General features: G+C 69.8%; 53 protein-coding genes and 1 pseudogene (2 of these 54 cut by a window edge). 22 read left to right on the top strand and 32 right to left on the bottom strand.

Translation table 11 applies throughout. The features are described from left to right. The 6 genes from AC07NG_RS08150 to AC07NG_RS08125 all read right to left on the bottom strand — a co-directional run. Positions 1 to 1,160, bottom strand: partial view of a DUF8614 domain-containing protein gene (locus AC07NG_RS08150; RefSeq protein ID WP_494593212.1) — the 5' portion only. Its footprint begins 361 nt before the window's first position; the window shows 1,160 of its 1,521 coding nt (coding positions 1–1,160); it begins with the start codon at positions 1,158 to 1,160; the stop codon falls past the left edge of the window. Between the two features lie 81 nt (positions 1,161 to 1,241). Continuing rightward, entirely contained in the window at positions 1,242 to 1,457 is a 216-nt protein-coding gene (locus AC07NG_RS08145) for a hypothetical protein (RefSeq protein ID WP_494593210.1), read from the bottom strand. 108 nt (positions 1,458 to 1,565) lie between these two features. Then, positions 1,566 to 3,155 carry a sensor histidine kinase gene (locus AC07NG_RS08140; protein WP_494593208.1) on the bottom strand — a complete coding sequence of 530 codons (1,590 nt, stop codon included), beginning with the start codon at positions 3,153 to 3,155 and terminating at the stop codon, positions 1,566 to 1,568. After that, positions 3,152 to 3,865 carry a response regulator transcription factor gene (locus tag AC07NG_RS08135; RefSeq protein ID WP_494593206.1) on the bottom strand — a complete coding sequence of 238 codons (714 nt, stop codon included), beginning with the start codon at positions 3,863 to 3,865 and terminating at the stop codon, positions 3,152 to 3,154. The genes AC07NG_RS08140 and AC07NG_RS08135 overlap by 4 nt, the downstream gene beginning before the upstream one ends. Further along, positions 3,862 to 5,433: a DUF4153 domain-containing protein gene (locus tag AC07NG_RS08130; RefSeq protein ID WP_494593204.1), complete on the bottom strand. Its 1,572-nt coding sequence runs from the start codon at positions 5,431 to 5,433 to the stop codon at positions 3,862 to 3,864. Before AC07NG_RS08130 ends, AC07NG_RS08135 begins: the two co-directional genes overlap by 4 nt. Before the next feature lie 187 nt (positions 5,434 to 5,620). Then, on the bottom strand, positions 5,621 to 6,082 hold the full coding sequence (locus AC07NG_RS08125; RefSeq protein WP_110119039.1) for an Hsp20 family protein: 462 nt from the start codon (positions 6,080 to 6,082) through the stop codon (positions 5,621 to 5,623). 240 nt (positions 6,083 to 6,322) lie between these two features. Here AC07NG_RS08125 and AC07NG_RS08120 point away from each other — a divergent pair, with 240 nt between their 5' ends. The 7 genes and pseudogenes from AC07NG_RS08120 to AC07NG_RS08090 form a co-directional block, all read left to right on the top strand. Beyond that, positions 6,323 to 7,165 (top strand): class I SAM-dependent methyltransferase, encoded by an 843-nt coding sequence (locus tag AC07NG_RS08120; RefSeq protein WP_494593202.1) that lies wholly within the window; start codon positions 6,323 to 6,325, stop codon positions 7,163 to 7,165. Positions 7,166 to 7,260: 95 nt separating this feature from the next. Further along, a complete protein-coding gene (locus AC07NG_RS08115; RefSeq protein ID WP_494593199.1) occupies positions 7,261 to 8,157 on the top strand; it encodes a class I SAM-dependent methyltransferase in 897 nt (298 codons plus the stop codon). Beyond that, positions 8,154 to 8,825: a hypothetical protein gene (locus AC07NG_RS08110; protein WP_494593194.1), complete on the top strand. Its 672-nt coding sequence runs from the start codon at positions 8,154 to 8,156 to the stop codon at positions 8,823 to 8,825. The genes AC07NG_RS08115 and AC07NG_RS08110 overlap by 4 nt, the downstream gene beginning before the upstream one ends. A gap of 109 nt (positions 8,826 to 8,934) precedes the next feature. Continuing rightward, positions 8,935 to 9,243 (top strand): SCP2 sterol-binding domain-containing protein, encoded by a 309-nt coding sequence (locus AC07NG_RS08105; protein ID WP_110119043.1) that lies wholly within the window; start codon positions 8,935 to 8,937, stop codon positions 9,241 to 9,243. A gap of 4 nt (positions 9,244 to 9,247) precedes the next feature. Further along, a complete protein-coding gene (locus AC07NG_RS08100; protein ID WP_494593190.1) occupies positions 9,248 to 10,201 on the top strand; it encodes an alpha/beta fold hydrolase in 954 nt (317 codons plus the stop codon). 23 nt (positions 10,202 to 10,224) lie between these two features. Further along, positions 10,225 to 10,626 carry an NUDIX hydrolase gene (locus AC07NG_RS08095; protein ID WP_494593188.1) on the top strand — a complete coding sequence of 134 codons (402 nt, stop codon included), beginning with the start codon at positions 10,225 to 10,227 and terminating at the stop codon, positions 10,624 to 10,626. Continuing rightward, a pseudogene (locus AC07NG_RS08090) lies at positions 10,623 to 10,791 on the top strand (hypothetical protein); the annotation flags it as partial. The gene AC07NG_RS08095 and the pseudogene AC07NG_RS08090, both read left to right, overlap by 4 nt. Here AC07NG_RS08090 and hisN read toward each other — a convergent pair. After that, positions 10,790 to 11,629 (bottom strand): histidinol-phosphatase, encoded by an 840-nt coding sequence (gene hisN, locus AC07NG_RS08085; RefSeq protein WP_487292460.1) that lies wholly within the window; start codon positions 11,627 to 11,629, stop codon positions 10,790 to 10,792. The pseudogene AC07NG_RS08090 and the gene hisN overlap by 2 nt on opposite strands. A 66-nt stretch (positions 11,630 to 11,695) precedes the next feature. Then, positions 11,696 to 12,088: a helix-turn-helix domain-containing protein gene (locus tag AC07NG_RS08080; protein ID WP_110119048.1), complete on the bottom strand. Its 393-nt coding sequence runs from the start codon at positions 12,086 to 12,088 to the stop codon at positions 11,696 to 11,698. 237 nt (positions 12,089 to 12,325) lie between these two features. Here AC07NG_RS08080 and AC07NG_RS08075 point away from each other — a divergent pair, with 237 nt between their 5' ends. Continuing rightward, complete coding sequence (locus tag AC07NG_RS08075) at positions 12,326 to 13,264, top strand: lysophospholipid acyltransferase family protein (protein ID WP_494593184.1); 939 nt, start codon at positions 12,326 to 12,328, stop codon at positions 13,262 to 13,264. Between the two features lie 168 nt (positions 13,265 to 13,432). Here the strand turns inward: AC07NG_RS08075 and AC07NG_RS08070 are convergent, their stop codons facing one another. The 5 genes from AC07NG_RS08070 to gcrA all read right to left on the bottom strand — a co-directional run bounded on the left by AC07NG_RS08070 (position 13,433) and on the right by gcrA (position 17,321). Then, on the bottom strand, positions 13,433 to 13,939 hold the full coding sequence (locus AC07NG_RS08070; protein ID WP_110119050.1) for a response regulator: 507 nt from the start codon (positions 13,937 to 13,939) through the stop codon (positions 13,433 to 13,435). A gap of 104 nt (positions 13,940 to 14,043) precedes the next feature. After that, positions 14,044 to 14,733 carry a M23 family metallopeptidase gene (locus AC07NG_RS08065; protein WP_494593181.1) on the bottom strand — a complete coding sequence of 230 codons (690 nt, stop codon included), beginning with the start codon at positions 14,731 to 14,733 and terminating at the stop codon, positions 14,044 to 14,046. 149 nt (positions 14,734 to 14,882) lie between these two features. Continuing rightward, positions 14,883 to 15,101, bottom strand: coding sequence for a DUF2093 domain-containing protein (locus AC07NG_RS08060; RefSeq protein ID WP_110119052.1), 219 nt, complete (start codon positions 15,099 to 15,101; stop codon positions 14,883 to 14,885). 27 nt (positions 15,102 to 15,128) lie between these two features. Beyond that, positions 15,129 to 16,667: an exodeoxyribonuclease VII large subunit gene (xseA, locus tag AC07NG_RS08055; protein ID WP_494593498.1), complete on the bottom strand. Its 1,539-nt coding sequence runs from the start codon at positions 16,665 to 16,667 to the stop codon at positions 15,129 to 15,131. A gap of 123 nt (positions 16,668 to 16,790) precedes the next feature. Beyond that, the gene (gene gcrA, locus AC07NG_RS08050; protein ID WP_492854676.1) at positions 16,791 to 17,321 is read right to left on the bottom strand and encodes a cell cycle sigma 70 cofactor GcrA; all 531 of its coding nucleotides are present in this window, start codon (positions 17,319 to 17,321) and stop codon (positions 16,791 to 16,793) included. Positions 17,322 to 17,561: 240 nt separating this feature from the next. On the opposite strand from gcrA, the gene AC07NG_RS08045 reads away from it, so the two are divergent. Beyond that, the gene (locus AC07NG_RS08045) at positions 17,562 to 18,383 is read left to right on the top strand and encodes an ABC transporter permease (RefSeq protein ID WP_492854675.1); all 822 of its coding nucleotides are present in this window, start codon (positions 17,562 to 17,564) and stop codon (positions 18,381 to 18,383) included. 163 nt (positions 18,384 to 18,546) lie between these two features. Here the strand turns inward: AC07NG_RS08045 and AC07NG_RS08040 are convergent, their stop codons facing one another. Beyond that, complete coding sequence (locus tag AC07NG_RS08040) at positions 18,547 to 18,972, bottom strand: YbaY family lipoprotein (RefSeq protein WP_494593178.1); 426 nt, start codon at positions 18,970 to 18,972, stop codon at positions 18,547 to 18,549. 200 nt (positions 18,973 to 19,172) lie between these two features. Here AC07NG_RS08040 and AC07NG_RS08035 point away from each other — a divergent pair, with 200 nt between their 5' ends. The 3 genes from AC07NG_RS08035 to AC07NG_RS08025 all read left to right on the top strand — a co-directional run bounded on the left by AC07NG_RS08035 (position 19,173) and on the right by AC07NG_RS08025 (position 21,635). Then, complete coding sequence (locus tag AC07NG_RS08035) at positions 19,173 to 20,387, top strand: aspartate aminotransferase family protein (protein WP_492854672.1); 1,215 nt, start codon at positions 19,173 to 19,175, stop codon at positions 20,385 to 20,387. Between the two features lie 76 nt (positions 20,388 to 20,463). After that, entirely contained in the window at positions 20,464 to 21,396 is a 933-nt protein-coding gene (argF, locus tag AC07NG_RS08030) for an ornithine carbamoyltransferase (protein WP_487292453.1), read from the top strand. A 2-nt stretch (positions 21,397 to 21,398) separates the two neighbouring features. Then, positions 21,399 to 21,635, top strand: a complete 237-nt coding sequence (locus AC07NG_RS08025; RefSeq protein WP_487292452.1) for a DUF2164 domain-containing protein — start codon at positions 21,399 to 21,401, stop codon at positions 21,633 to 21,635. A 168-nt stretch (positions 21,636 to 21,803) separates the two neighbouring features. Here the strand turns inward: AC07NG_RS08025 and rnr are convergent, their stop codons facing one another. The 10 genes from rnr to AC07NG_RS07975 all read right to left on the bottom strand — a co-directional run bounded on the left by rnr (position 21,804) and on the right by AC07NG_RS07975 (position 32,842). Then, positions 21,804 to 24,161, bottom strand: a complete 2,358-nt coding sequence (rnr, locus tag AC07NG_RS08020) for a ribonuclease R (RefSeq protein ID WP_494593173.1) — start codon at positions 24,159 to 24,161, stop codon at positions 21,804 to 21,806. A gap of 45 nt (positions 24,162 to 24,206) precedes the next feature. Then, complete coding sequence (locus AC07NG_RS08015) at positions 24,207 to 24,581, bottom strand: hypothetical protein (RefSeq protein ID WP_494593171.1); 375 nt, start codon at positions 24,579 to 24,581, stop codon at positions 24,207 to 24,209. Positions 24,582 to 24,613: 32 nt separating this feature from the next. After that, positions 24,614 to 27,283, bottom strand: coding sequence for a type I DNA topoisomerase (topA, locus tag AC07NG_RS08010; protein ID WP_494593170.1), 2,670 nt, complete (start codon positions 27,281 to 27,283; stop codon positions 24,614 to 24,616). A gap of 165 nt (positions 27,284 to 27,448) precedes the next feature. After that, entirely contained in the window at positions 27,449 to 27,856 is a 408-nt protein-coding gene (locus tag AC07NG_RS08005) for a DUF2442 domain-containing protein (protein ID WP_494593168.1), read from the bottom strand. Beyond that, entirely contained in the window at positions 27,849 to 28,088 is a 240-nt protein-coding gene (locus AC07NG_RS08000) for a DUF4160 domain-containing protein (RefSeq protein ID WP_494593166.1), read from the bottom strand. The genes AC07NG_RS08005 and AC07NG_RS08000 overlap by 8 nt, the downstream gene beginning before the upstream one ends. A gap of 28 nt (positions 28,089 to 28,116) precedes the next feature. Beyond that, positions 28,117 to 29,214, bottom strand: coding sequence for a DNA-processing protein DprA (gene dprA, locus AC07NG_RS07995; RefSeq protein WP_494593163.1), 1,098 nt, complete (start codon positions 29,212 to 29,214; stop codon positions 28,117 to 28,119). Continuing rightward, the gene (plsY, locus tag AC07NG_RS07990; protein WP_494593161.1) at positions 29,214 to 29,861 is read right to left on the bottom strand and encodes a glycerol-3-phosphate 1-O-acyltransferase PlsY; all 648 of its coding nucleotides are present in this window, start codon (positions 29,859 to 29,861) and stop codon (positions 29,214 to 29,216) included. Before plsY ends, dprA begins: the two co-directional genes overlap by 1 nt. A 109-nt stretch (positions 29,862 to 29,970) precedes the next feature. Beyond that, positions 29,971 to 30,486: a hypothetical protein gene (locus AC07NG_RS07985; RefSeq protein ID WP_494593159.1), complete on the bottom strand. Its 516-nt coding sequence runs from the start codon at positions 30,484 to 30,486 to the stop codon at positions 29,971 to 29,973. A 62-nt stretch (positions 30,487 to 30,548) separates the two neighbouring features. Beyond that, complete coding sequence (gene pyrC / locus AC07NG_RS07980) at positions 30,549 to 31,850, bottom strand: dihydroorotase (protein WP_487292443.1); 1,302 nt, start codon at positions 31,848 to 31,850, stop codon at positions 30,549 to 30,551. Next, a complete protein-coding gene (locus tag AC07NG_RS07975; RefSeq protein ID WP_487292442.1) occupies positions 31,847 to 32,842 on the bottom strand; it encodes an aspartate carbamoyltransferase catalytic subunit in 996 nt (331 codons plus the stop codon). The genes pyrC and AC07NG_RS07975 overlap by 4 nt, the downstream gene beginning before the upstream one ends. A gap of 145 nt (positions 32,843 to 32,987) precedes the next feature. Between AC07NG_RS07975 and AC07NG_RS07970 the strand changes: the two genes are divergently transcribed. Next, a complete protein-coding gene (locus tag AC07NG_RS07970; RefSeq protein WP_494593156.1) occupies positions 32,988 to 33,335 on the top strand; it encodes an endonuclease domain-containing protein in 348 nt (115 codons plus the stop codon). Between the two features lie 88 nt (positions 33,336 to 33,423). Here the strand turns inward: AC07NG_RS07970 and ruvX are convergent, their stop codons facing one another. Further along, positions 33,424 to 33,903 carry a Holliday junction resolvase RuvX gene (ruvX, locus tag AC07NG_RS07965; RefSeq protein ID WP_110119069.1) on the bottom strand — a complete coding sequence of 160 codons (480 nt, stop codon included), beginning with the start codon at positions 33,901 to 33,903 and terminating at the stop codon, positions 33,424 to 33,426. A 165-nt stretch (positions 33,904 to 34,068) separates the two neighbouring features. Here ruvX and gatC point away from each other — a divergent pair, with 165 nt between their 5' ends. Together gatC and gatA are read left to right on the top strand one after the other, a co-directional pair. Beyond that, on the top strand, positions 34,069 to 34,356 hold the full coding sequence (gatC, locus tag AC07NG_RS07960; protein ID WP_494593154.1) for an Asp-tRNA(Asn)/Glu-tRNA(Gln) amidotransferase subunit GatC: 288 nt from the start codon (positions 34,069 to 34,071) through the stop codon (positions 34,354 to 34,356). After that, complete coding sequence (gene gatA / locus AC07NG_RS07955) at positions 34,356 to 35,828, top strand: Asp-tRNA(Asn)/Glu-tRNA(Gln) amidotransferase subunit GatA (protein ID WP_494593152.1); 1,473 nt, start codon at positions 34,356 to 34,358, stop codon at positions 35,826 to 35,828. The genes gatC and gatA overlap by 1 nt, the downstream gene beginning before the upstream one ends. Before the next feature lie 86 nt (positions 35,829 to 35,914). Here gatA and AC07NG_RS07950 read toward each other — a convergent pair whose 3' ends face one another. The 6 genes from AC07NG_RS07950 to AC07NG_RS07925 all read right to left on the bottom strand — a co-directional run bounded on the left by AC07NG_RS07950 (position 35,915) and on the right by AC07NG_RS07925 (position 42,579). After that, a complete protein-coding gene (locus AC07NG_RS07950) occupies positions 35,915 to 36,496 on the bottom strand; it encodes a hypothetical protein (RefSeq protein ID WP_494593150.1) in 582 nt (193 codons plus the stop codon). Between the two features lie 265 nt (positions 36,497 to 36,761). Continuing rightward, positions 36,762 to 38,534: a gamma-glutamyltransferase family protein gene (locus tag AC07NG_RS07945; RefSeq protein ID WP_494593149.1), complete on the bottom strand. Its 1,773-nt coding sequence runs from the start codon at positions 38,532 to 38,534 to the stop codon at positions 36,762 to 36,764. A 208-nt stretch (positions 38,535 to 38,742) separates the two neighbouring features. Next, positions 38,743 to 39,234, bottom strand: a complete 492-nt coding sequence (locus AC07NG_RS07940) for a heme-degrading domain-containing protein (protein WP_494593147.1) — start codon at positions 39,232 to 39,234, stop codon at positions 38,743 to 38,745. Then, the gene (locus AC07NG_RS07935; RefSeq protein WP_494593146.1) at positions 39,234 to 40,289 is read right to left on the bottom strand and encodes an oxidoreductase; all 1,056 of its coding nucleotides are present in this window, start codon (positions 40,287 to 40,289) and stop codon (positions 39,234 to 39,236) included. The genes AC07NG_RS07940 and AC07NG_RS07935 overlap by 1 nt, the downstream gene beginning before the upstream one ends. A 138-nt stretch (positions 40,290 to 40,427) precedes the next feature. Then, on the bottom strand, positions 40,428 to 41,702 hold the full coding sequence (locus tag AC07NG_RS07930; protein ID WP_492854656.1) for an MFS transporter: 1,275 nt from the start codon (positions 41,700 to 41,702) through the stop codon (positions 40,428 to 40,430). A gap of 61 nt (positions 41,703 to 41,763) precedes the next feature. Beyond that, a complete protein-coding gene (locus AC07NG_RS07925) occupies positions 41,764 to 42,579 on the bottom strand; it encodes a 2-keto-4-pentenoate hydratase (protein ID WP_487291173.1) in 816 nt (271 codons plus the stop codon). A 167-nt stretch (positions 42,580 to 42,746) separates the two neighbouring features. Here AC07NG_RS07925 and ligD point away from each other — a divergent pair, with 167 nt between their 5' ends. The 6 genes from ligD to treF all read left to right on the top strand — a co-directional run bounded on the left by ligD (position 42,747) and on the right by treF (position 52,520). After that, positions 42,747 to 45,410, top strand: coding sequence for a DNA ligase D (gene ligD / locus AC07NG_RS07920; RefSeq protein WP_494593143.1), 2,664 nt, complete (start codon positions 42,747 to 42,749; stop codon positions 45,408 to 45,410). Between the two features lie 40 nt (positions 45,411 to 45,450). Further along, positions 45,451 to 46,479 (top strand): acyltransferase family protein, encoded by a 1,029-nt coding sequence (locus AC07NG_RS07915; RefSeq protein WP_494593141.1) that lies wholly within the window; start codon positions 45,451 to 45,453, stop codon positions 46,477 to 46,479. A gap of 50 nt (positions 46,480 to 46,529) precedes the next feature. Then, positions 46,530 to 47,078, top strand: a complete 549-nt coding sequence (locus AC07NG_RS07910; protein ID WP_492854652.1) for an RNA polymerase sigma factor — start codon at positions 46,530 to 46,532, stop codon at positions 47,076 to 47,078. Continuing rightward, positions 47,075 to 48,181, top strand: coding sequence for a FecR family protein (locus tag AC07NG_RS07905; RefSeq protein ID WP_494593138.1), 1,107 nt, complete (start codon positions 47,075 to 47,077; stop codon positions 48,179 to 48,181). Before AC07NG_RS07910 ends, AC07NG_RS07905 begins: the two co-directional genes overlap by 4 nt. A 59-nt stretch (positions 48,182 to 48,240) precedes the next feature. Further along, positions 48,241 to 50,817, top strand: a complete 2,577-nt coding sequence (locus AC07NG_RS07900) for a TonB-dependent receptor (protein WP_494593136.1) — start codon at positions 48,241 to 48,243, stop codon at positions 50,815 to 50,817. A gap of 110 nt (positions 50,818 to 50,927) precedes the next feature. Next, a complete protein-coding gene (treF, locus tag AC07NG_RS07895) occupies positions 50,928 to 52,520 on the top strand; it encodes an alpha,alpha-trehalase TreF (protein ID WP_494593134.1) in 1,593 nt (530 codons plus the stop codon). On the opposite strand, the gene AC07NG_RS07890 is transcribed toward treF, so the two are convergent. Next, entirely contained in the window at positions 52,517 to 53,275 is a 759-nt protein-coding gene (locus AC07NG_RS07890; RefSeq protein WP_492854648.1) for a Crp/Fnr family transcriptional regulator, read from the bottom strand. The two genes, treF and AC07NG_RS07890, sit on opposite strands and share 4 nt — an antisense overlap. A 43-nt stretch (positions 53,276 to 53,318) precedes the next feature. On the opposite strand from AC07NG_RS07890, the gene AC07NG_RS07885 reads away from it, so the two are divergent. Continuing rightward, positions 53,319 to 55,165, top strand: the 5' portion of a protein-coding gene (locus tag AC07NG_RS07885) for a toll/interleukin-1 receptor domain-containing protein (RefSeq protein WP_494593131.1). 178 nt of this gene lie beyond the right edge of the window; only the first 1,847 of its 2,025 coding nucleotides appear in the window; it begins with the start codon at positions 53,319 to 53,321; the stop codon falls past the right edge of the window.

Below are 55,165 nucleotides of genomic sequence, written 5' to 3'. Positions count from 1 at the left end.
GGGATCTCGTTCTTCTCCATCATGAAGAGGATGTTCCAGGCCCCCATGACGTCGGCCTTGGCCTCTTCGGCGGTGCCGGCGATGTCCTTCAGCTCGGCCGAGACGGTGGTGGCGCGGCCGGCGACGGTGATCGAGCCCGGGCCCAGGCTGTGCGACAGCTCATGGAACAGGGTCTCCAGCGTCATGTACTTCTGGCTGACCAGGGCGGCCTGGTCGGCGACCAACACGCGCGAGGCGATGGGCGAGAGAATGCCCTCGTACTTGGCGGCCAGCACGTTGGACAGGATCACCTTCTTGGCGCCCTTGGCCTCGCGCACCCGCTCGTCGTTGGGCAGGTTGAAGGCCACGGTCTGGGGCCCGTGCAGATTGTCGCCGCCGCCGCGGATCTGCTCGGCCACGGCGATCGGCGAGGCGCCGCCGCGCTTGAAGTTCTTGTAGGCGTCGGCGACGGGGAGGTTGGCCTCCATGTCGCGCAGATAGGCCTTGTACTTGTCGAGGGCCTGGCTCTCGGTCGGGTTCTTCAGGGTGACGAAGGCCTCGAAGGCGGCCTTCTGGCCGATCATCTCGTCGGTGTAGGTCTCGTACGGACCGATGGCGACCTCGATCGGCGTGCCCTCCAGGTCCATCCAGGCCATCTCGGACTGGAAGTAGTCGTTCGAGCGGAAAGATTGCGCGCGCAGGGTCAGGAAGCGCTTGAGGCTGGCGTTGGTGGTGACCTTGGCGGCTTCGTCCAGCAGGGCGGCGGCCTTGGTCAGCTCGGGCTTGTAGGCGACCGAGTAGGGCACGGCGACCAGCTTGTCGCCCTCGCGACGGACCACCGTATAGGCGTCCATCAGGGCGGTCTTCTGGTCGGGATGGGCGGCCAGGTAGGTCTCGAATTCCGCCTTGGTCATGCTCGGCGGATAGAAGCCGTGGCCAGGGCCGTCGGCGCCGCCCTGGGCGACCGCCTGCTTGTCGTAGATGGCCGTCATCTGGTCGGCGGCCTGGATCAGCAGGTTCACCACCTTGCGCTCCTCGGGGCTGAGGAATGCGGTGTCGGTCTTCATGCGGATGGTCGCGTAGTTCTCGGGCGCGGCCAGGGCGGGGGCGGAGGAGAGGGCCGCGACCGAGACGCCGAGCGTCAGGGCCAGAGCCAGGGCGGGGGAAACAAGCGCGCGCATGAAGGGCCTTTGCGAAACCAGCGAAGGCGACGCTTACACCCGCCCCATGGCCAAGACGAGGCGAAGACGAGGGGCGCGGGCCTAAAAACGCCGCCGCTTCAGCGAGGCGAAGGCGTCGAGCATCACGGCGGCCAGGGCGGTCTGGCTCTGGGCCAAGGCCGGGTCGCTGGCGGTTCCGGACAGCCGCATGCCGTCGGGGCGCACGACGCTCCAGGTGTAGCGGCCGGCGGCGATGTCGAGCTCGACCTGGCAGCCAGAATCGAACGGGGCGGAAGCAGGCGGGGCGGCGGTCAGCATGGCGATCTCCTGTGGGGGCGAGATCGAAGCCTAGAAGCGCCCTGAGGCGCGGTGATGAACCGCTTGTGGAGATTCCGTGCAGACGCCCAAAAGGGCGTCAGGAAGGGATCAGGCCGTCGGCAGCGACAGCGAAAACCGCGCGCCCGCGTCGTCGGCCAGATAGGCCGCCTCGCCGCCGTGGGCGCGGGCCAGGGAGCGGGCGATGGAGAGGCCAAGGCCCGTGCCGCCCTGCGTGCGGCGCGTCGTGAAGAACGGCTCGAACAGGCGGCCGGCGTCGGCGGGGGCGACGCCCGGACCATCGTCGGCGACCTCGAGCACGACCTCGGCGCCGTCCTGGCGTCCGCCGATCGTCACCTGCCTGGCGCCGGCCTGGCGGCTGTTCTCGACCAGCACGGTCAGCACCGTCTCGATCACCGCCAGGGGCGCTGCGACCGGCGGCAGGTCGGCCGGCAGGTCCAGCGCGACGGCGAGGTCGGGGCCGGACAGGGCGGCGGCCACCGAGCGGGCGGCGGCGGCGGGTGCGGCGACGACGCCGGCCTCGGGCGTGGCCATGTCGGCGCGGGCCAGCTCCAGCAGCCGTCCGACCAGGGCCGAGAGCCGGGCGTTGTCGGCGGCGATGTTGGCCAGGAAGCGCTCGCGCTCGGCCTGGCTCATGGTCGGATAGTGGTCCTGCAGAAGCTCGATGGCGCCGCGCACCCCGGCCAGGGGCGTCTTGAACTCGTGGCTGAGGGCGGCGGCGAAGTCGCGCAGGTAGCGCGAGCGTTTGTCGATCGCCGCGGCCATGGCCCGGAAGTCGTCATAGAGCGCCTGGATCTCGACGGCGGCGGTGGTCGGGGTCTCGGGCGGCTCGCCGCGGCCCTGGGCCATGGCGCGGGTGGCGGCGCTGAGCTGCTCGATCGGCCGGGTGACCCCGCGCGAGACCAGGCCGGCCAGGCCGAACAGCACCAGCACGATGACCCCCGCGCCGATCAGCAGCTTGCCGCGATCCTCGTGCAGGCCCTTGAACAGGCCGCGCGGCGAGCGCGACAGCAGCAGCACGCCGACGGTGCGGCCGCCGACGATCACCGGCCGGGCGTGGTGCAGGCGCACGGCCGAGGCCCGGCTCAGCCATTCCCAGACATAGCGCGGACGGTACTGGCCGATCCGCCGCAGCACGGTCTCCGACCGGCCGGATAGGGCGTCGCGCACCTCGGGCAGGGCCGAGAGATCGCCGCCGGTCCCCAGGCCGCGCACGACGCGGCCGTGGGCGTCGGTCAGGACGATGGCGGCCAGGGTGCTGCGGGTGGTGTCGGCGAAGATGTGGTCGAGGCGCGCGGCGGCGTCCACGGCTTCCGGTTCGGGCGCGCCGGTGTGTTCCGGCGTCGGCCGCTCGGGCAGGATGCGGGCGGCCGACAGGTCGATGCTGGGCTTTTCAGGGCGGTAGTAGGCGGGGTCTTCCGGATCCGGTTCGGGCAGGGCCGAGGCGGGCGGCGCGTCAGGCCACAGCACCGCCGCCGTCGCCGCCAGGGCCGCGCCCTGGGCGTTCAGTTCGGCCTCGGTCTGGCGGACCAGGGTGTTCTCGTAGCTGCGCAGGAAGATTCCGCCCAGGGCCGGCATGGCGGCGGCGAACAGCAGCACCGCCAGCAGGATCGAGCGCAGGCGCAGGGCCGGCCAGCGGCGCTTGACCGCGTCCTTGAAGGCCGACAGCGCGGCGATCACGCCTGCGCGTCCTGGCCCTGGCAGGCCCCCAGGCGATAGCCGACGCCGGGACGGGTCTCGACCACGTCGACCCCGCCCAGCCTGGCGAACTTGGCGCGCAGGTTGCGCACGTGGCTGTCGATGGTGCGGTCGGTCAGGGCGAAGCCCGGCCCGCGCAGCTTGTCGATGATGGCGTCGCGAGTGAAGACGCGACGCGGGGCGCTGGCCAGGGTCCAGAGGATGCCGAACTCGGTGACGGTGAGGGTCGTCTCGGCCTCGCCCCAGGCCGCCCGCCAGGCGTCGGCCTCAAGGCTGAGGCGGCCGTGGCTGACCAGCTTGGCCTCCTCGGCCGGCGGCGGGGCGGCGGCCGAGGCGCGCCGGAGAATGGCGGCGACCCGGGCGGTCACCTCGCGCGGGCTGAACGGCTTGACCACGTAGTCGTCGGCGCCCAGCTCGATGCCCAGCACCCGGTCGATCTCGTCGTCGCGCGACGACAGCAGCAGCACAGGCAGCTGGCCCTCGGCGCGGATGCGGCGGCAGACGTCCAGGCCGTTGAGGCGCGGCATGTTGATGTCCAGCACCACCAGGGCCGGCTTGTGGGCGGCGATCGCCTCCAGCGCGGCCTCGCCGTCGGCGGCCTCGACCGTGGCGTAGCCGGCCTTGCCCAGGGCGAAGGCCAGCAGCTCGCGGATGTGGGGCTCGTCGTCGACGATCAGGATCGGCTGAGTCATGGCGCAGATGTTCCGCTTGCGACGTCCGGGGTCAACGGTTCGCTGTAGGGTTGGGGCGGCGTTTCGGGCGCGCTGGGACCGATCTGCTGGCCCCGGCAGTCCAGCGTGCCGGCCGGAACCGGGATTGTCCGGTCGCGCGGTGCGATCAGCAGGGCCTCGTCCAGGCGCCGCTGACCGCGCCAGGACCAGCCGCGCCATTGGGCCTGGCGGGGTTCCAGGTCGTTCAGCACCGTCTCGCGCGACCAAGCCACGCGGGCCGCCAGCAGCGGGGGCAGGGCGGTCGCGCGTAGCTGGCTGAGGGCCACGACCGAGGCGGGGCCCAGGCGCTCCAGGTAGCAGACGTCCAGCGCCTCGCCGTCGCCGCCCAACTCGCGGGCGTGGCGGACGTTCCAGGCGGCGGCGACCGAGCCGAGGTCCACCACCGTGCAGGCGGCCAGCACCAGGCCGGCGGCGGCGAGGTTGGCGTTGATCAGCCAGCCGGCGCTTTTGGCGCGCAGCATCCGCCAGCAGATCAGCAGCAGGCCAAGGCCCACCAGCGCCATCCAGATCAGGGCCGCCAGCCGCAGGCGGGTCAGGGCGTAGACCTCCACATAGTCCAGGGTGCGCAGGATCGACGAGGCGACGAGGAAGAGGTTCTGCGCCACCCACAGCACCACCAGCCGTCGCAACCACGTCGATCGCGCCGTCGCCGAGCCGGGCGCCAGGGCGACCAGCACGAAGAGGCCGGCCAGCAGGGCGGTGGCGATCAGCGGATAGGCGCCGCGATGGGCGTACTCGGCCAGGGTCACGCCCTGCGGCAGCGGCGCCCGCGACCACAGGAAGGCCAGGTCCAGGCCGTTCTGCAGGGCGAAGATCGTGTTGAACACCACCAGCGACAGGCCCACCGACGCGACGCTGAGACCGGGCAGGGGCGCGGCGCCGGGCTTGGCGGCCGGCAGGCCCCAGAGCGGACGCTTGAAGCTGGGCCGCAGCAGCATCCAGACCCCGAATAGCACGATGACGGCGAAGCCGATGCGGGGCAGGTCGATCTGGGGGATGCGCCACTGGGCCACGGCCTGGGCGATCACCGGATTGGCGATCGTGAAGAGCGCCAGGAACACCGCGCCGCCGACGATGGGCAGCACCAGCACGGGCAGGCGACGCAGGGCCGCGCCCGATCCTGGCGCGCGCTTGCGGGCCTTCATGAAGTCGCGGAACGGGGCGACGAGGCCCAGGACCAGCAGGACCGCCAGCCGTTGCAGCCAGCGCCAGGCGTCCTCATGCCGGCCCGCGCGGGCGGCCAGCACCGCCACGGCGATGGCGACCGCCCACAGGACAAAGGCCAGCAGGCCGGGCGCCTCGATCATCACGACGCCGAAGACCGTCGCGGCCAGCAGCGCGCCCCAGGCGCGGCGCGCGGCGGGATGAACGAGGACGACGGCGATGGTCGCCAGCAGGCAGAAGCCGCCCAAGGTCGCGCCGGCGGCATAGCCCCAGAACAGCTGGTCGGACGCCAGCACCAGCAGGGCGGCGGCCACCGGCTTCATCCAGAAGGGCGCGGCGGCGGGCGGCGGGCGGAAGGCTTTCATCGGAGGTCCCCATCAGCGGAGCCTTCCCGATAGCCGCGCGGCTTGCAGCCCCGGCGGCGAGGCCGTGCACGGCCCGCCCGATCGCCGTGCAGAACTGGTGCAGAGACGAAAAAGGGCGGCGCATCGCTGCGCCGCCCGAAGTCGGAGGGGACTTAGAACAGAGAGAAAGAAAGTGGTCGGGACGCCGTCAGGCGGCCTGTTCGCCCTCGATCAGGCTGGCGGTGTCGGCGCCGGTGTTGATCGGGATGGTGCGGGCCTTGAGGGCTTCGGGCAGTTCGCGCTTCAGCGAGATGGTCAGCAGGCCGTCGGCCAGGGCGGCGTCGGTCACCACCACGTAGTCGGCCAGCTGGAAGCGGCGGTCGAAATTGCGCTCGGCGAGGCCGCGATGCAGGTAGCGCTTGGCTTCGTCATTGGCCGCCTTGCGGCCCGAGACGGTCAGCAGGCCTTCCTTGGCCTCGATCGACAGTTCTTCCGGCTTGAAGCCGGCGACGGCGATCTCGATGCGGTAGGAATTCTCGTCGGTGCGCTCGATGTTGTAGGGCGGGTAGCCGGAGGCGGCTTCGGTCTTGGCGGCGGCGTCGAGTTGCGCGGCCAGGCGGTCGAAGCCGACGAGCGAACGGTAAAGGGGCGACAGGTCGATCGTACGCATAGATATAGAACCTTCTCTTCAAGCAAGGTTGCGATGTGTGTTCGGACCTTCGACGACCCGATCTCGGCCTCGTCTGCGATCCGGAAGGCCCGGTTTTCCAGCGCCTTCGGTTGAATAGTTGGGAGGTCGATTTTCGACTTCAAGGGGTGGGTCATTCAGTTTCGGAATCGCTTGATCGCGGTTCGCGTGCGGCTAAGGTCGGCGCGCCCGGAACGCGGGCCGACGACGGAGACAGACGCCATGCCCGCCCGCCGCCACTTGCTCATTCTCGCCGCCCTCGCGGTGCTCGCGCCCGCCACCGGCGCCCTGGCCGCCGACGCGGCCCTGAAGACCGCCGTCGCCTCGCCCGACCGCACGCCCGCCAGCGTCGCCCGCGACGGGGCCCGCCATCCCTATGAGAGCCTGGCGTTCTGGGGGCTGAAGCCCGGCCAGACGGTGATCGAGGTCTCGCCCGGCGGCGGCTACTGGACCGAGATTCTCGCGCCCTACGCCAAGGCCACCAAGGGAACCTACGTGGCCGGCGTCGCCGACCTGGCCAATCCCAAGACCTCGGACGGCGCCCGCAAGGGCCGCGCGGCCTTCGAGGCCCGGTTCGCCGACGAGGCCAAGTACGGCAAGGTCAAGTTCGTCGACTTCGGGCCGGTGGCCGCGCCGCTGGGCGCGCCGGGCTCGGCCGATCTCGTGTTGACCGCCCGCAACGTCCACAACTGGACCATCCAGCCGGGCGTCGCCGACAAGCTGTTCGCCGACTTCTTCGCCGTGCTGAAGCCGGGCGGGATCCTGGCGATCGAGGAGCACCGCGCCGATCCGGCCGACGAAAAGAGCGCCGGGGCAAACGGCTATCTGTCGACCGCCACGGTGGTGGCCCTGGCCGAACGGGCCGGCTTCAAGCTGGACGCCAAGTCCGAGATCAACGCCAACCCCAAGGACACCAAGGATCACCCGTTCGGGGTCTGGACCCTGCCGCCGGTGCGTCAGTCGGCCCCCTCGGGGCAGCCGGCCGATCCGAACTTCGACCGCGCCAAGTACGACGCGATCGGCGAGAGCGACCGCATGACCCTGCGCTTCCGGAAGCCGGCGTGATCGGCCGGCGCCATTTCGCCCCTGCGCCCGTGGCTCGCGGGCGTGTTTTCGCCAAGGTCACGGCCTAGGCTGGATCCATGAGTAGAGGGGGATTGATGGATCCGGCGTATTCGTGGTCGCGTCGCGGCCTGATGGTCGCCGCCGGCGCGGCGGGCCTGGTCGGCTGCGGCCGCAAGAAGGACGAACCGGCCAAGGCGCCCGCGGCCAAGGCCGAGCCCAAGGGCGGTCCGACCACCCTGGCCGGCGCCGTGGCCGGCGACTGGCGGACCAGCGCCGACAAGGCCCGCGACGCCTGGCGTCATCCGGTGCAGAGCCTGGAGTTCTGGGACGTCCGCCCGGGCCAGACCGTCGTCGAGTTCTGGCCGGGCGCGGGCTGGTACACCGAGATCCTGGCCCCGTTCCTGGCGGCCACCGGCGGCAAGCTCTACGAGGCGGTGCTCGAGGCCGATCCGGCCGATCCGGCCGCCGCCGAGATCGTCGCCGCCTATCGCCGCAAGCTGGAGGAAAAGCCCAGGCTCTACGGCAAGGTCGAGATCACCACCTTCGGCCGGGGCAGCGGCCCCGTCGCGCCGGCGGGCAGCGTCGATCGCGTGCTGTTCCTGCGCAATCTGCACAACTGGATGGCCGGCGGTATCGCCGAGAAGGCCTTCAAGGACGCCCTGGCGGCGCTGAAGCCCGGCGGGATCCTGGGCGTCGAGGAGCACCGGGGCGAGCCGGGCCGCGTGCAGGACGTGCTGGCCGCCGACGGCTATGTTCAGCAGGCCTATGTCGAGCAGCTGGCCAAGGAGGCCGGGTTCGAGCTGGCGGGATCCAGCGAGATCAACGCCAATCCGAAAGACACCAAGGACCATCCGTTCGGCGTCTGGACCCTGCCGCCGACCCGCCTGTCGGCGCCGCGCGGCGAGCCGGCCGAGCCCGACTTCGACCACGCCAAGTACGACGCCATCGGGGAGAGCGACCGCATGACCCTCAAGTTCGTGAAGCCGAAATGAGCCGCCGTATCGCCAGACGCGCGCTCGCCGCCGCCGCCGTCCTGACCCTGGCGGCCGGATCGGTCGCCCTGGCCCAGGGGAACAAGGTCGCCCCGGCCGACAAGGTGTTCGGCTACCTGGAGAACTTCCTCAAGGTGCCGGCCCAGGAGCGTTCGCGCACTCGCGTGGCCTACCGTCTGACCCGCGACGGCAAGCCCGCCGAGGGGCTGAAGGCCATGCTGGTGGAGGCGGGCGGGGCGCGTACGCCGCTGCCGATCAGCGCCGATGGCCGCTTCGAGCGCCTGCCGACCCTGGCCCAGCTGCAGGGCGGGGCGAAGGTCGAGTTCGACGCGCCGGTCGACGCCAAGTTCGGTTCGACCCTGATCATCGAGCCGGTGCTGAAGCCGGCGGCCGAGTACGAGGCCGGCGAGCTGAAGGTGGTTCTGGAGTCCACCAACGGCGTCATCGGCAAGGCGGCCGGGCCGATGGCCATGCTGGCGCCGAAGATGACCGGCTTCAGCTTTCCGGGCGCTTCCGGCGGCGTCGTGGTCGGCGCGGACGGCAAGACCCAGGCCCTGCCGCTGGCGGGCAAAGCCCCGATCTACCGGCTTTCCGACTTCAAGGGCGCGACCCGTATTCGCCTGTCCGGGACGCCTTCGCAGGTGCGCTTCATCCAGAGCAAAAAATAGGGTGGAGAGCGTCTAAACGGTGTTTACTTGCGCGCCGCGCCCGGCCAGGGTGCACGCCAAGTTCTCACGCGCATTATTGAACGCGCAAATAAGAGGGAGATCGCGTTTCATGGCCACTCTGCAGGAAATCACCGACAAGATAAAAACCGCCGTCGGCGACGACAGCGGCCTCGGCAAGAGCCTGAAGTTCGACCTGAAGGGCGAAGGCGTCATCCTGATCGATGGCGGTTCGGTCACCAACGACGACGGTCCGGCCGACCTGACCATGACCCTGTCGAAGGAAGACTTCCTGGCCATCGGCGCCGGTTCGCTCGACCCGACCATGGCCGTCATGACCGGCAAGCTGAAGCTGTCGGACATGGGCGCGGCGATGGCGCTGCAGTCCAAGATGGCGGCGCTGTTCTCCAAGCTGCGCTAAGCCGATGGGGGAGCCCGCGCCTCTGGTCTCGATTCCCGAGGCGCCGGTTCCCGACCACGGCCAGGCCGAATGGTTTCGCGGCGCGGACGGGGCGACCCTCCGCGCCGCACTATTTTCTCCTGAAGGCGCTGCGCGCGGATCGGTGGTCATCAGCCCTGGCCGCAGCGAACCGATCGAGAAGTACTACGAGGTCGTCTCCGACCTCCTGGCCCGGGGCTTCGTCGTCCTGGCGCACGACTGGCGAGGGCAGGGGCTCTCGCACCGCATGCTGCCCGACCGGCTGAAGGGCCATGCGGCCGGCTTCCATGACTTTCTCGGCGACTACCAGGCCCTGCTGGCCGCCTTCGAGGCGCGCCTGCCCAAGCCCTGGATCGCGCTGGGCCATTCGATGGGCGGCTGTCTGACCAGCCTCGTTCTGGCGCATGGCGAGACCCGCTTTTCCGCCTGTGTGCTGTCGGCCCCGATGCTGGGCCTGAACAGCGGCGCTACGCCGGCCTGGCTGGCGCGGCCTCTGGCCTGGCTCGCGGCCCGCACGCCGCTGCGGGGCGACTATGTGCTGGGCGACGTCGGCGATCCGTTCAAGCACGTCTTCCCGCAGGACGCCCTGACCCACGACGCGGCCCGCTACGCCCGTCATCAGGCCCAGATCCGCGCCAATCCGGACATCGCGCTCGGCGGCATCACCTGGGGCTGGACCGATTTTGCGTTCTCCGCCTGCGACTGGCTGGCCCGCGCGCCGGGTATCGAGGCCATCACGATCCCGGTGACCATCGTCGGCGCGGGGATCGACACCCGGGTGCTGACCTCGGCCCAGAGGGCGATCGCCGCCCGCATCCCCAAGGGCCGCTACCTCGAGATCGAGGACGCCTTCCACGAGATCCTGATCGAGACTGACGACCGCCGCGCCCGCTTCTGGGCGGCGTTCGACGAGACGGTCGATCCGGTCGCCCCGCGATGAGCACGTGGCGGCCTAAGCAGGCGGTGCGGGTTGTCGCCATCGGCCTGCTGCGCCACGAGGACCGGCTGCTGGTCGCCGAGGTGCGCAACGACGACGGCTCGGTGAAGGGCTGGCGGCCGCTGGGCGGCGGCGTCGAGTTCGGCGAGACCTCGGAACAGACCCTGCGGCGGGAGTTCCTGGAGGAGACCGGCTTTGCAATCGAGATCGTCGGCCCGCCGACGGTGATCGAGAACCTCTACGAGCATGAGGGCCACATCGGCCACGAGATCATGTTCGTCTACGAGATCACGACGTCGGACCCCAAGGCGATCGAACGCGACCGCTTCGTGATCAACGAGAACAGCCAGGACGTCTGGGTCGAGTGGGTGGCGGTGGAGCGCTTCGCCGCCGGCGAGCGGCTGCTGCCGGATGGGCTGAAAATCTGATCCTTCTCCCCTTGCGGGAGAAGGTGTCGCCGCAGGCGACGGATGAGGGGTCTCTCAGACCTGTCCTCATCGCCCGGTCGATCAGCCTTCGCAGCGGCGCCGATCTTCGACCCCTCATCCGACCTGCTTCGCAGGCCACCTTCTCCCGCAAGGGGAGAAGGAGTTATTTCGCCGACCTTTTCAGCGCCACCAGCGCCTCGTCCAGCACGCGCTGGTCGCCGGCGATGGCCATCTGGCCGCCGTGCTGGCCGATCGGGGCGCCGCGCCAGTCGGTGACGACGCCGCCGGCGCCTTCGATCAGGGGGATGGCGGCCTCGACATCCCAGCTCTTCAGGCCCGCCTCGATGACCATGTCCATCGTGCCGGCCGCGACCATGGCGTAGGCGTAGGCGTCGCAGCCCAGCCGGGCCAGCTTGGCGGCCGCGCGCACCTGGCGCCAGGCGCCCAGCTCGGCGCCGTCGAAGCAGGCTTCAGGATCGGTGGTGGCGATGATGGCGTCGGTCAGAACGGCGCAAGGGCGCACGCGCAGGGGCTTTTCGCCGCCGCGGGCGATCAGGCGCGAGCCGGTGGCGGCCGAGCCGACATAGATTTCGTCGAGATAGGGCTGGCCGATCGAGCCCAGCACGGGACGGCCCTGATGGCGCAGGCCGATCAGGGTGGTCCACAGGGGCAGGCCCGAGATGAAGGCGCGCGTGCCGTCGACGGGGTCCAGCACCCAGACGAACTCGGCGTCCGGACGGTCCTCGCCGTATTCCTCGCCGATCACCCCGTGCTCGGGATAGCGCTCGGAAATCAGCTTGCGGATCGCCGCTTCCGCGCCGCGGTCGGCCTCGGTCACCGGATCGAACGCCGCGTGGCTTTCGCGCGGCAGGTTCTTGCCCGCCGCCTTGTCCTCCAGCCCGTGGTCGGACCGGAACAGCGGCAGGATCGCTCCGGCGGAGGCGCTGTTGAGCTCGACGATGAAGGCGTCGAGGGCGGCGATGCGATCGGCGGAGAGCGTCATGGGCAGGGCTTTAGCCTGCCCTGGCCCGCGACGCTACTCCACTGAACCGCCCAACTGAAGCGTGGGTCAGGCTTCGATCTGCTCGACGCCGTTCAGCGACTTGGCCAGGTCCAGCAGGCGGCGGCGCGGACGCTCGCCGAGCAGGTAATAGGCCCGGATCAGGTCGATCGTCTCCTTGCGGGCGAACATCTCGCCGCCCTCGGAGTCGTTGTGCGCCGGCGCGGCCTCGCGGGCGGCGAGGTTCGACAGCCCGTCGTAGAAGTAGCCGACCGGCACTTCCAGGGCTTCGGACAGCTGCCACAAGCGCGCGGCCGAGATGCGGTTGGCGCCGCACTCGTACTTCTGGATCTGCTGGAAACGAACGCCCACGGCGCCGGCCAGTTGTTGTTGGGTCAGGCCCAGCAGCCGGCGACGGCGGCGGAGACGCTTGCCCAGGTGAGTGTCGATGTCATTGCCCATGATGGACCCTTGACCCCCGATGGCTTTTCCCCCGTCCCGAAACGGAACGGTCTGCCCTGACAGCCGCAAGTCGCGCGCCAAGCGAGGCCGAGTCGCCTGAAAGCACCGAAAGACGTCAGTCATGGCCGCGATTGCGGCGATTTCTGGGTGATAAAATCAGACGATTTCAAAGGCTTAAGGTCAGGTGTTGCCTTGGGGTGACTTCCGTTTCGCGCTGTCCCGCTCTAGTAAGGGGCGATGTCCCAAGTCCGCGCTTCCCGCACCCAAGATTTCTACTGGCGTATCGAGGCCATCGGCTACGACCTGTTCATGGGCCTGTTCCGGATGCTGGGCGTCGACGCGGCCTCGGCCCTGGGCGGCTGGTTCGGGCGCACCTTCGGTCCGCTGAGCGGGGCTCACAAGGTCGCCGACCGTAACCTGCGCCTAGCCTTCCCGGAAAAGGACGCCGCCTGGCGCGCCGGCATGCTGCGCAAGCAGTGGGACGGGCTGGGACGGACGTTCGGCGAGTTCCCGCTGATGGACAAGCTGCTGCCCTCCACGGGGCGGGTGGAAGTGGTCAACGCCGAGCGCCTGGCCCAGATCGCGCGGGACAGCGAGCCGGTGGTGTTCGTCTCCGGCCACCTGTCGAACTGGGAAGTGATGCCGGCGGCCATCGTCGATTCCGGGGTCACCTGCCAGATGACCTACCGGGCGGCCAACAACCCCTATATCGACGAGCGCATCAAGAAGAGCCGGTTCCGCTACGGCGTGCGGCTGTTCGCCCCCAAGGGCGGCGACGGCGCGCGCGAGCTGCTCGACGCCATGAAGCGCGGCGAGTCGGTGGCGCTGATGAACGACCAGAAGTTCAACGGCGGCGTCGCGGCCCCGTTCTTCGGCCACGACTCGCGCACCGCGCCGGGGCCGACCCGCCTGGCGATCCGCTTTGGCACCGTGCTGCAGCCGATGTCGGTGCAGCGCACCAAGGGCGCGCGCTTCCGGGCCGTGGTCCACGACCCGATCGTCCCGCCCAGCACCGGCGACCGCACGGCCGACATCGAGGCCGGCGTGCGGATGATCAACGCCTTCATGGAAGACCGCATCCGCGAGCGGCCCGAGGAGTGGTTCTGGGTTCACCGTCGCTGGCCCAACGAGGTCTATGCGGCGCTGCTGGCGGGGGATGCGGCCGAAAAGGCCTGAGAAAAGGTCTTTCCTCACTCCCGTCATTCCCGCCCTCGTGGCGGGAACCCCTTTGTCGGTCGCAAGGGCAGGTGGGGCGGCGTGCCGGGCACGCCGCTTGCGTCTCACGTATCAGCGGAACCAGGGTTTCCCGCCACAAGGGCGGGAATGACGGGGAGAAGGGTGGAGCTAAAGCTCGATAGCGCCCTTGTCGGTGCCGCGGCGGAACGGGCCGCCGTAGTGCGGATCCTGGCGGCGGCGGCGGCAGGGGCCGAAATAGTCGGCGCTGCGGATGAACGGCCGCGGCTTGAAGATCACCATGTCGATGCGGTCGAGCAGCGAGCGGGCCGTGACCGGCTTGACGACGATCTCGGTGACGCCGGCGTCGCGCGCCTCGAACACCCGGTGCCGTTCGGCGAAGCCGGTCAGCATGATGATCGGCAGGAACGGGTCGGTGCTGTCGGGCGAGTTGCGCACCAACTGGGTGAACTGCACCCCGTCCAGCGGCGACATCTTGAAGTCGACGATGGCGATGTCGATCTGCCGATCCTTGAGGATCTGCAGGCCCTCGGCCCCGTCGATCGCCTCGTGCACGTGGCGCACGCCCACGCCCTTCAGGATCGTGCTGACGATGGCCCGCATGTGGTGGTTATCGTCCACCAGGAGGAAACGGAGCTTGTCTAGCACCGCGGACATGCGGGTTTACGCCTCATACGCGAATTTTAGGGCGGGCTGGGGATAACCATAACCACAGGGGGCTGTCGATAGGGGCTGTCCCCAAATGGTGAAGTTTGCACCGTTCACTGTCGCATTCCCGCGTCAGCCACCCAGAGACTGGGGTCGAGATTGCGGTCACGCCACTTCAGGCGCCAGCAGAGGTGCGGACCCGTGGCGCGGCCCTCCTTGCCGACCGCGCCGATCCGCTCGCCCTGGGCCACCCGCTGGCCGGGAGTCACGTCGATGCGGGAAAGGTGCAGATAGGCGCTGATCAGGCCCTGGCCGTGGTCGATCAGGATCAGCCCGCCCTCGAAGTGCAGGCCGGTCTCGGCGAAGGCGACGACGCCGGCCGCCGGGGCGACCACGGGCGTGCCGACCGGCGCGGCCAGGTCGACGCCGTAGTGGGGGCGCTTGGGCTCGCCGTTGAGGATGCGCTGGCCGCCGAAGCTGGAGGAGCGGCGCGTGGCCTTCACCGGCCAGATGAAGCCGGTGCGGAAGAAGTCGCCGTCGACGCGGCTGGAGAAGCCCGTCGCCTTGCGCGCGCCCTCGGCGGCAATGCGGGCCAGCAGGGCCGGATCGTCGGGCGTGACCTGCGACGGCGGCAGGCCGTCGATGCGTTGGACGTCGAAGGTCCCGGGCGCGATCGCCACGCGGTGGCTCGCCGAGCCGTCGGGCGTCTGCACTGCGATCTCGGCGGTCGGCGGAGCGTCGCGGTCGAAACCGACCACGAACCAGCCGTCGGCCGAGCTCTGGGCGACGGGAACGCCGTCCACCAGCACGTTGGCGTGGGGCGCGGTGCGGCCGACGACGTAGCCGCCCTGTTCCAGGCGTCCATTCAGCGTCAGGCCAGGGGCCGCGGCGCGGGCGGAGTAGGCGAGGGGAAGGGCGGCGCCGACCAGGACGGCGAGAAGCCCCCGGCGGTTCAGGCCTTGGTCTCCTGCCAGCGCTTCAACGCCTCTTTCGGCGTGGCGTAGGCCTCCTGCAGCTCGGGGCTCCAGTAGCGCAGCGCCTCCAACGGCACCTTGGCGCCGGTGACGGCGCAGACCACGTACTGGCCGGGGCTGAGCACGGCGAAGTCGCCGTCGCCATAGTGCAGGACGGCCAGGCCGGATTTGCCGATGTCGCGATCGTAAGCGTTCATGGGACTCTTCTACGCCAAAGCGCGGGACTAGAACAGATCGCCCTGGCCGGGTGACGGCGGGGGCGCGGATTTCGGGCGCGGAGCCGGCTTGGGGGCCGCCTGCACGACGGAGGCGGGCGGGGGAGGGGGAGGCGTCGAGCCTTCGCCGTCGATCACCGCGTCGCGTTCGCCCAGCTTGAACTTCAGGTTCACACGCTCGCCGGCGGCCAGATCCGCGGCCGAGCGGGCCAGGGTCCCGTCCATCTTGCGCACCAGAGCAAAGCCCAGCTCCAGCGGCCGTTCCGGGTTCAGCGACTGGCGCAGCTTGTCCAGGCCCGCCAGGCGGTCGGCCTCGCGGTCGAGGCGGCGGCGGGCGACGGCGTTGAGGCGATCCCACAGGGCCGGCAGGCGGGCGTGCTGGGCGGCGCGTTCGGGGGCGCGGCGGGCGGCCAGGTCCAGGCGGCGCGACAGGTCGGACAGGCGCTCGGCCTTGGCCTGGCGCTGGCGGGCCAGGGCTTCGGGCGACAGGCGGGCGGTGACCTTCAGCAGGTCCTGGGCGTGGACCGAGGTGTTGCGGGCCAGGGCCGCGTCCAGCCGGCCGGCGGCGATGTCGAAGCGCTGCTGGGCCAGGGCCAGCAGGTCGTTGGGGCGGGGCAGGCCGCGCGCGGCGGCTTGCAGCCGCGTGCGGCGCTCCTCGACCACGCGGCCGGCGCAGCGCGACAGGCGGCGGTCGTAGTCGGAGACCAGGCCCCGCAACTCGGCCAGCACGGGCGTGGCCATCTCGGCGGCCGCCGTCGGGGTGGGCGCGCGGCGGTCGGAGACGAAGTCGATCAGGGTGGTGTCGGTCTCGTGGCCGACGGCCGAGATCAGCGGGATCGTTCCCTCGGCCACCGTGCGGGCCAGGGCCTCGTCGTTGAAGGCCCAGAGGTCCTCCACCGAGCCGCCGCCGCGGGCGACGATCAGGATGTCGGGACGCGGGACCGGTCCGCCGGGCGTAAGGGCGTTGAAGCCCCGGATCGCGCCGGCCACCTGGCCGGCGGCGGCGTCGCCCTGCACGACCACCGGCCAGACGATGACCCGGCAGGGCCAGCGGTCGCGGATGCGGTGCAGGATGTCGCGGATCACCGCGCCGGTGGGGCTGGTGATCACCCCGACCACGGCCGGCATCGAGGGCAGGGGCTTTTTGCGTTCGGCCGCGAACAGGCCCTCGCCGGCCAGCTTGGCCTTCAGCCGCTCCAGCTGGGCGAGCAGGGCGCCGACGCCGGCGGCCTCCATGCTGTCGATGACGATCTGATAGCGCGAGCCGGCCGGATAGGTGGTGATCTTGCCGGTGACGATGACCTCGAGCCCATGCTCGGGCCTCACGCCGAGGCCCCGCACATTGCCCTTCCAGACGACGCCGTCGATGGCGGCCTTGTCGTCCTTGATGGTCAGGTAGACGTGGCCGTTGGAGTGGTGGGTGACCTTGCTGAGCTCGCCGCGCAGCCGCACGAAGCCGTAGCGGTCTTCCAGCGTGCGCTTCAGCGCGAAGGCCAGTTCCGAGACGGAATAGGCGGGCGCGTTGGAATCGGGGGCGAGGTCGGTCATCGGGGGCAGCATAAAGCCCTCCCCGCGGAACGGGGAGGGCTGCATGGCGAGAGCGCCTTGCCGACGCTTCTCTTCTTGTTCGTATCCCTCGGTAGAGCCTGGCGAGCCAGGCCCCGGAACCGCCTAGATGTAGCGGCGCAGCGAGCGGGCGAGCTCGGTGGCGCCGCCCTTTTTCTTGGTCTGTTGCGGCTGGTAGGCCACCCGGGCGTGCTCGACGCAGTAGGGGCCTTCCGACGAGCGGCGGCCGCAGAAGGTGAAGCCGTCCGACGACGGGTCGCCGATCGGCCACTTGCACATGTGGGCGCCGAGGGTCAGCACGGTGGCCGAGCCGGGGGCTTCGTTGCGCAGGACCGGAACCGAAGGCTGCTGGTGAGCCGCGACCGGAGCCGGGGCCGGGGCGACCGGTTCGGCGGCGACCACGCGGCGCGGCGCGGCCGGCATGGCGGTGGCGGCCGGACGAGCCGGGCGCGGCGCCTTGAAGGCCGGGCGAGCCGGTTGCGAGGGCGCGGCGCGACCCGACAGGCCCAGACGATGGACCTTGCCGATCACGGCGTTGCGGGTGACCCCGCCGAGTTGTTTGGCGATCTGGCTGGCGGACAGCCCGTCCAGCCAAAGCTTCTTGAGGGTGGAGACCCGTTCGTCAGTCCAGCTCATGGCCTTCTCCGCCTAAAAAAGGCGCCACGACGAGAACCCCACCTCGCCATGACCCTACATCTGGTGTACAGCACGCCCCGCCGGCGGCTGACCTACCACATAGTGTAAAGAATGCGTTAAGACGCACAATAGGCGCCAGGTACTCTGTCCACAGAAACAATATATTGATTCTCGAAGCGGGACGCTTGCGCCCGACCCTTCCCAGGCGCACATGGCGAAGGAATTTCCAGGATCGAGCCAATGAGAGACATGGCAGACAGCGTCGTTCCGCCGCAGCCGCGCGACTATCACGGCTGGAACTGGAGCGGGTTCCTCACCCTCTACCAGCGCGAGATCCGCCGGTTCTGGAAGGTGGGCATGCAGACCGTGGCCGCCCCGGTGGTCACCACGCTGCTCTACATGCTGGTGTTCGTGGTCGCGGTCGGCGCCAGCCGCCCGGCGGTCGAGGGCGTGACCTTCGGCCATTTCGTGGCCCCGGGCCTGATCATGATGGCGGTGCTCAACAACGCCTTCGCCAACTCGTCCTCGTCGCTGATCCAGGCCAAGATGATGGGCCTGACCTCCGATTTCCTCACCCCGCCCCTGACCCCGCTGGAGCAGGTGGCCGCCTTCGGCCTGGGCGCGGCGACGCGCGGCGTCGTGGTCGGCGCGGTGACGGCGGCCGTGATCGGCGTGCTGCCGGGCGCGGGCCTGCAGATCTCGCACCTGTGGGCGATCTTCTATTTCGCCATCGGCGCGGCCCTGATCCTGGGCCTGGCCGGCGTGCTGGCCGGCCTGTGGGCCGAGAAGTTCGACCAGCTGGCGGCGGTGACCAACTTCGCCATCATGCCGATGACCTTCCTGTCGGGCACCTTCTACCTGGTCGACAAGCTGCCCGAGCCGTTCCGCACGGCCAGCCACTTCAACCCGTTCTTCTACCTGATCGACGGCTTCCGCTACGGCTTCATCGGCCACGCGGACGGCAGCATCGCCATCGGCGTGGTGGTCACGGCCGTGCTGACCGTCGGCCTCTTCCTGTGGTGCTGGGCGCTGTTCCGCAGCGGGTATCGCCTGAAGAGCTGAACGGCTCTTTCTTCCCGTCATTCCCGCCCTTGTGGCGGGAACCCCTCTGTCAGCCGCAAGGGCGGTAGTGGCGGCGTGCTCAGCACGCCGCTTGCGCTTCACGTGCGAGCGGAACCAGGGTTTCCCGCCACAAGGGCGGGAATGACGGGAGGTGGGGGTGTGGCTATGGCCGCCCCACGCCCGTGACCAGCACCTCCACGCCGCTGGTCGGGCCGTCGTTGATGACGGCGATGTGGGTGTCGTTGATGAAGCGCAGCTGGCCGTCCACCTCCACGCGGGCCGACACCGAATAGCGGTGGTTGGGAACGATCGACGCCGGGTCATAGGCCAGCTTGAAGGCCGCCGGCGGGGCGCGGACGCCCTCGATCACGTCCTCGGCCAGCACCTTGGCGGGGGCGTCGGCCAGGCTGACGTCCTGCAGGCGCACGATCACCCTGGTCGTTGGCGGCAGCATGAGCCGCTCGCGCCAGACCACGGTTCCGGTGACGGCGGCGGGCGCGGGCGGGGCGGTCGTCGAGGCGCAGCCGGTCAGAGCCAGCAGGGTCAGGGTCAGGGGCAGGGCGGCCTTCATCGCGGATCCTCCGAGCATCTCCCCCTGTCCAAGGCTTAGGACGGATCGCTTGGCGGTGGCAAGGTAGCGGTCCCGCGTCGCCAGGGTGTGTCCCCGGCGCCCTGACGTCCAAAATTCACGGTCATTTCATTGACAGACCGGGACTTCCCGCCGACAACGTCGGGCCTTCCAGTCCCCGCGCGAAAGCCCGGGGGCTTCTTGCCTTTTGGGAGGCCGCTTTGAGCACTGCGACGTCGTCGAACCCCTCGCAACACCACATCATGGGCGTCTACAGCCGCGCCCCGCTGGCGTTCGAGCGAGGCCGAGGCGCGCGACTGTTCTCGACGGCCGGCGAAGAGTACCTGGACTGCGTGGCGGGCATCGCCACCTGCGGCCTGGGCCACGCCCACCCGACCCTGGTCGAGGCGCTGAAGACCCAGGGCGAGAAGCTCTGGCACGTCTCCAACATCTACACGATCCCCGAGCAGGAAGTGCTGGCCGACAAGCTGTGCGCGGCCACCTTCGCCGACGTGGTGTTCTTCACCAACTCGGGCACCGAGGCGATCGAGTGCGCCCTGAAGGCCGCCCGCCGCTATCACGCCGTGGCCGGCAATCCGGAGCGGATCGACATCATCGGCTTCGACGGCTCGTTCCACGGCCGCTCGTACGCGGCGGTCAACGCCTCGGGCAACGCCGGCTATCTGGACGGCTTCGGCCCGCGCCTGCCGGGCTTCATCCAGCTGCCGTTCGGCGACCTGGAAGCCCTGAAGGCCGCCATCGGCCCGACCACGGCCGGCGTCATCATCGAGCCCGTGCAGGGCGAGGGCGGGGCGCGGTCGCTGACCGAGGCCCAGCTGGTCGAACTGCGCGAGATCACCCGCGAAGCCGGCGTTCTGCTGATCTTCGACGAGGTGCAGAGCGGCATGGGCCGGACCGGCAAGCTCTTCGCCCACGAGTGGGCCGAGGGCGCCGAGCCCGACATAATGTGCGTGGCCAAGGCCCTGGGCGGCGGCTTCCCGGTCGGCGCGTGCCTGGCCTCGACCGAGGGCGCCAAGGGCATGACGCCCGGCACTCACGGCTCGACCTACGGCGGCAACCCGCTGGCCATGGCGGTCGGTGCGGCGGCCTTCGATGCGATCAACACGCCCGAGATCCTCGACAACGTGAAGACCATCGCCGGCTACTTCACCCAGCAACTGAACGGCCTGAAGGACCGCTTCCCGGACGTCGTGCTCGACGTGCGCGGCAAGGGCCTGCTGATCGGCATCAAGCTGGCCTCGAACAACCGCGAGTTCATGGCCCTGGCCCGCGACCAGAAGCTGCTGGTGGCCGGCGGCGGCGACAACTGCGTGCGCCTGCTGCCGCCGCTGAACCTGACGCTGGCCGAGGCCCAGGAGGCCGTGGCCAAGCTCGAAAAGACCTGCGAGGTCGTCCGCGCTCAAGCGGCCGCCTGATCGCATCCCTGACCCGACGCCTCCGTCCCAGCGGCGGAGGCGTCCACTTCAGCTCATTCCGGAAAGGTGGCCTGAGATGACCGCCCCCCGCCACTTCATCGACCTCTGGAAGCTCGACGGCGCCACGCTGCGCCTGATCCTGGAGGACGCCAAGGCCCGCAAGACCGCGCGCAAGGGCTGGCCCAAGGGCCGCGTCGACGCCGACGCCCCGGCCAAGGACCATGTGCTGTCGATGATCTTCCAGAAGAACTCGACCCGCACCCGCTTCTCGTTCGACGCGGCCATGCGCCAGCTCGGCGGTTCGGCGATCATCTCGACCTCGTCGGACATGCAGCTGGGCCGCGGCGAGACCATCGAGGACACCGCCAAGGTGCTCTCGCGCATGGTCGATGCGGTGATGATCCGCGCCAACAGCCACGCCGACGTCGAGCGCTTCGCCCAGGTCTCGACCGTGCCGGTGATCAACGGCCTGACCGACAAGAGCCACCCCTGCCAGATCATGGCCGACATCCTCACCATCGAGGAGCATCGCGGCGACATCGGCGGCAAGACCATCGCCTGGGTCGGCGACGGCAACAATGTCTGCTCCAGCTTCATCCACGCCGCGCCGCTGCTGGGCTTCGAGCTGAAGATCGCCTGCCCGAGCGTCTATCACGCCGACCTGCACGATCTGGCCCGCGCCGCCGGCCTGAACGGCAAGGTGACGATGATGGAAGACCCCAAGGAAGCCGTGCGCGGTTCCGACGTGGTCGTGGCCGACACCTGGGTCTCGATGGGCGACACCGACCACGACGAGCGCCTCAAGGCCCTGGAGCCCTACCAGGTCGACGACGCCCTGATGGACCTGTCCAACGACGGCGTCTTCCTGCACTGCCTGCCGGCCCACCGCGGCGAGGAAGTCACCGACGCCGTCCTCGACGGCCCGCGCTCGCTAGCCTGGGACGAGGCGGAAAACCGCATCCACGCCCAGAAGTCCGTCCTGGCCTGGTGCTTCGGCGCGATCGGCTGATCATGGCCAAGATCGAGCTCGACAAGGACGTCCGCGAGGCTGTCCTGCGCAAGCTGACGCTCTACATGCGCGACGAGCTCGATCGGCCGGTCAGCGGGCTGGAGGCGGGCTTCCTGCTGGAGTTCCTGTCCGAAACGCTCGGGCCGGCCTTCTTCAACCAGGGCGTCCGGGATGCGCAGACCCTGATGCTGCAGAAGCTCGACGACGTGGTCTACGAGATCGAGAAGCCCCTGGACTGATCCCTCTCCCCTTGCGGGAGAGGGTGGCCTCGCGGAGCGAGGTCGGGTGAGGGGTCTCTCAAAAGCAAAACGCCGCGACAGCCGATCAGCTGTCGCGGCGTTTTTCGTGGGTGCGACCCCTCATCCGTCGGCTTCGCCGACACCTTCTCCCGCAAGGGGAGAAGGACGCTAGCGCCGCTTGCCGCGTCGCACGCCCTTGGGCAGGCCGCCGCGCGGCTTCACCGCCGCTTGGCGCCGTGCGCCCAGGCGGGGCCTCGGCAGGTTCGGATCCGCGGGCACCGGGTCGCTGAGCATCTCGAACAGCAGGCCGCCGGTCACGGGCGTGGCCTCGCGCAGGCGGATCTCGACCGACAGGCCCAGCGGCCAGCGCTTGCCGGTGCGCTCGCCGACCAGCGAGTGCAGGCGCTCGTCGTGGACGAAGTATTCCTCGCCAAGGTTCGAGATCGGCACCAGGCCGTCGGCGCCGGTCTCGTCCAGCTTCACGAACAGGCCAAAGCGGGTGACGCCGGTGATGCGGCCGCTGAAGGTCGCGCCCACCCGGTCGGCCAGGAACGAGGCGATGTAGCGGTCGGTGGCGTCGCGCTCGGCGGCCATGGCTCGGCGCTCGGCGTGGGTGATGACCTCGGCCGTGTCCTTGATGCGGGCGATGTCCTGGTCGGTGAGGCCGTCGTCGCCCAGCCCCAGGGCCCGGATCAGGCCGCGGTGGACGATCAGGTCGGCATAGCGCCGGATCGGGCTGGTGAAGTGGGCGTACCTGGCCAGGTTCAGGCCGAAGTGGCCGATGTTGTCGCTGGAATAGTGGGCCTGCATCTGGGTGCGCAGCACCACCTCGTTGATGATCGCCGCGTGCGCGCTCTCGCGGGTGTCTTCCAGCAGCTTGTTGAAGCGCGAGGTCTGCGGGGCCTCGCCCTTGTTCCAGCGGATCTCCAGGGTCTGGAGGAAGTCGGCGAGGTTCTGCAGCTTCTCCAGGCTGGGCGTGTCGTGCACGCGGTAGATCAGCGGCGAGCGTTTTGCTTCCAGGCTCTCGGCGGCCGAGACGTTGGCCTGGATCATCATCTCCTCGATCAGCTTGTGGGCCTCGAGGCTGGCGCGGCGGGTGATCGAGGCGATCTCGCCTTCCTTGGTGATGACGATGCGGCGCTCGTCGCTCTCGATGGCCAGGGGCGAGCGCTGCTCGCGGCCCCGGCCCATCAGGCGGAAGGCCTCCCACAGCGGCGTCAGGATCGCGTCCAGCAGGGGCGGGGCCTTGTCGGGGTCCTGGCCGGCCGGCGGAGGCGTGCCGTCGATGGCGGCCTGGGCCTGCTCGTACGACAGCTTGGCGGCCGAGCGCATCAGGCCGCGCACGAAGCGGTGGCTGGTCTTGCGGCCGGTCTTGTCGAACACCATCCGCACGGCCAGCGTGGCGCGGTTCTCGCCTTCACGCAGCGAGCACAGGCCGTTCGACAGGGTCTCGGGCAGCATCGGCTCCACCCGGTCGGGGAAGTAGACGCTGTTGCCCTTGTCGCGGGCGTCGCGGTCCAGGGCCGAGCCCGGGCGCACATAGGCGGCGACGTCGGCGATGGCGACCCAGACGATCCAGCCGCCCTTGTTGTTCTCGGCGTCGTCGGGATGGGCGTAGACGGCGTCGTCGTGGTCGCGGGCGTCCACCGGGTCGATCGTCACGAACGGCAGGTCGCGCAGGTCTTCGCGGCCCGCCAGCGTCGGCTCCCTGGCGGCCTTGGCTTCCTGCTCGGCTTCTTCGGAGAAGCCGGTGGGGATGCCGTGGCTGTGGATGGCGATCAGCGAGGCGGCGCGGGGGTCTTCCTCGTGGCCGACCGTCTCCAGCACGCGGCAGGGCTTGGGGCCGTAGCGACCGGCGTGGCCGGCCTGCTGCACGACCACCAGGTCGCCGTCGCGCAGGTCAGTCACGCCCGGCTGGCCGGGATCGAGGACGTAGCTGTCCTTGGACTTGCGATCGACCGGCTGGACGCGGATCTCGCGGCGCTCCTTGCGGATCACGCCCAGCACCTTGTGGGCGCTCTGGCCCAGGCGCTTGATCAGGCGGGCCTCGTACTCGCCGCTCTCCAGCTTCTCGAAGCGCACCAACAGGCGGTCGCCCAGGCCCGGCGCGCCGGCGGCGGCTTCGTTGCGGTCGGGGGCCAGGCGCACCAGGGGAACGTCCTCGTCGCCCTTGGTCAGCTTGACGAACAGGTCGCCGTCGGTGTCGCGTTCGATGACGTCGGCCACGCCGACCGGGGGCAGGGCGCCGGCCTCGGCGAAGCCGCGGCGGCCGCGCTTGCCCAGTTGGCCCTGGGCCTCCATCTCGCGGATCATCTCGCGCAGGGCGCGGCGGTCGGCGCCCTTCAGGCCGAAGTGACGGGCGATGTCGGCCTTGGCGGCCTCGCCGGCGTCGCGCAGGAACGCCAGCAGCGTCTCCTTGTCGGGCAGGCCCGCGGGCGGACGGTCCTTGGCCGCGACCTTGTGGGAGGCGGTCTTGGGGCGCGCGGTCTTCGGAGAAGCGATCTTGGGAAGGCGAGGTTTGGCCATTCCCCTCGTCTAAGCCGTTTCCCGGGCGAAGGAAACGAGGAGAACCTAGTACAGGTCCTCGATCCGCTGCGGCGCCTGCTGGGCCGGCGGAACCTCGGGCTTCTTCTCGGCCGGGGCGGGCGTCGTCGGGGCTGGCGGGGCCTCGACGACCGGCGGCGTCTCGGCCGCCACCGGCTCGGGGGCCTCATCGGCCGGCTTCGTCGCGGGCGGAGGCGGCGGCGCCTCCACCTCGACCGCGGCCGGCAGGGCGTCCTTGACCGGCACGCCGGAGACCTCGGCCAGCGGCGCGGTCGAGACCGCGTCGGCCGGCTTGCCGGTGTCCAGCGCGCCGCGCAGCCCCAGAACGAAGCCCACGACGCTGACCGCCGACAGCAGGACCACCACCAGCGGCAGCGGCAGAGGACGTTCGAGCGTGGTCATGGCCAAAGTCTACTCCCCCCGACTGCCCTTCGTCACGCCTCGGTCTTGGCCTTGGCCGGCGCCTTCTTGGCCGGAGCCTTCTTGGCGGCCGGCTTCTTTGCAGCGGCCTTCTTCGGCTTGGCCTCGGCGTCGTCGCCCTCGGCTTTCGCCGCCTTGGCTGGAGCCTTCTTCGGCGCGGCGGCCTTCTTGGCCGGCTTCTTGCCGCCGCCCTTGGCGACGCGCTCGGCCAGCAGGGTCACGGCCTCGGCCAGGGTCAGGGCCGCCGGATCGGCGCCCTTGGGCACGTTGGCGTTGACGTCGCCGTGCTTGATGTACGGACCAAAGCGGCCCGACAGCACGCGCACCGGCTTGCCGTCTTCCGGGTGGGCGCCCAGTTCGGCCAGGGCCGCGGCGGCCGCGCGCTGCGGACGCCCGCCGCCGGCCCGCTTGTCGGCCAGGATGGCGACGGCGCGGTTCAGACCGACGTCGAACACCTCTTCGGCGTTCTCCAGGTTGGCGTAGGTGCCGTCGTGCAGCACGAACGGCCCAAAGCGCCCCAGGCCCGCCGTGATCGTCTTGCCGTCGTCCGGATGCTGGCCCACCTCGCGCGGCAGGGACAGCAGGCGCAGGGCCTTTTCCAGGTCCAGCGCCGCCGGCGTCCAGCCCTTGGGCAGGGACGAGCGCTTGGGCTTCTCGCCCTCGGCCGCGACCTCTTCGACATAGGGGCCGAAGCGGCCGTTCTTCAGCCACACGGCGCGGCCGGTGGCGGGGTTGATCCCCAGTTCCTTGTCGGCGCTCTCGGCTTCGCCGTCGCCCTCGGCCACGCCCAGCTGGCGGGTGTAGCGGCACTCCGGATAGTTCGAGCAGCCGATGAAGGCGCCGAACTTGCCGGTCTTCAGCGACAGCATCCCCGAGCCGCAGGTCGGGCACAGGCGCGGGTTCGAGCCGTCGCCCTTGTCGGGGAAGATGTGCGGGCCCAGGGCGTCGTTCAGCGCGTCGAGCACGTTGGTGGTGCGCAGCTCGGCGATCTCGCCGACGGCGGCGTGGAAGTCCTTCCAGAACTCGCGCAGGAATTCCTTCCAGTCGAGCTTGCCGTCGGAGACGAGGTCGAGCCGCTCTTCCAGCGAGGCGGTGAAGTCGTATTCGACGTAGCGGCGGAAGAACTGCTCGAGGAACGCGGTGACCAGGCGGCCCTTGTCCTCGGGGATGAAGCGCTGCTTCTCCATCCGCACGTATTCGCGGTCGCGCAGCACGGTCAGGACCGAGGCGTAGGTCGACGGACGGCCGATGCCCAGCTCTTCCATCTTCTTGACGAGGCTGGCTTCGGAGTAGCGCGGGGGCGGTTCGGTGAAGTGCTGGTCGGCGCGGGCCTCGATGACCTTGGCGGCGGCGCCTTCGACGATGGCCGGCAGGCGGGCGCTGTCTTCGCCCTCCTCGTCGTCGCGGCCTTCCTCGTAGACCGCGAGGTAGCCGGGGAACAGCACGACCTGGCCGGTGGCGCGCAGGCCGGTGCGGCCGTCATGGCTTTCCAGGTCGACCGTGGTGCGCTCGATGCGGGCGCTTTCCATCTGCGAGGCGATGGTGCGCTTCCAGATCAACTCGTACAGGCGGCCCAGGTCCGGATCCAGGCGCAGCGAGCCGGGGTTGCGGCGCATGCTGGTCGGGCGGATGGCTTCGTGGGCCTCCTGGGCGTTCTTGGCCTTCGACTTGTAGAGGCGTGGGGTTTCCGGCACGTAGTCCTTGCCGTAGACGCTGCCGATCACGTCGCGGGCGTCGGCGATGCCTTCCGGCGCGATCGAGACGCCGTCGGTACGCATGTAGGTGATCAGACCGACGGTCTCGCCGCCGATGTCGATGCCTTCGTACAGCTTCTGGGCGGCCTGCATGGTGCGCTGGGCCGAGAAGCCCAGCTTGCGCGAGGCTTCCTGCTGCAAGGTCGAGGTGGTGAAGGGCGGAGCGGGCGAGCGCTTGCCGGGCTTCTTCTCGACGGCCTCGACCTTGAAGGTCGCGGCCTGCACGGCGGCCTTGGCGGCCAGGGCGGAGGTCTCGTTGCCGAGGTCGAACTTGGTGAGCTTCTTGCCGTCGTGCTTGACCAGGCGCGCCAGGAACGGATCGGAGCCGGCCGAGACGTCGGCGTCGACGGTCCAGTATTCCTGGGTGCGGAAGCGTTCGATCTCGAGCTCGCGGTCGACGACCAGGCGCAGGGCCACCGACTGCACGCGGCCGGCCGAGCGGCTGCCCGGGAGCTTGCGCCACAGCACCGGCGAGAGGGTGAAGCCGACGAGGTAGTCGAGGGCGCGGCGGGCGAGGTAGGCCTCGACCAGTTCCATGTCGAGGTCGCGCGGGGCGCGCATGGCCTCGGTCACCGCCGACTTGGTGATGGCGTTGAAGGTGACGCGCTGGATCTGCTTGTCCTTCAGCGCCTTCTTCTTGTTCAGCACCTCGAGCACGTGCCAGCTGATCGCCTCGCCTTCGCGATCCGGGTCGGTGGCGAGGATCAGGCGGTCGGCCTTCTTCAGCGCGTCGACGATGTCGGAGATGCGCTTGGACGACTTGGCGTCGACCTCCCAGCTCATGGCGAAGTCGTTGTCGGGCTCGACCGAGCCGTCCTTGCTGGGCAGATCGCGGATGTGCCCGTAGGAGGCCAGAACCGTGTAGTCGGACCCGAGGTACTTGTTGATGGTCTTGGCCTTGGCCGGGCTCTCGACGACGACGACGTTCATTACGACTCTGGGCTAGGGGAGGTGGACCGCCCACCGAAGCGAACCAGGGGGCGAGCGCCGGAAAGTGGGGGCGAGCCTATGACAATGTCAACGGCGGCTGTGCGAACCTTCGCAATTGCGAGCACGGCGCCCGCCAGGCTCTCTCTTTAGAGAGAGGGGCGAACATCAGGCTGTTCCGGATTTTCGAGGCCGGCCGCCCTTGGCGCCGTTGGCCCGCGCCGCCGCGCTCTTGGCGGGAGACTTGGTTTGGCCGGCGATCCTGGCCATGTGGGCCTTGGTTCCGAAAATGCCTGCCGCCAGGCCAGGGATCGACAGATCGACGTCCAGCGCCTCCCACTGAAGACCGTAACCGCCGGGGCGAACCACGACCTGCGCGAGTTCGTCGTCCGTTGCGGCTTCCAGGCCTTGGCCTAGCCGCGCGGGAAAGGCGAGCGCCGAGCCGCTTGTCAGCTCCACTTCGATGCGACCGGTCGAGTGATCGTATCGCGCCGACTTGGCGCGTGGCTCGGTCCGCGCCAGCTTTTCGCCTAGCGCCATTGCGGCGTCGATCTCGGCGTCGGTCAGGTCAGCCATGGATCTCTCTCCAACGCCGCAGCAGCGCATCGCGATGTTGTGTGACGATCCGCATCGCTCGGCGAATTTCGGCCCTTGTCATGCCTCGAGCCCAGACGAGCCGGGGTGTTTCGTCCTGGCCGACCAGTTCGATCTTAGCCTCGCCGTCGCCGAAGACATGAACGTGAGCTGGTTCATGGTCGTCGAGAAAGATGACGACGTTCAGTCCGGACGCCCTCAGCACGGTGACCATCGTCAGAATAACCCAACTCGATAGGTTTCTAAACCCCCGCCACCATCCCGCCCGGCAGCAGCTCGGCCCGATCCGCCAGGGCCAGCTCCACCAGCGCCGCCATCACCGCCGAGGTCGGGGCCTTGGTCGCCCGCACCAGTTCGTCGCGCGAGACGGGCGTGGGCGAGAGCAGGGCGGCCAGGCGCTCGCGTAGGGCGTCGTGGTCGAGGTCGTCGGCGGCCTCGTCGGGATCCCAGGTCCGGTCCCGCTCGCGCATCGAGGGCGAGGCCGACAGCGAGCGCAGCACGTCCTCGACGCCCTCGCACAGGATCGCGCCCTGGCGGATCAGGTCGTTGGGACCCTTGGCGCGGGGATCAAGCGGCGAGCCCGGCACGGCGAAGACGTCGCGGCCCTGCTCGGCGGCCAGGCGGGCGGTGATCAGCGAGCCCGACTTCAGCTCGGCCTCGACCACCACAACGCCCAGCGACAGGCCCGAGATGATGCGGTTGCGGCGGGGGAAGTCCTTGGCCTGGGCGCGGCGTAGAGGGGCGCTTTCGGACACGATGCAGCCGTCCTGCGCGATGCGGGCGTGCAGGGAGGCGTGCTCGGGCGGATAGATGTCGGCGATCCCGCCGCCCAGCACGGCGACCGTGCCCGTCGAGAGCGAGCCCTCGTGGGCCGCCCCATCGACGCCGCGGGCCAGGCCCGAGACCACGACGAGGCCGTGCTGGCCCAGTTCGGCGGCCAGTTGACGGGCGAAGCGCTGGCCCGCGGCCGAGGCGATGCGGGCGCCGACGATGGCGATGCTGGGCTGGGGCAGAAGCTCGTAGTGGCCCAGCGCCCAGATCACCGGCGGCGGGGGATCAAGGCTCGCCAGGCGGTGCGGGAAGTCGGGTTCGCAGGCGCAGATCAGGCGGGCGCCGAGGCGCCCGCCGTCTTCGAGTTCACGCAGGATCTCGTCTTCGGGCGGCGGCCGCAGCGGGGCCGCGCGGCCCGCCCGACGCGCCAGGTCGGGCAGAGCGACCAGCGCCCGCTCGGGCGAGCCGAAGCGCTGAAGAAGATGGTCGAAAGCGACGGGGCCGACGGTCTCGGTGCGCGCCAGGCGAAGCCAGGCCAGGCGTTCCTTGTCCGACAGGCCCCGCGTCATCAGGCTTCCGGGGGCGGCGTTTCGGCCGTCTTCTTCTTGCCGATCCGGGGCTCTTCGCCCTTGAGCAGCCGGCGGATGTTGTCCTTGTGGCGGATGTAGATCAGCACGGCCATGAACAGGCACAGGCCCAGGATCGGGTAGGGCCGGTCGGTGGCCAGGGCGAAGGGCGCGGCCAGGGCGGCGGCGGTCAGGGCGGCCAGCGAGCTGATGCGGAACAGGACCGCCACGGCCAGCCAGGTCGCCGCGGCCAGCAGGCCCACGGGCCAGGCGGCGGCCAGCAGCACGCCGTAGAAGGTGGCCACGCCCTTGCCGCCGTTGAACTTCAGCCAGACGGGGAAGATGTGGCCGGCGAAGGCCGCGCCGCCGGCCAGGGCGACGACCGCCGGATTGCCGTGGCTCAGCCAGTGGGCCAGGCCCACCGCGACCGCACCCTTGCCGCCGTCGCCCAGCAGGGTGATGGCCGCCAGATCCTTGCGGCCCGAGCGCAGTACGTTGGTCGCGCCGATGTTGCCCGAACCGATCTTGCGGATGTCGCCGGCGCCGCCCAGGCGCGTGGCGATCAGGCCGAACGGGATCGAGCCCAGCAGGTAGCCCCCGATCACGGCGATCGCGAGGGTCAGATAGACGACGGGGGCGAGGCTTTCCAAGAAATGCTACCTTTGCGCGAGCGAACCATGGCCAAGCTTCACCGATGAGGCAAGCCTGTTTTCCGCGTCTTACAGCGCTTCTCGCCCTCGGCGAAGCGAAGCTGCGAAGCTAGCCGCCGGCCGTCTCCTCGCGTCGCGCCGCCGGGCGCCTGGCGACGATCAGTCCGAGGGCTCCGCAAACCAGTCCGGTCAGGCCGCCGAGAAGGGCGATGGCGGCCATTGAACTCACCAGCACCTCTGGGTTGGAGAAGACGATGCGCGCCGGGCCCAGGCTCATCAGGCCCATCTGCACCAGCAGGCTCAGGGCTGCATAGAGACCGATGCTGACCGCGAGCCGGATGCGCTTTTTTCGATCGCGCATGGACGGGAGCGCCAGGACGAGGCCCGCGACCAGGGCCGGCGCCAGGCCCTGGAGCCAGGCGTCGCCGAGCGCCCAAAGCTGCTCCCGGAGCGGCGGAGTGGGCAGCGAGAACTGGCGGATCGCCATCTGCTTGAGGGCAAGCGTCGGTGCGACCGTTCCCAGGATGGGGCCTGCCGCCAGGTGCATCGCCAGGACCGGCCAGTCGAGCCGAGGCCATCGCTCTCCGAGCCGGGGCGAGCGATCGCGGGTTTCGAGCGTGTTCATGTTGTCGTCCCCCCGGAATGACCGGCGCAACCTATGCGGCTGCGCCGGCTTGTCCAGCGGGATCACCCCTCGGCGCGGTGCACCACGCGGCCGTCGACCACGGTCATCAGCACCTGGCCTTGCAGGCGGCGGCCGTCGAACGGCGAGTTCTTCGACTTCGACAGCAGCTTGGCGGCGTCGACGATGATCGGCGCGTCGAGGTCGCACAGAACGAGGTCGGCCGGAGCCCCCGGCGCGATGCGGCCGGTCTGGAGGCCGAGCAAGGACGCCGGCGACAGGGTCACCGCCTTGATCAGGTCGATCAGCGGCAGGCGCTCGTCGTGATAGAGGCCCAGCAGAGCCGGCAGCAGGGTTTCCAGACCCACGGCGCCAGGCGCGGCCTGGTCGAACGGCAGGCGCTTGTCCTCGGCCGGGGCCGGGGCGTGGGCCGAGACGACGATGTCGATCAGGCCGTCGGCCAGGGCCTCGATCAGGGCCTGGCGATCGTCCTCGCCGCGCAGGGGCGGGGTGAGCTTGGCGAAGGTGCGGTAGTCGCCGATGTCCAGTTCGTTGAAGCACAGGTGGTTGATCGACACGCTGGCGTGGATGCGCAGGCCCCGGGCCTTGGCGCGGCCAAGCGTCTCCAGCGCCTGGGCGCTCGTCACCTGGTCGACCAGCAGGCGGCCGCCGGTGGCTTCCAGAAGCGCGACGTCGCGCTCCAGCATGATCCGTTCGGCCATCGGCGAGATCGACGGCAGGCCCATGCGGGCGGCGAACTCGCCGCCGGTCGCGGCCCCGCCCTTGGCCAGCCACGGGTCGAGCGGGCGGTGGGCCAGGATGGTGTCGAAGCCCTTCGCATAGGTCAGCAGACGCTGCATGACCTTGCTGTCGGCGATCGGACGGTCGGCGTCGGTCACGTAGACGCAGCCGGCCTCGCGCATCAGGCCGATCTCGGCCATCTCCTCGCCCTTGAGGCCCTTGGTGGCCGCGCCGGCGCACAGGATGCGGGCGCTGTCGATGTCGCGGGCCCGGCGCAGCAGGAAGTCGACCGTGCTGGGGTCGTCGACGGCCGGATCGGTGTCGGGCTGGACGACGAAGCTGGTGACGCCGCCGGCCGCGGCCGCACGGGCGGCGCTGGCCAGGGTTTCCTTGGTCTCGGCGCCCGGCTCGCCGGTCTTGACCCGCAGGTCGATCAGGCCCGGGGCCAGCATTGCGCCGCCGCAGTCGATGACGCGGACGCCCTTGGTCAGCTTGCCGAACTCGCGGCCCTTGGCCACGTCGGCGATGACGCCTTCGGAGACGATGACGCCGCCGGGGCCGTCATAGCCGCTTTCGGGATCCACCACGCGGGCGTTGACGAAGGCGAGCGGCTGGGGCGCGGTCATCGGCCTTCCTCCTCGAGACGGTGGGCGAGGGCGGCGAGCACGGCCATGCGGGCGGCGACGCCCATCTCGACCTGGTCCTGGATCAGGCTGACGGCGGGATCGTCGGCGACGTCGCTGTCGATCTCCACGCCCCGGTTCATCGGCCCGGGGTGCATGACCTTGGCCCCCGGCGCGGCGCGGGCCAGCTTCTCGCGGTCGAGGCCATAGAAGCGGAAGTATTCGCGGGTCGAGGGCACGAAGCCGCCCTGCATCCGCTCCAGCTGCAGGCGCAGCATCATCACCACCTCGACCCCGGCCAGGCCCGACTTCATGTCGTGGTGCACGGTCACGCCCCAGCGCTCGGCCTGGGCCGGCATCAGGGTGGGCGGGCCGACCAGGCGCACGCTGGCGCCGAGGATCTGCAGCAGGGCGACGTTGGAGCGCGCCACGCGGCTGTGCAGCACGTCGCCGCAGATGGCGACGGTCAGGCCCGACACGCGGCCGAAGGCGCGGCGGATCGACAGGGCGTCCAGCAGGGCCTGGGTCGGGTGCTCGTGCTGGCCGTCGCCGGCGTTGACGACGCTGCCGCTGACCTTCTGGCTGAGCAAGGACGCCGCGCCCGAAGAAGCGTGGCGCACGACCAGCAGATCGGGCCGCATGGCGTTCAGGGTGACCGCCGTGTCGATCAGGGTCTCGCCCTTGGCCACCGACGAGGTCTTGGGGTTCATGTTGACGACGTCGGCGCCCAGCCGCTTGCCGGCCAGCTCGAACGAGCTCTGGGTGCGGGTGCTGTTCTCGAAGAACAGGTTCATCAGCGTCCGTCCCTTGAGCAGGTCGAGGGACTTGGACGTCTGCCGGTTCAACGCCACGAAGGCGTCGGCCAGATCCAGGAGATCGGCCGCCTGGGGAGCGTTGAGATCGCCCGCCGAAAGGAAGTGCCGCTTGGGGAACGAGAAGAGGCGCTTGCGGATCGTTTCGATCGCCGCGCTCGGGTCATGGGCTGAAGCCGTCATGAGCCCGCGTCATAGGCGGCTTTGGCGGGGAAGGGAAGGATGTGCTGGAATTGCATCTCAAGATTGAGCTGCACTAATCTCAACCTCTCCCATAGGGAGAGGGAGGGGCCCGCCGCGAAGCGGTGGGAGGGTGAGGGGCTTCACCATGAACCGAACCGCCATGGCCAGGCGCTTGCGTCGTGACCAAACCGACGCCGAGCGCATGCTTTGGTCGGTCTTGCGCGGCCGTCGGTTGGACGGTTTCAAGTTCCGTCGCCAGGTCCCGATAGATCGCTATGTCGCTGATTTCGTATGCGTTGAGGCCAGGCTGATCGTCGAACTCGACGGTGGCCAGCATGCTGAAGATGCGGGCCGGGCCTATGACGCGGCTAGAACCGAAGTGCTCGAGGCCTGTGGGTATGTTGTGTTGAGGTTCTGGAACGACGCTGTGCGCTATGAACTGGACGGCGTGGGAGACGAGATTTTGTCTGTGCTTCGCGCGGCGAGGCCTTAAACCCTCACCCTCCCACCGCCTTCGGCGGCGGGCCCCTCCCTCTCCCGATGGGAGAGGTTGAAAGAAGGGCGGCTTCGCCGAATGGGAGTTACTCCCCCCGGATCCCCCGCATCCGCTCCAGGGCGCCCTGCAGGATCCAGCCGGCGGCCATCTTGTCGACGACCTCGCCGCGGCGCTTGCGGTTTACGTCGTGCTCGTCGATCAGCACGCGGGTGACGGCGGCCGTCGACAGGCGCTCGTCCCAGAAGGTGATGGTCAGGTCGGGGCGCAGGCGCAGCAGGTTGCGGGCGAGCGCCCGGTTGGACTGGCAGCGCACGCCTTCGGTGCCGTCCATGTTGACCGGCAGGCCGACGACGATCCCGGCCACCTTGCGGTAGTCGATGATGTCGAACAGGGCCTCGGCGTCCTGGGTGAACTTGGTCTTGTGGATCACGGTCAGCGGGCTGGCGACGGTCAGGGTGACGTCGGACACGGCCACGCCGATGGTCTTTTCGCCCGGATCCAGGCCGATGATCGGCTTGTAGTCGGGGATGGCGGCGGTGAATTCTTCGATGTCGAGAACGGGCATGGGCGGCTTCTACGCCTTTGCGCCCGCCGAAGCGAGAGCGCCGCCAATGCGAAAAGGTCCCGCCAAGGGGAGGCCGGGCTTGTCAAAGGCGAGTCTAGACGGGTAACCCACCCCTCGACTGTCCGTGCCCACGGACAAACAACACTACTGCTTGGAGAAGGCCCCATGGCCATCGACGCCGCGACCGTCCGCAAGGTCGCCCGGCTCGCCCGCATCGCCGAACCCGAAGAGCGCATCCAGGCCCTGGCCAATGAGCTCAACGGGATCATGACCTGGATCGAGCAGCTGGCCGAGGTCGACACCGACGGCGTCGAGCCGCTGACCAGCGTCGTGGCCGCCGGCCTGCCGCTGCGCGACGACGTCGTCACCATGGGCGGCGAGCCCGAAGTGGTCACCGGCAACGCGCCCAAGACCGTCGGTAACTTCTTCGTCGTGCCCAAGGTGGTCGAATAATGAGCGCGCTCACGAAACTGACCCTGAAGGGCGCCCTCGACGGCCTGGCCGCCAAGGATTTCACCTCGGTCGAACTGACGAAGGCGCACATCGACGCCGTCGAAGCCGCGCGCGGCCTCAACGCCTACATTCTCGAGACGCCCGAAAAGGCGCTGGAGATGGCCGCCGCCTCCGACGCGCGCCGCGCCAAGGGCGAGGCCGGCGTGCTGGACGGCGCGCCGCTGGGCGTGAAGGACCTGTTCTGCACCAAGGGCGTGCGCACCACGGCCTGCTCGAAGATCCTCGAGAACTTCGTCCCGGGCTACGAGTCGACGGTGACGTCGAACCTGTGGCGCGACGGCGCGGTGATGCTGGGCAAGCTGAACCTCGACCAGTTCGCCATGGGCTCGTCGAACGAGACCAGCTACTTCGGCCCCGTCACCAATCCCTGGCGTGGCAAGAACAGCAACAAGGCCCTGACCCCGGGCGGCAGCTCGGGCGGCAGCGCCGCCGCGGTCGCCGCTGATCTCTGCCTGGGCGCCACCGCCACCGACACCGGCGGCTCGATCCGCCAGCCGGCCGCCTTCACCGGCACCGTCGGCATCAAGCCGACCTACGGCCGCTGCTCGCGCTGGGGCGTCGTCGCCTTCGCCAGCTCGCTGGACCAGGCCGGCCCGATCGCCAAGACCGTCGAGGACGCGGCCCTGCTGCTGAACTCGATGTCGGGTCACGACGAGAAGGACTCCACCAGCCTCGACATCGCCGTTCCGGACTTCACCCAGTTCGTCGGCAAGTCGGTCAAGGGCCTGCGCATCGGCGTGCCGAAGGAATACCGCGTCGACGGCATGCCGGCCGAGATCGAGAAACTTTGGCAAGATGGCATCGCCTGGCTGAAGGACGCCGGCTGCGAGATCGTCGAGATCAGCCTGCCGCACACCAAGTACGCCCTGCCGGCCTACTACATCGTCGCTCCGGCCGAAGCCTCGTCCAACCTCGCCCGCTACGACGGCATGCGCTTTGGCCTGCGCGAGGACGGCGCCAACCTGACCGAGATCTACGAGAACACCCGCGCGTCGGGCTTCGGCGACGAGGTCAAGCGCCGCATCCTGATCGGCACCTACGTGCTGAGCGCCGGCTATTACGACGCCTACTACCTGAAGGCCCTGAAGGTGCGCCGCCGCATCGCCGAGGACTTCGACAACGCCTGGACCAAGGTCGACGCCATCCTCACCCCGACCGCGCCCTCGGCGGCGTTCGGCCTGGGCGAGAACAGCAACGACCCGATCGCCATGTACCTGAACGACGTCTTCACGGTGACGACCAACCTGGCGGGCCTGCCGGGCCTGTCGCTGCCGGCCGGTCTGGACGCCAACGGCCTGCCGCTGGGTCTGCAGATCATCGGCAAGCCGCTGGACGAAGGCACGGTGTTCTCGGTGGCCGGCGCCATCGAAAAGGCCGCCGGCTTCACGGCCAAGGCCGACAAGTGGTGGTGATCTAGCCTCGGCTGGACTCAAAGAAAAAGGGCGGCTCCAGCGATGGAGCCGCCCTTCGTCATTTCAGGCCCTTACTGGCCAAGCCCTTACTGGGGCGTATTGGGCGTCGCGGGGACGACCGGGACCGGCGCGGCCGGAGCCGTCGGGGCAGGCACGGCCAGCGGGGCCGGCTCGGCGACGATCGCCGTCGGCGCGGCCGGAGCCGGCGTCGGGGCGGGGACGGTGGCGCTCACATTGGTCGAGGCCTCTTCAGCCGACGGCGCGCTGGGCGCGGGGCGAGCGGCGGCGCGGCGGGCGGCCGGACGCGGTTCGGCGCGGGCGACTTCCATGCGGGCGACCGGCGCCGGAGCCGGCGTGGCGGCGGCCGGTTCGGGCATGGCGGCCGGGGTCGGCGCCGGGGCGGGCGTCGTGATCGGCGCGGCTTCGGCCACCTTCAGGCTTTCGCCGCTGCTTTCGGGCGTCTGGGCCGGCTGGCTCATCAGGCCCCAGGCCAAGCCGCCGACGGCCAGGGCCAGGACCGGCACGCCGACCAACAGCGGCAGGTTGCTGGAAGACTTCTTCGAACGGGTCGAGGTGCGCGCATAGATAGGCGCTTGCGGAAACAGGGCAGAACCATCGCCAGTCGTGGCGATCGCGGGTTCAGGACCATCGAGATTCAAGGCAGGCATTTTGATCCTCCTCAGCTATCCTTGTCGGGATAAGTAACGGGAGGTTTCCGGTGGGGTTCCGCCGGTCGCGGAATGGTTCCGTTTCTGCCGGATTTGGGTCTTAATTCTTGTGGCGCTTCGTTCGAGAACCTCCCCCTGTGGGGGAGGCGGCCGAAGGCCGGTGGGGGGACGTTTTCAGCTTTCGAGGTCTTGGCCGATTTCGCAGTGACGCCCCCCACCGATCGCTTCGCGATCACCTCCCCCACAGGGGGAGGTTCCTCGTGTCTTAGTACCCCAGCGCCACCCCGTCCTTGCGCATCTCGGTTGCGGCCGCATACCGCCCCGGCCAGCGCTCGATGGCCTGGTAGCCGCCATAGCCGCCGGCGTCGGTCTTCAGTTTCCAGCCGATGGCCTCCAGCGCCTTGCGGGTCTGCGCCGGCACGCCGCTTTCCAGGTCGAGCGCCGCGATGTCCTCGGCCGCGATGCCGGTCGGTTCGGGCGAGCCGCCGTGGTGCCAGCGGGGGGCGTCGCCGGCTTCCTGCACGCCCAGGCCGAAGTCGACCATGTTGCTGATGATCTGGGTCTGCCCCTGGGGCTGCATGTCGCCGCCCATGACGCCGAAGCTCAGCCACGGCTCGCCCTTGCGGGTGGCGAAGCCTGGGATGATGGTCTGGAAGGGCCGCTTGCCGGGCGCGTAGATGTTGGGATGGCCGTCGGTCAGGGCGAAGAGCTCGCCCCGATCCTGGAACATGAAGCCCAGACCGTCGGGCGACAGGCCAGAGCCCATGCCGCGATAGTTCGACTGGATGATCGACACCATCATCCCGTCCTTGTCGGCGGTGGTGAAATAGGTGGTGTCGCCCTTGCTGGGCGCCGTGCCCGGGAACGACGGCGTCCAGATCTTGTCCGGCGAGATCAGCTTGGCGCGCTCCTTGGCGTAGTCCTTGGAGATCAGCCAGTCGATCGGCGACTTGTAGAAGTCCTGGTCGGCATAGAACCGCGCGCGGTCCTCGTAGGCCAGGCGCTTGGCCTCGACGGCGTGGTGGATGGCCTGGGCCGACTGGAAGCCCATGCCGGCCACGTCGAACTGCTCCAGGATGTTCAGCATCTGCAGAGTGGCCAGACCCTGCGTGTTGTCGGCCAGGGCGTGGACGTCGACGCCGCGATAGCCGGTGGTGTGGACGCTGGTCCAGACGGCGCGGTTGGCGGCGAGATCCGCCTTGGTCATCCAGCCGCCGATGCGCTTGAAATAGGCCTCGATCGTGGTGGCGATCTCGCCCTCGTAGAAGGCGCGGCCGCCGCCCTGGGCGATCAGGCGATAGGTGCGGGCCAGGGCCGGGTTCTTGAAGATCTCGCCTTCGACGGGCGTCTTGCCGGTGGGGGCCCAGACCTTCTTGAAGTTCTCGACCTCCTCGATGTTGGAGGCCGGATTGGTGAAGCGGCGATGGCTGCCGGCCAGGTAATAGGCGACGTTCTGGGTGACCGGATGGCCTTCCTCGGCGGTGGCGATGGCCGGCTCGAACAGGTCGGCCCACTTCAGCTTGCCGTAGCGCTCGTGCAGGGCCCGCCAGGCGTCGACGGTGCCGGGCACGCTGACGCTGACCGCGCCCCAGCTGGGGATCTTGCCGTCCTTGGCGCGCGAGCGCACCGTCTCAAGCGACAGCCCCTTGGGCGATCGGCCCGAGCCGTTCAGGCCCACGACCTTGCGGGTCTTAGGATCCCAAAGCAGCACGTAGCAGTCGCCGCCGATCCCGCACGAGATCGGCTCGCACAGGCCCAGCATGGCGTTGGCGGCGATCGCCGCGTCGGCCGCCGAGCCGCCCTTCTTGAGCACCGCGATCGCCGCCTGGGTGGCCAGCGGATGGGCCGTGGCCGCCGCGCCGTGGATCCCCCAGGCCGCCGAGCGCGAGGCGAAGCTGGCGCCGTCCACCCGGTCGCCGCCGTGCACGTCGGGCCGCTTCCGGTTGGGATTGGGGCCGGTGATGATCTGCGACTGGGCGTAGGCCTGCCCGGCGAGGGCGGCGGCCGGCAGGGCGGCGAAGAAGGTGCGGCGGCGCATGGCGAAGTCCCCACGAAAACGGCGAGTCCGTTTCTAGGGGCGGCCGGGAGGGGAGGCTAGGCGTTGCGCGAAAAGTGGGTGGGTGCGGGAGAAAGACCCCCTCAGTCGGCTTCGCCGACAGCTCCCCCAGAGGGAGAGCATCTTCGTGGTGCGGCGCTTAGAAGATCCTCCCCCTCTGGGGGAGGTGGCCCGGAGGGCCGAAGGGGGCCTACCCCAGCGCCAGTTCGTCCAGCTCCTTGCCCAGCATCAGCGCCAGGGCCTCGACCACCAGTACGTGGTCCTGCCGCTGGGGCAGACCCGAGACCGTCACCGCGCCGATGCAGCCCAGGCCCCGCACCAGCAGCGGAAAGCCGCCGCCGTGGGCGGCGTAGTCGCGGGTCGGCAGGCCGTGCTTGGCCTCCAGGGTCTCGCCCTTGGCGGCCAGCTCAAGGCCCACGCCGTAGGAGCTTCTGGAGAAGTGCAGCACCGTGTTGCGCTTGCGGCGCAGCCAGTCGGCGTTTTCGCCGGTCGAGCCGGGCAGGGCGGCGTGGAACAGCGCCCGGTCCCGCAGCGACACATCGATGGCCAGCGGCGCCTTGCGAGCCAGGGCCGCGTCGCGCAGGCCCGCGCCCAGGGCCCAGGCGGTGTCGAGATCGAAGCGTTCGAACACCAGCGCGGCTTCCTGGGCGGCGATGCGGGCGATGTCGTCCTGGTGGCTCATCAGGCGGTCTCGACGCTCAGTTCGCGGCGCTCGGCGGCCGAGCGGGCGGCCAGATCCAGCAGCTCCATCACCTGCAAGGCCTCGCGGGCCGGCACGGGATTGGCCGCGCCGGTCAGGATCGCATCGCGCACGCCGGCGTAATAGGCCGCGTAGTCGCCGCGCGCGCCGGGCACGACCTCGGTCGTCAGGACGTCGCCGTCGGCGCGGGTGAGGGTTCCGGGGCGGGGATCGAGGCCGAAGCCCTCGTCGGCCGGGGTCAGGCCGCGCTTTAGGGCGTCTTCCTGGGCGTCGAGGCCCTGCTTGATGAAGCTGCCCTTCGTGCCGTGCACGGCCAGGCGCAGGTCGGCGGCGGCGGTCAGCAGGCTGCCGTGCAGGATGACCCGCAGGGCGTCATAGCGCAGCACGACGTGGAAATAGTCGTCGGCCCCCGCGCCCTCGCGCTGCACGCCGATGTCGGCGGAAACCGCCAGGGGCTGGCCGAACAGCTGCAAGGCCTGGTCCAGCAGGTGCGGACCCAGGTCGAACCAGGCGCCGGCTCCGGGACCGGCCCGCTCGCGCCAGCGGTCGCGCACGGTCGGGCGGAAGCGGTCGAAGTGGCTTTCGTACTGCGTGACCTCGCCCAGCGCACCCCCGGCGATCAAGGCCTTCAACGTGAGAAAGTCGGCGTCCCAGCGGCGGTTGTGGAACACCGACAGCAGACGATCGGCGGTCTCGGCCGAGGCGACCAGGGCGCGGGCCTCGTCGAGGGTGACGGTGAACGGCTTGTCGACGACCAGATGCTTGCCGGCGGCGAGCACGGCCTGGCCCTGCGGGGCGTGCAGTTCGTTGGGGGTGGCGATGACGACGAGGTCGATCTCGGCGTCGGCCAGGGCCTCGTCGAGGCTGGCGACCACCTTGGCCTCGGGATGGTCGGCGGCGACCTTGGCCGGGTCGCTGGAGACCACGGTGTGCAGGACCAGGCCCGGCGTCGTGGAAATCAGCGGAGCGTGGAAGGTCTTGCCGACATAGCCGTAGCCGACGAGGGCGACGTTGAGCGGGGCGGTAGCTTGAGACAACGTTGTCATGGCTTCAAGCTTAGGCCTTGATCGCGGCGAGGTCACGGCGCCGCCAGTAAAAAGCGCCCGGAAATCCCCATGAAAAAAGCCCCCGGCGCGGCTGCGTCCGGGGGCTCGATTTCAGTCAGGTCGTGAAGATCAGATCTTCACCGGCTCCATCTTCGGGGCGAGCAGGTGCACGACGAGCAGGGCGACGAGATAGGCGCTGCCGGCGACGATGAAGATCGGGGTGTAGGTGCCGATCGTCTCGAGGACCTGGCCGATGTACTTGGAGAACACCATGCCGCCGAGGGCCCCGAGCATGCCGCCGATGCCGACGACCGAGCCGACGGCGCCGCGCGGGAAGACGTCGGAGGGCAGGGTGTAGAGGTTGGCCGAGAAGCCCTGGTGGGCGGCGGTGGCCACCCCGATGATCAGCACCGCGACCCAGACCGAGCTGGCGAACGAGGCGAACATCACCGGCACGGCCAGCAGGGCGCAGATCAGCATGGTCAGCTTGCGGGCGTGGTTGATCGACCAGCCGCGCTTCATCAGGTTGGACGACAGCCAGCCGCCGGCCACGCTGCCGACGTCGGAAAGCAGGTAGATGGCGATCAGCGGCGGGCCGAAGGTCTTCAGGTCTAGGCCATAGCGCTTGCCCAGGAAGTCGGGCAGCCAGAACAGGAACATCCACCAGATCGGGTCGATCAGGAACTTGCCCAGGGCGTAGGCCCAGGTCTCGCGCTTGGTCAGCAGCTTGCCCCAGCCGATCTTCTCGACCGGGTCGGCGGGATCCTGCTCGATGTGGGCCAGCTCGGCCGCGCCCAGCTTCTTGTGCTCGCGCGGACGGCGATAGACCAGCAGCCAGATCGGCAGCCAGATCAGCCCCGCCACGCCGGTGACGATGAAGGCCATCTGCCAGCCGAAGGCCAGCACGATGCCGGGCACGACCAGGGGCGTGACGATGGCGCCGATGTTGGTGCCGGCGTTGAAGATGCCGGTGGCGAAGGCGCGTTCCTTCTTGGGGAACCACTCGGCCACGGCCTTGATGCCGCCGGGGAAGCCGCCGGCCTCGCCGATGCCCAGGCCCATGCGGGCGAAGACGAAGCCGCCGAAGCCCTTGGCCGCGGCGTGGGCGATGTGGGCGATCTGCCAGATGGCGAAGGCCACGCCGAAGCCCCAGCGGGCCCCGATCTTGTCCATGATCTTGCCCCAGGCGAGGTAAGCCACGGCGTAGGCCAGCTGGAAGTAGAAGACGAGGTCGGCGTAGTGCTTCTCGTTCCAGCCGAACTCATGGGAGAGATCGGCCTTCAACAGCCCGATCGTCTGCCGGTCCACATAGTTGATGACCATCGCCGCGAACAGCAGGCTGACGATCACCCAGCGATAGCGACCGATCTTCTCGGATGGCGCGGGAGCCGCGGGGATGTCCATCGACGTCGTCTTCCTTACCCTAGTTTTGTTTTCGTTGTTCGACCTGGGACGCGGGGTCCCGTCAGGCGGGGACCGCCTTGCAGCGCACCTCGCCCAGCGGGCCGAAGCTTACGGTCGATTCTTCGCCGGCCGCGATGTCGTGAATGCCGGTGCTGGCGCCGGTGGTGACGATCATGCCCTTCTTAAGCGGGCGACCGCGCGAGGCGACGTGGCCCAGCAGGAAGGCCAGGGCCGCCAGGGGCGATCCGGGGATCGAGGCCGCGCCGCCCTTGCCGACGCTGACGCCGTTGATGAAGGTCTCGGCCGGCATGGCGTCCCAGCCGAGCTCGCGCCAGTTTTCGATCACCGGGCCCAGGATCTGGCCGTCGTTGTTGCCGAAGTCGGAGACCACGATGGGCGGACCCAGCTCGTTGATGGTCTTAAGCGGGCTGCCGGCGATCTCGACGCCGAGGATCAGCTCGCCGACGTATTCGGCGGCTTCTTCGGCGGTCCACTCGGTCTTGCCCTCGGGGGCGTCCTTGGACAGGCGGATGATGAACTCGGCCTCGACGGCGGTGAAGCCGCCGGCGATGGCGCGAAACGGGGTCGGCTCGGCGGCCGCGTCCCAGACGTTGTTCTTGAAGATGCAGCCGGCCAGGCGATCGACGCCCAGACGCTCGCGGTGCTGCGGCGGGACCAGACCCACTTTCCAGCCGACCAGTTCATCCGGCCACAGATCGATGGCGATGTCCTGCACCGCGTAGCCGTCGGCCATGGTCTGGGGCAGGGCCCCGCCGGGATAGCCGGGAACCGAAACGCCCTTGCGGCGGGCTTCGACGAATTGGGGGGCGATGGACGCCGGTGCGAATAGGTCGCTCTGCGCCTCAGAAACGGTCACGCCGCGTACCCTCCCTCGAATTACTCAATGCCGGTCCGTTGATCGGACCTGCGCTGTCTCTAGTGGAAACCGGTGTCATTGACAATTGGTCCACTGAAACACGTCGCACGGGCGAGGGGAACCGTTCTCGAACTGGGAGACTCTTGTTTTCAGCGGAGGAACGGGAAATGACGCAGCCGCAGCTGGCCGAGTATCGCCGCAAGCGCGATTTCCAGAAGACCGCCGAACCCAGCGGCGAGCGGGCGGTGGCGGCGTCGCCGCACCTGCGATTCGTCATCCAGAAGCACGACGCCACGCGGCTGCACTACGACTTCCGGCTCGAAGTCGACGGGGTGCTGAAGTCGTGGGCGGTGACCAAGGGGCCGTCGCTGGATCCGGCCGACAAGCGCCTGTCGGTCGAGGTCGAGGACCATCCGCTCGACTACGGCGACTTCGAGGGCACGATCCCCAAGGGCCAGTACGGCGGCGGCACGGTGCAGCTGTGGGATCGCGGCTTCTGGGCGCCGGAGCCCGGTTTCGAAGACATCGGCAAGGCCCTGAAGAAGGGCGAGCTGAAGTTCGTGCTGGAGGGCGAGCGGCTGCACGGCGGCTGGGTGCTGGTGCGGATGAACTGGGATCGCAATGCGAAGGACGGGAAGGGCAAGCGCGCCAACTGGCTGCTGATCAAGCACCAGGACGAGGCCGCGCGGCCGGGCAAGGGCGACGCCCTCCTGAAAGAGGACCGCTCGATCGCTTCCGATCGAAGCATGGCCGACATCGCCGCTGGAAAGGGCAAATCGCCCAAGCCCTTCATCCTGAAGACCAAGGCGAAGGCCGACGCCGTCTGGAAATCGCGCACCAAGGCCGAACGCGAGGCGCTGGCCAGGGAGGCCGAGGAGACCCGCAGCTTCGAGCCCAAGAAGGCAGCGCCGAAGAAAGCCGCCGGGAAATCAAAGGCCAAACCCGCCGCGATGCCCGACTTCGTTGAACCGCAGCTGTGCAAGTCGGTCGAGCGGCCGCCGGCCGGCGCGGGCTGGGCGCACGAGATCAAGTTCGACGGCTATCGCCTGCAGTTGCGCGTCGAGGACGGCCGGGCGGTCTTGCGCACCCGCAAGGGCCTGGACTGGACCGACCGGTTCGCGGGGATCGCCGAGGCCGCCGCCGACCTGCCCGACGCCCTGATCGACGGCGAGGCCGTGGTGCTGGACGAGGCCGGCCAGCCCGACTTCGCGGCCTTGCAGGCGGCCCTGGCTGAGGTTAGGGAGGCCGAGGGCGGGGAGGGGCAGATCATCTTCTTCGCCTTCGACCTGTTGTTCGGCGAGGGCGAGGACCTGCGGTCCCAGACCCTGCGCGAGCGCAAGACGCGACTGAAGGCCCTGCTGAGGCAGGATGAGCCCCGCCTGCGCTATGTCGATCACTTCGAGACGGCGGGCGACGCGGTGCTGCTGTCGGCCTGCAAGCTGGAGTTGGAAGGGATCATCTCCAAGCGTCTCGACGCGGCCTACCGCTCGGGCCGCAGCGACACCTGGACCAAGTCCAAGTGCCGGGCCGGGTACGAGGTGGTGATCGGCGGTTGGACGACGACGGGCGCGGCTTTCCGCTCGCTGATCGCCGGGGTGATGCGGGGCGGCAGGCTGGTCCATGTCGGCCGCATCGGCACGGGCTTCGGCAAGGACAAGGTCGCCAAACTACTTCCGAAGCTGAAGGCGCTGGAGACCGACCGCTCGCCGTTCGAAGGCGAGGGCGCGCCCAGGAAGGCCGCTAATATCCACTGGGTGAAGCCGGAGTTGGTGGCTGAGATCGAATATGCCGGCTTCACGGGCGAGGGCGCGATCCGCCAGGCCGCCTTCAAGGGGCTGCGCGAGGACAAGCCCGCCGCCGAGGTCGAGGCCGACGTCGTGCCGGCCGCCAAGGCCGAACTGGCCGAACCGACGCCGAAAGCCGCCAAGGCCGCTGCCTCCAAGGGCGAAAGCGTCGTGCTGGGTGTGCCGATCTCCAAGCCCGACAAGCCCCTGTGGCCCGACGCCGGCGACGGCGAGCCGGGCACGAAGCTCGATCTGGCCCGCTACTACGCCGCGGTCGGGGAGTGGATGCTGCCGCACATCCAGGAACGGCCGGCCTCGGTGATCCGGGTGCCCGACGGCATCGACGGCGAGACCTTCTTCCAGCGCCACGCCATGCGGGGGATGTCGTCACTGATCGAGACGGTCACGGTTTCGGGCGACCGCCAGCCCTACATCAGGTTCGACCGCGTCGAGGCCCTGGTCGCCGCCGCCCAGATCGCCGCCGTCGAGATCCATCCGTGGAACTGCCAGCCGGGCGATCCGGAGGTCGCAGGCCGCCTGGTCTTCGACCTCGATCCAGCGCCGGATGTCGGGTTCGAGGCGGTGATCGAGGCGGCGCGGGAGATGCGCGACCGGCTGGAGGAACTGGGGCTCGTCAGCTTCTGCAAGACCACCGGCGGCAAGGGGCTGCACGTGGTCACGCCGCTGTCGGACAAGGTTGCCTGGGACCAGGCCAAGGCCTTCGCCCGCGAGGTCTGCGCCCGCCTGGCCGCCGACGACCCCGACCGCTACCTGATCACCATGAGCAAGAAGGCCCGGGCCGGGAAGATCTTCCTCGACTACCTGCGCAACGACCGCACCAGCACGGCGGTGGCCCCGCTGTCGGCCCGGGCGCGGCCGGGGGCGACGGTGTCGATGCCGCTGAACTGGACGCAGGTGAAGGCGGGGCTGGATCCCTCGCGCTTCACGATCCGCACCGCGCCGGACCTGATCGCCAGGAGCACGGCCTGGGCGGACTACTTCGAGGCGGGCAAGCCGCTGAAGGCGGCGATCAAGCGGCTGGGGTAAGGGCTTGCCCCACCGCCCCGCATCGTGACACCACCACTTGGTGACGCTTGCGACGACCAAGGACGAAGGACGGTTCACCGCGCTGGACGGGCTGCGCGGCGTCGCGGCGCTGGGCGTGCTGCTCTACCACATCGCCGACTGGTCGGGCCGGCGGGGCCAGTTCGGCCATGGCTACCTGGCCGTGGATTTCTTCTTCTGCCTCAGCGGTTTCGTGCTGGCTCACGCCTTCGAGCGGCGGCGGATCGGGTTCTGGCCCTATCTGGTCGCCCGCTGGGTGCGGGTCTGGCCGATGCTGTTCATCGCCACCGTGGCCGGCGCGCTGCTGACGGGCCGGCCGAACCTCGAGACCGTGGTCGACGTCCTCAAGGGCCTGCTGCTGATCCCCAAGTTCGCGCCGATGGAGGCGGGGACCTTCCCGTCGCTGTTTCCGTTCAACCCGCTGGCCTGGTCGCTGTGCCTGGAGGTGCTGGTGAGCCTGGCATGGTTCCCGCTGCGCCGCGCGCCGGACATGGCGATCATCATGTTCGTGCTGCTGTCGGGCGCGGCCCTGCTGTTCGTCGCCGTCGGCATGGGCGGGCTGCAGACCGGCTGGGACCAGGCGACCTTCGGCCTGGGCGTGCTGCGCGCCTCGTTCCCCTTCGCCATCGGCTGGCTGTGCTGGCGGCATCGGGGAAGTTTCGCGGCCCGCAAGGCCTGGGTTCCGGCGGTGCTGCTGCTGACCGTGCTGGTCCTGCCGGTCTGGCCGACGCGCGTCGCCAACGGCCTCTACGACTTCGCCTGCGCCACCCTGCTTTTCCCGGTCCTGGTGCTGCTGGGCGCCTATGACCCCGGCGGCCGGCTGGCGCGCTGGTGCGAGCGGCTGGGCGGGGTGTCGTACCCGCTCTACGCCCTGCACTGGGCGTTCTGGTACGTGATGATCTCGATCTATCCGAACGGCTGGAAGCGCGACCTGCCGCTGTGGTTCTGCGTGCTGGCTTTCTTCGTGCTGCCGGCGGCCTCATGGGCGGCCTGGCGCTGGGTGGAGACGCCGCTGCGCACCTGGCTCAAGCGCGTCACGCACGCGCTCTGACGGCGCCCGAAAGAAAAATCGTCGTTGTTCGGTGTGCCTCGGGCGAGGATGTGCGTCATGCACTGCGGGAAACCTTGTCGAGACGGACCGTGCGGCCGAAAAGCGAACATGACCTGGGAAGCCTCGATCGGCGCTATCGGCCCGCGCTGATGGCGTTCTTCATGCGTCGCGCCGCCAGCCACAGCGACGCCGAGGACATGACCCAGGAGCTGTTCGCCAAGCTGGCCCTCACTGAAGCCGGCCGGACCATGGACAACGCCGACGCCTACATCTTTCAGATGGCCGCCAACCTGCTGCGCGACCGGGCGCGGCGCGAGCGGGTGCGGTCGAGCTACACCGCCGCGGTCCGCGCAGAGCCGATCGACCTGGAGCCGCTGGACCCCGCCCGGGTGCTGATGGGGCGCGAGCGGCTGGGCGAGGTGTCGGACGCCCTGCGCGAACTGCCCGACCGCACCCGCGCCATCTTCCTGCTGTTCCGGCTGGAGGGCATGAAGCAGGCCGAACTCGCCGAGCTTTATGGCATGACCACCAGCGGCGTGCAGAAGCATATCCTCAAGGCCATGGGCCATCTGACGCGTCGCACGAGGGCCGGCGAATGAACGGTCCCGACGACATGATCGGCGCTCCGCACGAAGAGCCCCTGGACGTCGCCGCCGCCTGGTGCGTGCGCCTGGCCGAAGGCGAGCTGACGAGCGCCGAGCACGCCGAGCTGGAAGCCTGGTTCGCCGCCGATCCGGAGCATCGCGCCCTGCTGGACGACGCCGTGTCGGCCTGGCGCGCGGTCGACGACCAGGCGATGAGCCCCGGCATGGTCGCCCTGCGCGGCGAGGCCCTGGAAGACCTGCGCCGGGCCCAGCGCAGCCGCTGGTCGCGCAAGCCTGGTCGCCGCGCGGTGATCGGCGGGGCGCTGGCCGCCTGCTTCGTCGCGGCCCTGGCCGGCGGGGGCGTCGCCTGGCGCGCCAGCCTGCCCGACGTCTACCGCACCACCGAGGGCGAGCGGCGCATCGTCGAGCTGCCCGACGGCTCGCGCGCCTCGCTGGACGCCGCCACCGTGCTGCGCGTGCGCTACGACGGCGGCCGGCGGCGGCTGTGGCTGGACGAGGGCCGCGCCAAGTTCTCGGTGGCCAAGGATCCGTTGCGGCCGTTCTCGGTGGCCGCCGACGGCAAGCTGGTGGTCGCCACCGGCACGACGTTCAGCGTCGAGAAGCTGCCCGGCCAGATGCGCGTGGTGCTCTACGAGGGGCACGTGGCGGTGCTGGACGGGGAGGGGGAGCGGGGCCGTCCGCCGCCCACGGTCAAGGTCGACGGCGCGCCGGCCGAGCGGCTGCTGACCCCCGACCACGAACTGGTCGCCTCGACGACCTCCGACACCACGGTGGTCTCGCCCACCGACCCGTCGCGCGCCGCTTCGTGGGAGAATGGCCAGCTGGTGTTCCAGGACGAGCCGATGGATCTCGCCGTCGAGCGGGTGAACCGCTACGCCCGCGAAAAGCTGCGGATCGCCGATCCGGCCGTGGGCCGGCTGAAGATCAGCGGCGTCTTCACCTCGGGCGACACGCGGGCCTTCGTCGACGGCGTCACGGCCGTGCTGCCGGTGCGCGCCGAGCCTTCGCCGGGCGAGACGGTGCTGCGGATCGACCGGGGACAAAACGACCGCGGGCAAAAAAAGATCAGCGGCGCTGGTGAGTCTTCCGCAGACTGAGGCGTCTCACTCACCAAAGCGCCGCCAAAGAACAATGATCGGCGCGAGGGAGGGAAGTGATGCGCAAGAGCTTCGACCGCCGCCTCGTCTGGGGCGCCACCGCTACCGCCGCCGTCCTGGCGGCCCTGACCGCGCCGACCGCCGGCTACGCCCAGGCGCGCGCGACCTACAGCTTCGACATTCCGGCCCAGGACCTGGGCGGCGCCCTGCGGGCCTTTGGTCGTACGTCGGGCCAGCAGCTGGCCTTCGACGAGACCCAGCTGCGCGGCAAGCGCAGCGCCGGCCTGAAGGGCAGCTATTCGACCGAAGAGGGTCTGAAGCGCCTGCTGGCCGGCTCCGACATGGTGGCCCAGCCCACCGCCAGCGGCGTCTACGCCATCCGCGGCCGCAGCCTGCTGGTGGCCGCCAGCGCCACGGCCCAGGCCTCGCCGGCCGTCGCCGCCGAGCCGCAGGCCACACCGCCCGAGGCGCCGTCCGAAGTTGAAGAGGTGATCGTCGTCGGCACCCCCGGCGGCGCCGGCATCGACAAGCTGTCGGCCAGCTTCGCGGTCAGCACCGTCAACGCCGCCGACATCACCAAGGCCTCGCCCAAGTCGAGCGCCGAGCTGCTGGCCCTGGTGCCCGGCGTCTGGGTCGAGACCTCGGGCGGCGTGGCCGGCGCCAACGTCTTCGTGCGCGGCTTCCCCGCCACCGGCGACGCCGAGTTCCTGACCATCCAGCTGCAGGGCGCGCCGATCTATCCGCCGTCGACCCTGTCGTTCCTGGAGAACTCGTCGATCTTCCGCGTCGACGAGACCATCTCGCGGATGGAGGCCCTGCGCGGCGGTCCCAACCCGATCTTCTCCAACGGCCAGCCGGGCCTGACCACCAACTTCATGCTCAAGGAAGGCGGCGAGGACACCAAGGGCCTGATCAAGGCCTCGACCTCCGACTACGGCCTGCGCCGCGTCGACGGCGTGGTCAGCGGCAAGCTGGCCGACGACCTGTTCTTCATGGTCGGCGGCTACGTCACCCGCTCGCCCGGCGTGCGCGACACCCAGTTCGACAGCGAGAAGGGCCAGCAGTTCACGGTGAACCTCACCAGGAAGCTGGAGAACGGCAAGATCAACCTCTACGCCCGCGCCACCGACGACCACGGCGCCTGGTACCTGCCGTTCGCCATCAACGTGCCCGGCGTCGACAAGGGGACCTACACCCAGATCGGCGAGCTTTCTCGCCATCAGACCCTGCAGGTGAACGCCGACGGCACGACCCGGCAGTTCGACCTGGCCGACGGCCGGGGCTGGAAGGGCTATGTGGTCGGCGGCAGCTTCGAGCACGAGTTCGGCGACGGCTGGACGGTGCGCGACCGCTTCAGCTTCACCAAGGGCGACGCCAACACCTACGGCCTGGTGCCGGACGGCGGGGCGGTGACGGCGGCCTCGGTCGCTGCGGTGACCGGCTCGGCCGTGACCACGCGCGGCGGCGCGACCCTCGGCTCCAGCGACTACGTGCAGAACTGGGGCGCCTGGATCGTCGAGAAGGAGATCGAGGCGCTGACCAACGACTTCAGCGTCTCCAAGAGCTTCGGAACGCACGAGCTTTCGGCCGGCTACTACGCCTCCAGCTTCTCGTCGGACGACTTCTGGACGATCGGCAACTTCCGGCCGATGCAGGTCAAGGCCAACGGCGACTACCTGGCGACGGGGATCACCTGCGCCAACCTGGCCACCGCCGGCAGCGGATCGGGGTGTTGGAACTACGGCCTCGTTTCGGCCGGCGACGGGCGGGTGGACGCGCTCTACCTGGCGGACTCCTGGCAAGCCACCGAGAAGCTGCGCATCGATCTCGGGGTGCGCCGCGAGCGCTTCAAGACCGACTATGTCGTCGACGACGGCAATGGCTATCCCGACGGCCTGGCCATCCGCACCACCGACTACAGCCACAGCAAGACGTCCTACACGGCCGGCGCCAACTACGATCTGAACGACGTCTCGGGCGTCTTCGTGCGCTATTCGCGGGGCTACAAGTTCCCCAGCTTCGACAACTTCCGCGAAAACCTGACCGACACCCTGAAGGTCGACCAGTACGAGCTGGGCTACAAGCTGCGCAGCGGGCCGTTCGAGCTCTACGCCACCGGCTTCGCCAACGAGTTCAAGGGCGCCAAGTTCGCCGACGTCGGCGGCATTCAGGAAAGCAACACCAACAAGGCGCACGGCATCGAGCTGGACGGCCGCTGGAAATCGGACTTCGGCCTGTCGCTGGCCCTGAACGGCACCTTCCAGAAAACCGAGATCAAGCAGTCGTCGATCCCCGCCAACGCCGGCAACAGCGCTCAGCGCCAGCCGGACTGGCAGGTTCGCTTCACCCCCAGCTGGGACGTGGCGCTCGGCACGGTGGACGCCACCTTCTACGGCACGCTCAGCGCCGTCGACGACCGCTACGCCGACAACGCCAACACCCAGGTGCTGAAGGGCTACGAGAAGCTCGATCTCGGCGCGATCTTCCGGGTGGGCGCCTTCGACGTCCAGATCGCCGGCGACAACCTCACCGACAGCCACGGCCTGACCGAGGGCGATCCGCGCTCGACCAGCGGCGCCAACGCCCGGCCGATCCTCGGGCGGTCGGTGCGCCTGAGCGTCGGCTACAACTTCTGACGATCTCGCGGGCTCTGTCCTGCAACGGTTCCTGCGCGCGGGCCGGCTTTCCTCCCTGCCGGCCCGCGTTCTTTTTGTCCGATGCGTCCTTTTTCTTCGATGAGGCCCCGATGATCCGCGCCCGCCTGCTCGCCGTCGTCTCCGCAGCGGCCTGGACGGCGCTGACGCCCTTGGCCTTGGCGCAGACCCCGGCGGCGGAGGTTCCGACGCCAGCCGACACCTATCAGGAGCTTTTCCACCAGGTGCAGACGCGGCGGCTGTTCCCGGACGGCAAGACCTTCGTCGACGCTGCGCCCAGGCGCGACCCGGCCGCCATCCTGAAGGCCTACCGCGCCCATGCCCGCTTCACCGACGCCGAGCTGAAGCGCTTCGTGCGGGCCAACTTCGTCGTGCCCGAGGCCGGCGCAACGCCCGCGCCCAGCGCCGAGCGTACGACGCTGAAAGCCCACGTCGCCGCCCTGTGGCCGCACCTGACCCGCGAGCCGGTCAAGCCCGTGGCCGGAGGCTCGGCCCTGGCGATGGCCAAGCCCTTCGTCGTGCCCGGCGGGCGCTTCCGCGAGATCTACTACTGGGACAGCTACTTCACGATGCTGGGTCTGAAGCTGGATGGGCGTGGCGATCTGGTCGAGAGCATGATCGACGACTTCGGCGGGCTGATCGACGCCTACGGCCACATCCCCAACGGTGCCCGGACCTACTATCTCAGCCGCTCGCAGCCGCCGTTCTTCTACGCCATGGTCGGCCTGTCCGAGGCGACCGACCCGGCGGTGGTCAAGGCCCGCGTCGACCTGATGCGACGCGAGCACGCCTTCTGGATGGATGGCGAGAAGAGCGTGGCGCCGGGCAAGGCGTATCGCCGCGTCGTCGCCTTGCCCGGCGGGGCGGTGCTGAACCGCTACTACGACGACCGCGTCACGCCGCGCGACGAGTCCTACCGTGAGGATCTGGAGACCGCCCGCGAAGCCTCGCTGGCCACCGGACGTCCGCCCGGCGACGTCTTCCGCGACCTGCGGGCCGGGGCCGAGAGCGGCTGGGACTTCTCCTCGCGCTGGATGGCCGACGGCGAACATCTGAAGACCATCCGCACGACGGCGATCGTCCCCGTCGACCTCAACAGCCTGATGTACGGCCTGGAGACGGCGATCTCGGCCGGCTGCGCCCGCATCGCCGACGCGCCTTGCGTCGCCGAGTTCGACGGCCGGGCCAAGGCCCGCAAGGCGGCCATGGACGTCGTGCTGTGGGACGCCTCGCGCGGGGTCTATCTCGATTATCTCTGGACCGGCGGCGAGCGGATCGACGCCCTCAGCGCCGCCTCCCTCTACCCGCTGTTCGTCGGGGCCGCTTCTCCCGACCAGGCCAAGGCGGTGGCGACCGCGACGCGAGCCCAACTGCTGGCCTCGGGCGGTCTGCGCACCACCACCCGCCGCACCGGCCAGCAGTGGGATACGCCCAACGGCTGGGCGCCCTTGCAATGGGTGGCCGTCGCCGGCCTGCGTCGCTACGGCGAGACGGCCCTGGCGTCGGACATCTCGGATCGCTGGCTGGCCACGGTCGAGCGCGAGTACCGGGCCAGCGGCAAGATGCTGGAGAAGTACGACGTCGAGGAGGCCAAGGCCGGCGGGGGCGGGGAGTACCCGCTGCAGGACGGCTTCGGCTGGACCAACGGCGTGACGCGGGCGCTCCAGGAGGGCGCCGGGAGCTAAAGCTCCGGCTCGTCGCCGCCCAGGCGCTCGATCTCCTCGACCAGGCCGTCGACGTTGAGGATGGTCAGGGTGCGGCCCTGCTTGGCGATCAGCCGGCGGGTCTCCAGGCGGTTCAGCTCGCGGGTCACGGCCTCGCGCTGGGCGCCGGCGAGGACGGCGATCTCGGCGTGGGTGGGCGCCTTGGTCAGCACCGCCTGATTCTCCTCGATGCCGGCCTCGGTGGCCAGGCGCACCAGTTCCATCTGCACGCGGCAGGGGGCGGAGACGGCGTTCAGCTCGAACACCCGGCTGCTCAGCGCCCGGACCATGGCCGCCAGGTCCTCCAGCACCGCGCGGGTGAAGTTGGGCGCGCCGGCCATCAGTTCGGCGACCAGCGGCTCGGGCAGGCGGCCGACGATGGATTCGGTCAGGGCGGTGACGTTGGCCGAGCGCGGCAGGCGGTCGATTGCGGCGATCTCGCCGAAGTAGGAGCCCGGCTGCAGGCGGCGATAGCCGACCTCGCGGCCCGAGCGTGCGTACTGGTTCACCAGCAGCAGGCCGCTGATCACGATGTAGACCGCGCCGCCCGGATCGTGGCGCTGGACCAGCCGCGCGCCGCGCCGCACCGACAGGATTTCGACCCTCGGCACCAGGGCTTCGATCTCGGCCGGGTTCATGTGGCGCAGGAGCCGACTGTCCGTCAGCGCCTGCAGCCGGAAGGCGTTATCGCCGTAAGCTGCAGCGTGCGGGGTGCTCGCGGTGACGGATGAGTCCATAATCGCCGCTCCAGAGTTCGCGTGCGGGGAGAGTCGAGGGGCAATGGGGGACTTAAACTACAAGGCCTTCATCAGCTACAGCCATGGCGACGGCAAGCTCGTCGACTGGCTGCACAAGGGCTTGGAGGCCTATCGTCCTCCCAAGGGCGTAGGGGCCGCCGCCGGCCGTCCGCTGCGTCCGATCTTCCGTGATCGCGCCGAACTGTCCGCCGCCGCCGATCTGGGCGAGGCGATTCGCACCGCCCTGGACCATTCCGAGTTCCTGATCGTCGTCTGTTCCGAGGCCGCCCGCCGCTCCAAATGGGTCGGCGAGGAGATCCGCTGCTTCCTCTCGACCCACGGACCGCAGCAGGTGATCTGCCTGCTGGTCGACGCGCCGGAAGGCGGGGGAGAGGTCATCGACTGCCTGCCGCAGGCCCTGCGCGAGGCGCTGCCGCCGGGGGGCGAGCCTCTGGCGGCCGACATCCGCCCAGGCGGCGACGGACGCCGGCTGGCCTTCATGAAGATCGCCGCGACCCTTCTGGGGACGCGGCTGGACAGCCTGATCCAACGCGACGCGCGCCGTCGCACGCGCTGGATGACGGCGATCACCACCGGCGCGCTCGGCGTGGCGGTGGTGACCGGCGCCCTGGCCCTGATCGCCGTCGACGCCCGCCGCGAGGCCGACGCCCAGCGGGCCGAGGCCGAAGACCTGGTGGCCTATATGCTGGGCGACCTACGCAAGAAGCTTGAGCCAGTCGGCCGGCTGGACGTGCTGGACGGCGTCGGCGCCCGGGCTCTCGCCCACTACGCCCATGTGCGCACCGGCGACCTGGACGATACGGAACTGGCCCAACAGGCCAAGGCCCAGACCCTGCTGGGCGAAATCCGCGACAAGCGGGGCGACCTGAAGGGCGCGCGCCAGGCCTTCTCGCAGGCCGCTCAAACCTCGGGGGCCCTGTCGAACCGCGAGCCCGAGGACGGCAAGCGGCTCTACGACCATGCCCAGAACGTCTTCTGGCTGGCCTATGTGGACTGGCGCCTGGCGCGGGCGACCGACGCCGAGGCCGGGTTCCGCCGCTACGGCGAGCTGGCCGAGCGGCTGACGCGCCTGGATCCGTCCAACGCCGAGTGGCGGCTGGAGGTCGCCTACGCCCGCAGCAACCTGGGCACCCTGCTGTACGAGCAGGGGCGGCTCAAGGACGCTCTGGCGATGTTCATCGACGCTCGCGACCGGTTCGCCGCCGCCAACCGCGCCGCGCCGGATGAACGGACCCACGTGCTCGACCTGGCCGACACCCATGGCTGGGTCTCCGACTGCCTGCAGCGGCTGGGACGCGTGCGGGACTCCTATGCCGCGCGGGCGGCCGCCCAAGCCCATCTCAAGGCGCTGGCCGCCAAGGAGCCCGACAACCGGCCGTTGGCCGCCAAGGTCTATGCCGGTCAGTTGGCCCTGGCCCGTCGGGCTTTGGAGCTGGGCCGGACCGAGGAGGCCGGCCGTCTGGTCGAAGAGGCCGGCCGCGGCTTCGCCGAACTGGTGGCGCTGGATCCGCAGAACGCCACGTGGCTGGAATACACCGCGACGGCCGACATGGACGCGTTCGACCTGGCGATGGCCAGAGGCGACCTCGTTGCAGCGCGATCGATACACGCGCGGGCGGGCGTGCGGCTGGCCAAGCTGAGAGCGCTCAATCCCGAGGTCTATGCCTGGACCGCCAAGCTCAGCGGTCGCCTGCGAGTCGAGGCCATCAGGCTGGCCGAGATCGACGGCCGGCCCGACCTGGCCAAGGCCGCGGCGGACGAGATCGAACGCTCGCTGGCGGCCAGGCCGGGCGTTAAGGGCGACGCCGACCGCGAAGCCATGCTGCTCGGCGTGGCCCGCCTGACGCAGGGCAGGGCGGCCGACGTGGA

Source organism: Caulobacter sp. GW821-FHT10C03, from assembly GCF_059415485.1.
This window is presented reverse-complemented; position numbering and strand designations above follow the sequence as displayed.

What these genes read in the sequence shown, in the direction of transcription:
- AC07NG_RS08145 (WP_494593210.1), bottom strand. Translation starts at nt 1,457, where the DNA reads ATGCTGACCGCCGCCCCGCCTGCTTCCGCCCCGTTCGATTCTGGCTGC.
- AC07NG_RS08135 (WP_494593206.1), bottom strand. Translation starts at nt 3,865, where the DNA reads ATGACTCAGCCGATCCTGATCGTCGACGACGAGCCCCACATCCGCGAG.
- AC07NG_RS08130 (WP_494593204.1), bottom strand. Translation starts at nt 5,433, where the DNA reads ATGAAAGCCTTCCGCCCGCCGCCCGCCGCCGCGCCCTTCTGGATGAAG.
- AC07NG_RS08125 (WP_110119039.1), bottom strand. Translation starts at nt 6,082, where the DNA reads ATGCGTACGATCGACCTGTCGCCCCTTTACCGTTCGCTCGTCGGCTTC.
- AC07NG_RS08120 (WP_494593202.1), top strand. Translation starts at nt 6,323, where the DNA reads ATGCCCGCCCGCCGCCACTTGCTCATTCTCGCCGCCCTCGCGGTGCTC.
- AC07NG_RS08115 (WP_494593199.1), top strand. Translation starts at nt 7,261, where the DNA reads ATGGATCCGGCGTATTCGTGGTCGCGTCGCGGCCTGATGGTCGCCGCC.
- AC07NG_RS08110 (WP_494593194.1), top strand. Translation starts at nt 8,154, where the DNA reads ATGAGCCGCCGTATCGCCAGACGCGCGCTCGCCGCCGCCGCCGTCCTG.
- AC07NG_RS08105 (WP_110119043.1), top strand. Translation starts at nt 8,935, where the DNA reads ATGGCCACTCTGCAGGAAATCACCGACAAGATAAAAACCGCCGTCGGC.
- AC07NG_RS08100 (WP_494593190.1), top strand. Translation starts at nt 9,248, where the DNA reads ATGGGGGAGCCCGCGCCTCTGGTCTCGATTCCCGAGGCGCCGGTTCCC.
- hisN (WP_487292460.1), bottom strand. Translation starts at nt 11,629, where the DNA reads ATGACGCTCTCCGCCGATCGCATCGCCGCCCTCGACGCCTTCATCGTC.
- AC07NG_RS08080 (WP_110119048.1), bottom strand. Translation starts at nt 12,088, where the DNA reads ATGGGCAATGACATCGACACTCACCTGGGCAAGCGTCTCCGCCGCCGT.
- AC07NG_RS08075 (WP_494593184.1), top strand. Translation starts at nt 12,326, where the DNA reads ATGTCCCAAGTCCGCGCTTCCCGCACCCAAGATTTCTACTGGCGTATC.
- AC07NG_RS08070 (WP_110119050.1), bottom strand. Translation starts at nt 13,939, where the DNA reads ATGTCCGCGGTGCTAGACAAGCTCCGTTTCCTCCTGGTGGACGATAAC.
- AC07NG_RS08060 (WP_110119052.1), bottom strand. Translation starts at nt 15,101, where the DNA reads ATGAACGCTTACGATCGCGACATCGGCAAATCCGGCCTGGCCGTCCTG.
- xseA (WP_494593498.1), bottom strand. Translation starts at nt 16,667, where the DNA reads ATGACCGACCTCGCCCCCGATTCCAACGCGCCCGCCTATTCCGTCTCG.
- gcrA (WP_492854676.1), bottom strand. Translation starts at nt 17,321, where the DNA reads ATGAGCTGGACTGACGAACGGGTCTCCACCCTCAAGAAGCTTTGGCTG.
- AC07NG_RS08045 (WP_492854675.1), top strand. Translation starts at nt 17,562, where the DNA reads ATGAGAGACATGGCAGACAGCGTCGTTCCGCCGCAGCCGCGCGACTAT.
- AC07NG_RS08040 (WP_494593178.1), bottom strand. Translation starts at nt 18,972, where the DNA reads ATGCTCGGAGGATCCGCGATGAAGGCCGCCCTGCCCCTGACCCTGACC.
- argF (WP_487292453.1), top strand. Translation starts at nt 20,464, where the DNA reads ATGACCGCCCCCCGCCACTTCATCGACCTCTGGAAGCTCGACGGCGCC.
- AC07NG_RS08025 (WP_487292452.1), top strand. Translation starts at nt 21,399, where the DNA reads ATGGCCAAGATCGAGCTCGACAAGGACGTCCGCGAGGCTGTCCTGCGC.
- rnr (WP_494593173.1), bottom strand. Translation starts at nt 24,161, where the DNA reads ATGGCCAAACCTCGCCTTCCCAAGATCGCTTCTCCGAAGACCGCGCGC.
- AC07NG_RS08015 (WP_494593171.1), bottom strand. Translation starts at nt 24,581, where the DNA reads ATGACCACGCTCGAACGTCCTCTGCCGCTGCCGCTGGTGGTGGTCCTG.
- topA (WP_494593170.1), bottom strand. Translation starts at nt 27,283, where the DNA reads ATGAACGTCGTCGTCGTCGAGAGCCCGGCCAAGGCCAAGACCATCAAC.
- AC07NG_RS08005 (WP_494593168.1), bottom strand. Translation starts at nt 27,856, where the DNA reads ATGGCTGACCTGACCGACGCCGAGATCGACGCCGCAATGGCGCTAGGC.
- AC07NG_RS08000 (WP_494593166.1), bottom strand. Translation starts at nt 28,088, where the DNA reads ATGGTCACCGTGCTGAGGGCGTCCGGACTGAACGTCGTCATCTTTCTC.
- dprA (WP_494593163.1), bottom strand. Translation starts at nt 29,214, where the DNA reads ATGACGCGGGGCCTGTCGGACAAGGAACGCCTGGCCTGGCTTCGCCTG.
- AC07NG_RS07985 (WP_494593159.1), bottom strand. Translation starts at nt 30,486, where the DNA reads ATGAACACGCTCGAAACCCGCGATCGCTCGCCCCGGCTCGGAGAGCGA.
- pyrC (WP_487292443.1), bottom strand. Translation starts at nt 31,850, where the DNA reads ATGACCGCGCCCCAGCCGCTCGCCTTCGTCAACGCCCGCGTGGTGGAT.
- AC07NG_RS07975 (WP_487292442.1), bottom strand. Translation starts at nt 32,842, where the DNA reads ATGACGGCTTCAGCCCATGACCCGAGCGCGGCGATCGAAACGATCCGC.
- AC07NG_RS07970 (WP_494593156.1), top strand. Translation starts at nt 32,988, where the DNA reads ATGAACCGAACCGCCATGGCCAGGCGCTTGCGTCGTGACCAAACCGAC.
- ruvX (WP_110119069.1), bottom strand. Translation starts at nt 33,903, where the DNA reads ATGCCCGTTCTCGACATCGAAGAATTCACCGCCGCCATCCCCGACTAC.
- gatC (WP_494593154.1), top strand. Translation starts at nt 34,069, where the DNA reads ATGGCCATCGACGCCGCGACCGTCCGCAAGGTCGCCCGGCTCGCCCGC.
- gatA (WP_494593152.1), top strand. Translation starts at nt 34,356, where the DNA reads ATGAGCGCGCTCACGAAACTGACCCTGAAGGGCGCCCTCGACGGCCTG.
- AC07NG_RS07950 (WP_494593150.1), bottom strand. Translation starts at nt 36,496, where the DNA reads ATGCCTGCCTTGAATCTCGATGGTCCTGAACCCGCGATCGCCACGACT.
- AC07NG_RS07945 (WP_494593149.1), bottom strand. Translation starts at nt 38,534, where the DNA reads ATGCGCCGCCGCACCTTCTTCGCCGCCCTGCCGGCCGCCGCCCTCGCC.
- AC07NG_RS07940 (WP_494593147.1), bottom strand. Translation starts at nt 39,234, where the DNA reads ATGAGCCACCAGGACGACATCGCCCGCATCGCCGCCCAGGAAGCCGCG.
- AC07NG_RS07930 (WP_492854656.1), bottom strand. Translation starts at nt 41,702, where the DNA reads ATGGACATCCCCGCGGCTCCCGCGCCATCCGAGAAGATCGGTCGCTAT.
- ligD (WP_494593143.1), top strand. Translation starts at nt 42,747, where the DNA reads ATGACGCAGCCGCAGCTGGCCGAGTATCGCCGCAAGCGCGATTTCCAG.
- AC07NG_RS07905 (WP_494593138.1), top strand. Translation starts at nt 47,075, where the DNA reads ATGAACGGTCCCGACGACATGATCGGCGCTCCGCACGAAGAGCCCCTG.
- AC07NG_RS07900 (WP_494593136.1), top strand. Translation starts at nt 48,241, where the DNA reads ATGCGCAAGAGCTTCGACCGCCGCCTCGTCTGGGGCGCCACCGCTACC.
- treF (WP_494593134.1), top strand. Translation starts at nt 50,928, where the DNA reads ATGATCCGCGCCCGCCTGCTCGCCGTCGTCTCCGCAGCGGCCTGGACG.
- AC07NG_RS07890 (WP_492854648.1), bottom strand. Translation starts at nt 53,275, where the DNA reads ATGGACTCATCCGTCACCGCGAGCACCCCGCACGCTGCAGCTTACGGC.